The organism is Streptomyces sp. NPDC102467 (assembly GCF_044765445.1).
Classification (GTDB): Bacteria; Actinomycetota; Actinomycetes; order Streptomycetales; family Streptomycetaceae; genus Streptomyces.
Genome location: NZ_JBIWKA010000028.1, coordinates 1 through 55,882, shown reverse-complemented (window position 1 = coordinate 55,882; position 55,882 = coordinate 1). Strand labels below are relative to the sequence as shown.

Below are 55,882 nucleotides of genomic sequence, written 5' to 3'. Positions count from 1 at the left end.
ATCGATTACGGCCCAGCCTGTCATGACAGCTTCAGCAGCTGGTTCGCAGATCCTCAGGATCCAGTGCCTCGTGTGAGCAACATCAGGCGTCAAGGCCCGCGACCCGGAGTCCTCCCGCTTTGTTCACGGCACCGGACTACGTCTCCTTCTCGCGCGTTACTGCGGCACGTCTCGAAGCGGGCCGGCCGCACTGGCGGTCACGCATCTCCGCAGCGCCGGCCCCAACCCGGAGCCGGTCGGCCCCGGGTTGGGACCAGTTCGGCACTCCTCGAGTCCCTGGAAGGGAGCAAGACTTGAGGGCGTAGACAGAAACGCTGCTAGGGGGAGAACGAGATGAGCGGAATGATCGAACGGTTGCCTGGCTGGCCCGTATCGGTGCCCGAGCTGTTCGGCTGGGTCGAGACCGGCACCCCCGGCCTGCACAACATTCGCATCGAGGAATCCTTCACGGAAGGGGCCTACACCCTCCGTGCTGAGCTCCCGGGAATCGATCCGGCCAACGATGTCGAACTGACCGTGACGGAAGGTGTCCTGACGCTGCGCGCCGAGCGCCGGACGCAGACCACCGACAAACGCCACACCGAGTTCCACTACGGAACCTTCGCCCGCGCGGTCCGGCTTCCCGCCGGAGCCCACGGCGACGAGGCCAGCGCCGCATACAAGGACGGCATCCTGACCGTCACGGTCCCGGTGCCCGAGCCGAAGACGAGCACCCGGACCATCACGGTGCAGCACAGCTGACCGGGGTCCAAGTGCCGCAAGACGTCTGCGTGACCGGCCGGTCACGGTCGCGCAGACGCCTGCACCCAAGCGAATGAGGGGCCGGCGTGCAGGCCATGAACGATTCGTACGGGCATCCCGGGCACGCAGCCGAATACGTGGTCCGAGCGGCCATCACGGCGCCGTCCGTGCACAACACCCAACCTTGGCGGTTCAGCTCGCTGCGCACCGCGAGGGATGAGATCGCCCTGTTCGCGGACGTCACGCGCCGTCTGCGGCTCGCCGACCCCGACGGGCGCGAGATGATGATCAGCTGCGGTGCGGCACTGTTCAACCTGCGGCTCGCCATGCGCCACCTCGGCTTCCGGCCCGTAGTAAGGGTCTTCCCCGACCCGGCGCTCCCCGCCCTCCTTGCCCGCATCCGCTGGGGGCCGTATGCCCCGCCGACTCCCGACGAGGAACGGATGCACCGGGCTCTGCGCCGACGCAGCACACATCGGGGCCCTTTCCGGGACGACCCCCTGCCGCACCCGCTGACCGAGATGCTGCGCCGGCAGGCCAGGGTCGAGGGCGCCGCACTGCAGACCACGGACGGTGGCACCGGCTACCGGCGGCTCGTGGAGTTGGGCACCAAGGCAGCCGCCACACAGCGGCACGCCCCCGCTCAGGCGGCCGAACTGGCCACCTGGGCAACACCGCCAGGCTCCCGGCGGGATGACGGTGTGCCGGCCGAGGTCCGTCCGTACCATCCTGACGCCACAGTGTTCGCCGGGCGCGACTACACCCGCATCGCACCCCACGGCCCCTGCCCTGACGCCTTGCGCGACTGGCACTGCCCGCCCGGCGCCGGACGGGCCGCCGTGCTCACCACCCGGCGCGACACACCACAGGACTGGCTGCGCGCCGGACAGGCCCTGCAGCGCGTCCTGCTGTACGCGGCCCACGGGGCGTCGGCCGCCTTCCACACCCAGCCCCTGGAACTCGCCTCGGCGCGCGCTCAGGTTCGTTTGACCGTCACGGCCGGGCAGGCGCCACAGATGGTGATGCGCCTGGGCGACGCCGAAACCGCCCGGGCCTGCCCCGCGCCGCCCGGTCGCTCAGGTCCTTGCGGCCGGGGACGAGGGAGGCAACGCGGTGTCGGTGTCGGTGTCCCACCGTGCGTGACAGCCCAGGCGCAGGTGTCCGTCAGGGGTACGACGGAGCTGGAGCCCGTCATCGCAGCGCCGGCTGTGCAGCGGTTCGAAGGCGGGCCGGCCGGTGGCCGGCTGGAGGGTGCCGGCGCCGGTCACCTCCAGCCAGGCGGGCGGCCCGCAGACGCTCCCGGCGATGTAGTCGGTGACCGCCACGGTGATACCCGTCTCATCGGAGTCGATCACGAGCCGGTATACGGGGACTTCACTGCGCCCGTACACGTACTGGGCCGAGACACGGACAGCGTCACTCAACCTGTGCACCAGCCGGGTGGGCACCGACGCGGCGACCAGAGCGGCAGTGGCGAGGTCGGCCAGCGTCGCGGAACTCCCCGGAAGGCGCTGCGTCTCGAAGGAGAGCGACATGTAGCGCACGGTGTGCCCGCAGGTGTGCAAGGAGCGGGACATCCTGGACGTGCTGACGGTGCGTCCCATCGACGCCTTCCTTCGGGGCACTGGTACCGGAGCTGCGGCACGGCGCCAGGGGCCGGGGCGGCGAGGGGACGGAGGCTACGCCTGTCTCGCGGCGAGAGCGAGAGCGCAACCCTGCGCACGGCGCCGGCCGGGCCCCGGCAGGCGGGGCAACCGGGGAATCTAGTACCCAGCTACGCCGGGCGGCTGGGTTCGAACTCATCGCGGAGAGGGCACCGAACTACGAGAGGCAGGGCCTCCACGGCTCTCGCCTCCCTCCGCCGCACGGCGTCGCCCCGGCCCCCGGTGATCCCGGATGCTTACTCCGCACGCCCGCCGCCCGGACGGCAGCAGGCCACCGTACCGAGGTGATGCCTCATGCCCCAGGGGCCGCCCTTCACCGGGCACTTGCGCACCTATCGCACCCAGAGCCACACGGTGCTGGAGTTCCACGGCGAGATCGACATCGCCTCGGCCATCGAGATCACTCCCCGGCTCGATGAAGCCACCGGCCCGCCCGAGTGCCTGGTCGTCATCGACCTGAGCCACATCACCTTCCTCGACTGCTCCGGCCTGCGTCTGCTCTGCCGCGCACAGGTCCGCATCACGGTCGGCAACGGTGAACTGCATCTGGTCTGCCCCCACCGCCCGACCCTGCGACTGCTGCGCATGGCACGCCTCACCGACACCTTCCACCCGGTGCCCACCCTGGCCGAAGCACTTGCCCTGCACCTCCACCAGAGCCCCGAAGACCCAGCTCCTGCACGGGGGTAGCACCTTGCCACCGGCCGTCTGCGGGTGAGATCGAGGCCGGCTCGTCGAGGCTGCACGAAGATTTCCGGGCCAAGGGCAAGGGGGCACTCCGCACGGCAGTTGCGTCACCGGCAGAGTCAGCTGCGACAACGGCACCCCCGCCACGACCGGCCGTGCCGGACCGCGGCGGCACGGTGCCGTTCGGCCCCTACCGGACGTCGGCGCACAGGGGCGATCCTGAGTACGGAGTCCGAAACCCCGCGTCCCTTGACGATCCTGCACACTCTGACCGCTGACGGGCCGCGCGCGTGTTCCGCCAGCGAAGAGGCGCAGGAGCCTTGGACTGTGCGGGAGCAGCGCGTTGATCCTCGCTGAGGAGCCGCATCGTGAGAGTTCTGATCCTTCTTCTGGCCGTCGCCGGGACCCTTGTTCTCGTTGCGCCGGCTATGGCCGTGAAGGGCGCTACGCGGGATGAGATGGGGGTGCTGTTCCGGTTGGGCCGACTGGTCGGAACACGTTCGCCGGGGCTGCGCGTCATCATTGCGATCGTCGACGTACTGCGCCGGGTATCGCTGCGGATCGTCACGATGCCAATTCAGTCCCAGGGCATCATCACCCGGGACAACGTGAGCGTCGATGGGTCCGCGGTCGGCTACTTCCGTGCGGTCGACGCGGTGAATTCGGTCATCGCCATCGAGAACGTGCATGCGGCGATCGACCAGATCACCCAGACCACGCTGCGCAAGGCCGTCGGCCGGCACACGCCCGATGAGACGCTGTCGGAGACCGGCCGCATCAACCTGGGCATCCGGAATATCCTCGATGTCACCACAGCCGGGTGGGGCGTTGAGGTCACGCTGGTCGAACTGAAGGACATTCAGCTGCCCGACAGCATGCAGCGGGCGGTGGCCAAGCAGGCCGTGGCCGAGCGGGAGAAGAGGGCAGGAATCATCAACGCTGAGGGCGAGTCCCTCGCCGCTTTCGGCCCTCGGCGATGCCTCGGACGCCATGATGGCCCACCCTGAGGCGCTGCAACTGCGCAACCTCCAGGACCTGGTGGAGAGCGGTGTCGACAAGAACACCACGGTCGTCTTCCCTGCCCCTCTCATAAGCACCATCGGTGAACCCGGCTCCTTCCTCGCGCGTAAGGCATTCGCCGCTGCGCTTCCGGTCACGTCCGCGGGCATGCGCAAGAGCGGCCCCCGGCCACGTGCCGCACAGGGCAACTGAACGTGGGACCACTCCATCGAAAGCCAGACCCTTACGCCCGGTCGGTCCGCTCCCCGCACTGATCTCCACCGGCCGCTCCACGCCTCGGCCGGAGACAGGTTCGCGATATGTCCACAACGAATGATCGTCCCGTGATCCAGCCGGGACACAGTGATGAGCTCCCCGCCCGCCTCAGGCTGAAGGACGCCGGCGCCCCACGCGGGTTGCTGGACGGGGCGTGGTGGCCGCGCTCCCGGGACCTGTCGCGGGAGCTTCCTTGCCTGGCCGTGACGCTGGACCGGGTGTGGGCCCGGATCACCCACGTCGCAGTCAACCCTTTGTACTGGCCGGTCATCCCACGCAAAGTGCCGGTACCAGGCCATGTCATCAAAGTCGGCTGGTTCACACCAGAACTCGATCCCCAGGTTGATCTGAAGGGTCGGTGGCGATGGGGCTGCTGTCGAGCGAGGACGTGCCCAGGCGCCGGCGCGGAGGTCGGATGCTGCTGTAGCCCCCGGACCGTGGGCGGTCAGTGGCGGCTCCGTCGGGTCAGGTGGCCGGTCGGGGCTGCGCGACCAGCCGGCTGAACGCGACGGCCAGCTGCCGGCGGCAGGGCCGGGTGGCAGCGATCCGCAGCCGTAGGCGGCGGGCTCTGCGGGTACTGCGTGTCGCCGGTGGAGAGGTCGGTAGCGGAGCTTCCCGGGCTTCTGGTGGCCGGTTCGCCGTAACGGAGCAGGCGGCGTGTCCAGGCGAGCAAGTTGATGGCAGCCAGGGACGGTTCCAGCAGGGGGAGCGTTGATGGCGAAGCGGCCGAAGCCGGTGGTCTGCCGCAGTGGATGTTGTCCTCGACGCTGGCGTGGGCTCGGCAGCGGATCTCCAGGTGCTGGAGCGAGCCGCCGCCGAGGACGGGCGTGTCGGTGAGGAAGACCTTGAGGCATACCTCCGCCCTGGTCGAACAGGGACGGCCGGGCGCCTGAGTGGGGCGGTTCGCGGCGGACGATGATGCGGGTGCCGTTCGGATGCCCTACCGGGTCTACCAGACCGGTCAGCTCGGCGATTTCGGCACCGGCGCGGAGGCAGCCGTCCTGTTCCGGCGCAGCGGGACGGGCCTGTTCCAGGGCGCGGAAGGCTGTGCGGATCTTGGTGGTGACGGCGTGTGCGACGGAGAACGTGGTCTGGATCCCGCCCTGGCGCAGCCCTCGCAGCGAGGTAGGGAAAACCCTGGCACTGCCCGCGCGCTGGCGCGAATGAGGATCGGGGTGCCGTTGCGGTGGATGGCGGGGGCCTGGTCGATGACGGTGATGTGACCGGCCGCGGTGTTCCTTCCGGCGTTGCCCGGTCGCAGCAGGCCGACGAGAGCCTCGCCGGGGCGGTCGAGGAAGCACAGCATCGAGTGGTGGCCGAAGCCGCGTGTGGAGGTGGAAGCGGCCTGTTCCTCCTTTGAGCGGCAGGTGACGAGGGCGGCGTCGATGTGTGTCGTGCTGCTCGCGGAGCACGGTCAGGTCCCGTGCCGACGCGTGCTGCCGGCCGGCCGGCAGCAGCGCCAGGCCCACCGCGACACAGCCGGGATCGTGCCCGGTCGCGCAGCCGACGCAAGGCATCGGAGAAAGACCGGGTCAGGGTGGTGGAGTCGGTCAGGACCGCGAGCAGACGCGAGCCTGTGTGGTTGACAACTTCGTGCCCAACGACGCCGACGAAGGGATTCGGGCGGGACCGGGTAGTGGGCACGGAAAATGCCGTCCTGCTGGAACAGCGGAGACCGTGGACGAGTCTCATCGTCCCAGTCCAGAAGGCACTTTTCGCCGGCGGCCATTGGCTCCCGTCACATACCCGTCCGGCAAGCCCCGGGCGGCGGGCCGCCCTTCATGCGGCGCGGCGCGCCTCTCGAGGGGGTCGAACGAAGGCGGGATGCGCCACCGGCTTCGTGGGCGGCGTCAGGCGTGGAGTTCGTAGAGGTGGAAGTCCATGTTGGCGCCGTAGGGCAGGCAGGGGCCGGGAGTGATCTGGCGCAGGTGCCGGGCGCACGCGAACGAGCGGGCGAGGGAGTCGTGGGCGATCTGGTCGTTGGTCTTGATGGCGATGTGGCAGGACAAGCCGTCGCGGGAGCGGCGGATGTCGTCGAGGATCTCGGGCACCGGGGGCGAGGTGCGGGTGAGGTCGAGGCCGTCGGCGGTGAAGGCGGCGCCCCAGGGCGGTTCGACGACGTATGTGTCGTGGGTGCTGCGGGCGGGGAGTTGGCCGAGCAGGTGTCGGTAGTCGGTCAACTGCAAGGTGATCGCCGAGCCGATGCGGTCGAGGTTGCTGCGGGTGGTGCCGTAGACGGCGGGGTCGAGTTCGGAGGCGTGAACGGGGCGGCCGAGGCGTTGTCCGAGGTGATAGCCGAAGTTCCCGGAGCCGCAGAACAGGTCCACGATCAGCGGGTTGTCCGGGTCGGGACCCTCGGGCGCGGTGCCGGCCTGGAGTCGGGCGAGGGCGTCGGCGACCGGTGCGGAGTAGGCATCGACGGAGCATTCGATGACGGTGCGGCCCAGCAGGGTGACCCGCTTGGCCGCCATGTCGGGGGCGGCGATGCCGTACAGGGACAGTCCGTTCGGATCGCCGTAGATGAGCCGTCCGGCCTCGCACAGTTGCTCGCCGGTCAGGATCACGGTGCGCAGGTCACCCAGGAGCCGGTCGCGGAAGGCGAAGTACGCGGCGTGGCCGACGTCGGTGGTGCTCGTCATGCGGGGTGCAACTCCCGGAAAGAGAAGGTTTACCTACGGTCAGGCACACGTCGTGATCGACCAAATGCGGAGTGTAATGTCCCGCTGGGGTTGTTCATCACCACCCCGAACCCTGAAGTCACGAGGAGCGTCCACGCGATGTCCGTCGAATCCGCCAACGCCGTCACCGCCCAGCCGCACGGAACGGCGGAAACGGCCGCCCGCCCCTTCGACGTGCTCGGCAAGGTGTACGAGGACACCTACGCTCACCTGCCCGAGCAACTGGCGGCGATCGACTGGCTGTTGGCCCGACTCCCCGAACGGGCGAAGGTGATGGACATCGGCTCGGGCACCGGGCGCCCCACCGCCGAACGGATCGTCGCCGCCGGGCACGAGGTGACCGGCTACGACGTCTCCGCCACCATGGCCGACCTCGCCCGTGCCCAGGTGCCCGCAGCGCACTTCGAACTGGCCGACGTGCGCTCCCTTCCCGATACACCGAACCAGTGGGACGCGATCACGGCCTTCTTCCCGCTGCTCCAGATGCCCCGCGCGGACCTGGACAGCACCCTCGCCCGGATCGCCGACTGGCTCGCGCCTGGCGGGATCTTCATGTTCTCCACGGTGCCCTTCGACGCCGAGGATGAGGAGCTTCAGTGGATGGGCCAGACCATCCGTGCCACCAGCTACCCGGCCGAAACCTACGGGCGGCTGCTGCGCAAGGCCGGCCTCGACGTCGTCCACGAGCAACTCAGCCTCTTCCACCCCGACTTCCCCGGCATGGGCGCCGAGGAGCACCTGTTCCTGTATGCGATCAAGCCCGGCGGCCCGGCGGTGCCCGCCCACGCGCTCGCCGGCCCGCACCCGCTGCCCGAGACCTACCGCGGGCCCCACGAGCTGAACCAGCACGGCTGGCTGGGTATGGAAGCCCGCTTCGAACGACACGACATCACCCCGGTCGTCGACGCGCTCGCCGTCAACCGCAAGGTCCTCGATGTCGGCGGCGGCACCGGCGCGGTCGTCCGCGAGATCGCCGCGCGCACGGGAGCTGTGACCACAGTCGAACCGCACGCGGCGCGCGAGGAAAGCATGCACCCGCTGGCCGCCCGAGGCGTCACCGTGCTGTCCGGCCGCGCGGAGGAACTACCAGTGGGTGAGGCCGAGTTCGACGCCGCCGTGGCCACCTGGGTGCTGCACTACACAGACGACCCCGGCCAGGCCGTCGAGGAGATGGCCCGCGCCGTCGACCGCACCCGCCCCGAGGCCAAGGTGATCATCGTTCAGGGCGCCCCCGACAACGAGCTCATCGGCCTGTGGAACCGCACCTGCGCCGAACTCATCGGCGAAGCCCGCGACCACCAGGGCTTTCTCCTCACCCGGGCCGCCCGGGTACTCGTCGAACGCGGCTTCAAGGACATCGCCTTCACCCGCGCCCGCGTCGACGTTGTCTTCCCCGAACCCGGCCCTGAGGCCAAGGCCCAGGCCGCCGCCACCGCACTGGCCGATTTCTGGAACACCGGCCACCCCCGGCTCGCGGAGCTCCGCGAGGTCCTGCTGCCCACCCTGCGCACCCACTTCGCCACCGGCACCGACCGTTTCAACGACGACGCCGTGCTGCTCATCGCCCGCCCCGCACCCTTCGCCGACCGCTGATCACGGTTCATCCGAACGACGGAAAGACCTGACGCCGTGACCATCACCGAGCCGACCACCTCTCGCACCTGCGCGGCCCTGCCCCACTGTCCGGCCGTGACGCCCGGCGCCATCACCACCCACGGTGCCGGCGAGCCCGGCCCTCTGTACGCCCACCTGCGCGCCGAGCATCCCGTCTACCTCGACCCGCAGCTCGACGTATGGGTCATCTCCCGCCACAGCGACATTGACGCCGTCCTGCGCGACGCCGACGGCACCTTCTCCACCACCCTCGGCTACCTCCCCCTGTACCCCGTCTGCTCCCGCGCCCAGACGATCCTGGAACACAGTGACGCCCTACCGGTCCTGTCCTCCCTGGACCCACCGCACCACACCCGGTTCCGCCGACAGATGACCGCCGCCTTTCCCGCCACCGTTCGCCGCGTGCAGCAACTCGATGCCCTCGTGCGAGCCGAATCGCACCGTGCGGCCCAGCAGTTCGCCGACCGCACCACCCGCACCGGCGACCTCGTCAACGACTGGGCCCGCCCCCTCGCCACTGCCCTCCTCGGCCGCCTGGCCGACATCCCGCCCCAGGACCAGCCGGCCATCACCCACCAGGCCGCCGCCCTGTCAGGTCTCGTCTGGGGCCGCCTCGACGACGCCGGGCAGATCGCCGCAGCCCACACCCTGAACAGTCTGTTCACCTACTGCCACACCCTCACCGAGCAACGCTCCCACGCCCCGGGCGATGACCTCCTCTCCGCGTGGCTCACCCACCGCGACAACGACGGCCATCAATTCACCACCCACGAGGTCGCCTCCACCCTGATGGAAGTCCTCATCACCAACGCCGAAATCGTCCCCCGCCTCCTCACCAACACCCTCTACCGCCTCCTCGCCTCCGACGCCTTCCAACGCCTCCACCAGGCGGACCGCCTCCACCAGGCCCTCGACGAAACCCTCCGCCACGACCCGCCCCTGGCCGGCTGGCTGCGCAACACCACCCGTGACACCCAACTGTCCGGAACACCCATCCCCGCAGGAGCCCGCCTCCTGCTCCTGCTCGCCTCGGCCGGACGCGACGAACACCACGACCTGACCGACGCCGACACCTACGATCCCCAACGTCCGGATCAGCCACCCTCCGTCGCCTTCGGCGCCGGCATCCACTACTGCCCCGGAGCCCCCTACACCCGCCACCTCGCCCGGCGCGCCCTTACCGCCCTGGCCGACGCGTGCCCCAGCCTCACCCTCAGCGCCCCGGATACCGCACACCCCGGCACCTGGCCCCGCAATGCCGCCCTACGGGCCCCCCTGCACCTCAACGCCAACTGGTAGCCGCAGCGGCACAGCCATCCAACCGTTCGGCCCCCGCCGCCCCGCACGGTGAGAGAAGCTGCCCTGTCCTCCGGTCGCGATCAGCGCGGCTGCGGGCGCAGCCGCGGGAACGTCTTCCTCAAGCAGGCGAAGGAACGAGGTGCGTACGAGGCCCGCAAGAGGGGAGGGGAACGTGCGGCCCGCGCGGTGCTCGGTGCACACCTGGTCGACGAGGGATGCCCCGGCCGGCCCCAACGACCACGAGATCCCTTTGAGTTCACACACGCATCTCGTCGCTCAACGTGGTAGCGATCTGCTGAGCCCAGGCCGAGATCTGTTTGATGTCGCGGAAGTCCCCGCCTTTTCCGGACTTCACGAGCGCTTGGGCGACCCAGCCCTTGTATCGTCCCGCAGGCAGCCACCGAAGGTGACATGCTCGCGGGCGTTGATCCGGATGAGGGCATGGTGCACGGCTGGGACCGGCGGGACATCCCCTTGGCTGGCCGAGTCGTCGAGGGGGCCACTGCTGAAGAGCCACACCGGTCGTTTGGACAGTGCGGCACTTTCGCGCCGGAGGAACCGGTGGGCCTCCTTGCGCCATCGCCCCTCGTAGAGCGGGCTGCCGAGGATAACGGCGTCGTAGGCCTGGACACCGACGACATCGCCTACCAGCAGCATCTCGGGCCGGTGGCCCTCGTCGCGCAGCACCTGGGTGATGGTGCGGGCGATCTCTGCAGTGGACCAATTCTTCGTCGCGTAGGCGGCGAGCACCTTGGTGGTCATTGTGGCGGCCCCTCCCCGTGCTGACGCAGTCTGTCGCCCCGTACGGCGCAGGGACTGGCTCGTTGATCCGATGCATCACGTTTACCGCGTTGGCTGTCGCGCTGCGGATCTGCGGTCGGCCTGTGCGCGTCACCCGCAAGGGTGTCAACGACTCACTGCTGGTCGTCGTGACGGAGCACGCAGCTGGCGCGCACGCCGGGCAGAGGGCTCGCAACCTTACGAGGATGCGGGCCCGGTTCTTCCTTGCAGAGTCCTCCTCGTATCGGTGTCGGCGCAGGGGCATTCCAGCCAGGATCGATCGGGACCTGAGCCTCGGCGGGAACTGCTGCGGGAGAGGGGCCACTGCGCACGTGCCGTGCCCCAACGCTCAGTCCGGCAACATCAGTTCGCGGGACTGGCCTGGCCGCACCATGACCGCGCGGCCGGGAAGCTGCACCGTGATGGCGGCGCGGTCCGACGCGGGCACCGTGATGCTCACGCGCCCTCGACGCATGCGTAGCCCCACCCCCCACCCCCCCCAGTGCCCCCGGTAGCGCAGAGCGAAGCCGTACGAGGCCCCGGTCAGTTCCGGCAGCGGGGCGGGGTCCAGCCACAGGGCGCCGTCCCGTGTCTGCAGACCGGTCAGGCCGCGCTGTACCAGGTCGAGGGTAATGGCCATGGCGCCGAGGTGGATGCCCTCGCCGGTCGTGCCGCCCAGGACGTCCGCGATGTCGCCGAGCAGTGCCTCGTGGACGAATTTCCAGGCCTCGGCCCGGCGGGCTCGCGTCAGTACCCAGCCGTGCACGAGCCCGCTCAGCGTGGACCCGTGGCTGGTGCGCTGCAGATAGTGATCCACGGTGCGCTGCCAGGTCGCGTCGTCCAGGGTGTGGCCCAGCTGTGCGAAGAGAGCTGTCAGATCGGCCGGAGAGAAGAGGTAGCCGAGCATGAGCACGTCCGCCTGTTTGGACGCCTGGAAGCGGTTGACGCTGTCGCCCTCGGCCTCCAGGATCCGGTCCAGGCGCCGGATGTCGTCGCAGCGTGTCCTGTACGCGTCCCAGTCCAGTTCGGCGAGGGTCTCGTACCCGTCGAACTGGCTGATGACGCCCTTGTGGAACGGCACGTACAGCCTGTGCGCGATGTCCCGCCACAACTCCGCCTCGCCGCCGTCGAATGCGATGCGCTCGGTCAGCTCACGGCGGCGCGGCTCGGGCAGGGCGCCGAGGAGTTCCCGAGCGCGGGTGAGCACCCAGGCTGCGGTGACGCTGGTGTAGGCGTTGTCGTCGATGCCCGGCGTCTCGGCGTCCGGGTAGGCGTCGTGGTACTCGTCGGGACCGACCACCCCGCGGATCCGGTACCGGCCGAGCCCGTCGTCGTAGGCGGCCCTGTCCGCCCAGAACCGGGCGATCTGCAGCAGCCTCTCCGCGCCCTTGGCGTGGAGGAACCCGACGTCACCGGTGGCCTCCCAGTATTGCCAGATGTTGTACGCGACGGCCGAGCCGACATGCTGCTGGAGATGGGTGTGATCGGGCAGCCAGCGTCCCGAACGCGGGTTGAGGTGCAGGCGCTGGGTCTCCTCACGGCCGTCACTGCCGCTCTGCCACGGATACATCGCGCCGCGGTGGCCGGCGTCCCGCGCGGCGAGGCGGGCCCGTTCCAGGCGGCGGTGGCGATAGTCGAGCAGGGGCCGGGAAACCTCCGGGAAGTGCAGGTTGAGGTAGGGCAGGACGAACAGTTCGTCCCAGAAGACGTGACCGCGGTAGGCCTCGCCGTGCAGTCCGCGGGCCGGGACCCCGACGTCCAGCTCGGCCGTGTGCGGGGAGAGCGTCTGCAGGACGTGGAAGAGGTGCAGGCGCAGGATGAGGCCGGCTTCGCCGGGGACGTCCAGTTCGGCACGGCGCCACAACTGGTCCCAGGCGTACCTGTGGGATGCAAGGAGTCCGTCGAAGCCCGGTGCGTGGCGGACCCGGTCGACAGCGGCGTGCAGAGGGTCGCTGATGGCGGGATCGTGCGAGGTGTGCAGAGCCACGGTTTTGTCGACGGTCACCGTGCGGCCGGGCTGGGTCGGAAACTGGAGCAACTGCACCGCGCGGGTGCGGGTGTTGAGGCACCGGACCGGCGTGGCATCCGTTGCGGACGTGTGGAACGCCAGGGCGAGGCGCACATCGGAGGTGCGGGTGCGGCAGCACAGCCAGGCGATGTCCGGGCTTTCGGTGCCGGCGAGGTCGTGGACGAGGTGACGGCCGTCCAGGCCGCGATAGCGCGGTACCCCAACGTTGCGGACCGTTGCGTCGATCGAGGATTCCACCTCCACCTCCCCGGCCCAGTCCGGCGTGGTGAACTCCGTGCGCAAAGAAGCGAGGTGAGGGTCTGCCATATGTACGAGCCGCAGCTGTCGTATGTCCAGGAGGCGGCCCCCCGGGTCGGCGTAGCGCGACCGCCGCTCCAGCAGACCGCTGCCGAGGTGCAGGACCTGCCGGTGTTCCAGGATCCGCGTTGTGTCCGGATGCAGCCACGGCCCCCAAGCGCTCTCGCCGGGACCCGTGCCGTCCCTGCACCTGAAGCGCAAGGGAAGCCAGTTCGGAACGTTGACCATGTCCTCGTTCTCGATCCGGCGCCCCGCTACCGTCGAGGCGACCCGGTCATAACACCCCGCTACATAGGTGCCCGGGTAGTGGATCTGGTCGGCTGAACACTCAGCAAGAGCGCCCCGCGTGGCAAAACGCCCGTTGCCGAGCGCGCACAGCGACTCCCGGAGGCGCTCCTGGGAGGGATCGTAGCCCTCGTACTCCCACGCCCATTCGGTCATCGCTTGTTCCCGTCGGTCAGCAGGTCCGCGAGATTCGCGATCACCAGATCCGCACCGTGGCGGCGCAGTTCGGCCGCAGGTGTGTGCGCTCCGGCGCGGGCCACGCCGACGACCAGCCCGAAGCCGCCGTTGCGGCCCGCTTCTACACCGGCCAGCGCGTCCTCGACCACGGCGGCCTGCCCGACGGGCGCCCCTGCCGAGGAACTGCCGGGTCCCGGCCCCGGCTCGCATCCGAGGAAGCGGTCCAGACAGTGGACGAGTTGCCGCTTGCCGCGGTGCTCCTGGCCGCCGTCCTGTTCTTCGCATTCCACACCGCTGTAGTGGGTCTGGTGCTGATGGTCGGCGGCGTCCTGGGGCGCACTCTGGATGTGAGGGTGAGGCGTCTGCCCGGTGAACGTGAGGCCGTCGTGGAGGAAGGCCACGAGCGACGACCGGCACCGTGATCGCCGAGACCAATCTTCTCGCACACAGCCAGGTCCACCCGCGAGTGTGGCTGAGGTCTGCGCAGCGCGCTGTCTTCTGCGATCCGCGCTGTGCGTGGGCGCTGCGCTCTGGCACTTCGTCAGCGGCCCTCTTGCAGGACCACGGAGAACATCACGGGGACTGCGGGCACGGCTATCCAAGACTGGTCCACTGCTGCAGTTCGGCGCGGCCGTCGTCGGCCCCTGCCGGAAGGACCATCTTGTTCACTCGGTGGATTACGGCCGGTGGGCTTCCCAGCGGAGCCGTCCTCGTCGCGGCAATGGCCAGTCGGCCGGCCTTGCTGCACTGACCCTTCGCCGCATTCTTGGCACAGTGCGTGAAGCGTATGGTTCTGCAGGCGCTGCCAGCCCTACCGTGGGCGCCAGGGGAGTCTTACGGACGCAACCTGACGGGGTGGGCGCATGGGCGGGGACCGCGGATCGGGCGAGCAAACGACGCAGCAGCTACGTCTTGACGTCCTCCTGGAGGAGTTGCAGGGACGCATCGATGTCCTGCGGGTGACGAGGGACCGGATCCACGCGCTCCTGGAGGCGGTGATGTCCGTCGGGCGCGGCCTGGATCTGTCCCAGGCCCTGCGGCGCATCGTAGAGGCGGCCGTGGTCCTGGTGGACGCGGAGTACGGCGCGCTCGGCGTGGTGGAACAGAGTCGGCTGTCCGAGTTCGTTCCGGTGGGCATCGATGAGGAACTCTGGCAGCAGATAGGGGAGTTGCCGCAGGGCCACGGGATTCTCGGAGAGCTGATCCGCCACCCTGAACCGTTGCGCCTGGCGGAGCTCGCCGAGCACCCGGCTTCGTACGGCTTCCCGGAGCACCATCCGCCGATGCACGCCTTCCTCGGGGTACCGATCCGAGTGCGGGACGAAGTCTTCGGAAACCTCTATCTGACCGAGAAACGGGGCGCGAAGGAGTTCGACACGGAGGACGAGTCCGTCCTGTCGACTCTCGCGGTGGCAGCAGGGGTGGCCATAGAGAACGCCCGCCTGTACGAGGAGGGGCAGCGCAAGGAGCGATGGCTGGCGGCCGGCGCCGAGGTCACCGAGCGCCTGCTGTCGGGGCGGGCGCGGGCGGATGTGCTGCGGCTGATCGTGGAACGGGCGCGGGAGATCGTCAACGCGGACGTCGGCATTGTGGTGGTGCCGGTCGAGGGAGCACAGGGGCTGCGCACGGCGCTCGCGGTCGGGGTGGACGCGCAGCGCTATGAAGGACTGCAGCTGCCCGGCGACGATGGGTTCGTCAAGGCGGCTTTCGCCGGGGTCGAGCCGGTGGTCAGCGACGACATCGGGCACGATCCGAGGTCCGGTGACAACGCGGGGCACTGGGCGGATTGTGGCCCTGCTGTAGCGGTGCCGATCGAGGGCGGCGAAGCGGCGCGAGGGGTGTTGTTGCTTGTGCGGCGCAGCGGACGCGTGCTGTTCACCGGTGCGGACACCGAGCCACTGCAGGCGTTTTGTGGTCAGGCAGCGCTCGTGATGGAGTTGGCGGACCGACGCCGGGACGCTGAGCAGGTCGTCCTGGTCGAGGACCGTGACCGGATCGCCCGCGATCTGCACGACCTCGCCATCCAGCGCCTTTTCGCGACGGGGATGACGCTGCAGAGCGCGCAGCGCGTCGCCCGGCAGCCGGAGGTCGAGGAGCGCCTGGAGCGGGCTGTGCACGACCTGGACACCACCATCAAGATCATCCGATCCACGATCTTCGGTCTGCGGGTTCATGAAGGCGGACCGGGAGCATCCGGTCTGCGGGCCCGGCTCGCGTCGGCGGTGGCAGCAGTGTCCGCGACGCTCGGGTTCCCGCCCGCGCTGAGGATGGAGGGCCTGGTCGACACCGAAGTGTCCGACACGGTGGCCGATCACGCCGCGGCCGTGGTCGCCGAGGCCTTGAGCAACGTGGCCCGGCACGCCCGGGCGACGAGCGTGGACGTTCATGTCATCGTCCGGACAGGGGAGTTGATACTGACCGTCACGGACGACGGAGAGGGTGTGGCGAAGGGAGCGGCGCGCAGCGGCCTGGCCAACCTGGAGGAACGGGCTCGCGCGCTCGGCGGCAGCATGATCGTGGAGCGTGGGCCCGGGGGTGGCACCAGGTTGCGGTGGAGGGTGCGGCTCGTTCGGGAGGAGTCGTCGGGGTAGGGGGGAGTGAGAGCTCGGCTCGGGGCTCAGCACCTGATCGGTACGGGGGACACGTCGCTGCTCAGCAGGTCGCGCGCCGGGTGGCGTGGTGTGGCGGGCCCTTCGGGGCCGTAACCGAGACGGATCAGCATCTGGGCCTGGCCGTGTGGCGAGTGGCGCGTGCGCAGGCGCTGGCGCAGATCGGGCCATTCCATCGCCTGATGAAGGACGGAGCTACGCAGCCGGTGGGCGGTCGCGACGAGCAGGACGTGTTCCAAAGCCTGTCCGGCGCGGAGCCAGTCGACCCGCCGGTCGTGTTCCGTGGCGAGCAGGGCGAGGGCGGGGGCGTGCTCGAAGGCGCGGGACGGGAGACACTCCTGGTGACGCCGGGCGCCGAAGTCACGCATGGGGAGCGACTCGAAGGAGTCCTGTGGGCCGCGCGCCTCGAGGGGAATGCCCTGGTGGGCGCCTTCGCCGTCCGGGCCTGTGTTTCGGAAGGTGGCTTCACTCGTCCAATGGCGGCTCTCGGAGCTGCGGCCGGGGTCCTGGCGGTTGCGTCGCTCGGCCTCGGTGGTGATGTCGAGCAGATGATCCGTCTCGTGGGGCTGAGGTGCGATGAGCCGGGCGCCCTCGGAGCGGGCGGCATCGACGAGTTCGAGGACTACCGAGGCGGAGATCGGCCGGTCGGTGAAAGGGAAGCGACTGGAGTGCCGGCGCCAGATTGCGTCATACAGATCGCGGCGGTGCCCGGTGGGGCCGGCACCCCCGGTGACCCGGACGGTGGCGAGCAGGTCGGGGTGGCCGGGGTCGGGCAGCAGCCGTGGGACCGCGCCCCAGCCGAGGTGTGTCACGGCGACGCGCAGGTTGAACAGGGCCGCGCCCGCGGACAGATGGAGAGCCCGGCCGTGCGGATCCTCGTGCGGCAGACTGCGCTCGACGGCGGCACGTAGTTCCACTGTCTGGGAGTCCGGGTCCAGGCGGAAGCGCCAGGGCTGGGTGTTGTGCATCGATGGGGCGGCGATGGCGGCTGAGACCAGTGTCTCCACTGCTGCCGCGTCGAAGGCTGACATTGTGGGGCACATGGGACCGGGCCTCCTCGGGTGCGGGCCGGGCGCGCTGTGCGCGTGCTGATGTCACCAGACTGCCCCTGCGGGTGGGGGAGCGTCAGAGGCCGCCCGGCCCCCGAGCGGGGCCGGGCGGGGCGGACTGCTGGGCTAGCCCGGGCGGCGTTCCTGCCCCGGCGAGGCGGCAGGCAGGCTCCAACTGGGTGGCCAGAACGGCGGCTTGGACGCGGCGGCGCACGCCCAGCTTGGCGAGAAGACTGGAGATGTGGTTCTTGACCGTCTTCTCGGACAGATACAGGCGTTTGCCGATCTCGCCGTTGGTGAGTCCGTCGCCGATCAGACGCAGTATGTCCCGTTCACGGGCGGTGAGGTCCCGAAAGAGCGGCGATTTTGCGGAGGTGTCCTCGCCGGGAGCCGCGCGGAGCTTGTCGAGCAGGTGGGTGGTGGTCGCCGGGTCGAGCAGCGACTGGCCGGCGGCGACGGTACGGACCGCCGAGACGAGGTCCGAGCCCTCGATCTGCTTGAGCACGTATCCGGACGCCCCCGCCATGATCGCGTCCAGGAGCGCGTCGTCGTCATCGAACGACGTGAGCATCAGGCAGGCCAGTCCGTCGACGCGGTCGCGTAGTTCACGGCAGACAGAGATGCCGTCCCCGTCGGGCAGCCGTACGTCGAGGACGGCGACATCCGGACGCAGGGCCGTGCCACGGTCCAGGGCCTGCCGGACCGTGCCCGCCTCGCCCACGACCTCGATGTCCGGTTCGGATTCCAGCAGGTCGGTGAGGCCGCGCCGGACGATCTCGTGATCGTCGAGCAGAAGGACCCTGATGGGCACCTGGGCCGAGAACGCCCGTACTTCGGTGGACATACGCCTGTCCCCTCCCGTCGGACCCACCGGGCTGCCGCCCGATCTGCGCGTCGCACGGTTTCCTGCCCAGCGACGACGGCCCCTTGGGCCATCGTCGGTCGGCATCGTCTGCGGCGACAGTGCCGAACGGCCCCGATACCTAGCGTGGTTGAGCCCGTTGGCCGCTCACGCGGGCCTGTCTGGCCCCTGCCGTGCCCGCGCGGGGGCCGGGGCATTGCGCATGACCGATCCGTACGGGCAGGCGTACGCGGCGCACGGTTCGCGAGAAGGGGCAGGCTGATGCTCTGGACACGGCGTACGACGGTAGGGCGGGTGTGGTGGTGGCGGGTGCGGCGCAGTCCACTGCGCCGTCGCCACGACGTGGTGGAAGCGTGGGTCATGCTGGCCCTCTGGTGCCTCGGTGGCCTGCTCGGTACGGTCGCGGGACTGAGAACGGCCGATGCCCTGGAGCACGGCGTGGCCCGCGCGCGGGCCACGCGGCGCCCCGTCACCGCCGTGCTGACCGGGAACGCACCCCGCCAGGCTCCGGCCGGGGCGCGCGGATCCGAGCAGGACCAGGTGTGGGCGATGGTGCGCTGGCGCGATACCGACGGCAGGACGCACCGGGGTGCGGCGCGGGTCGAGCCGGGCCGCGAGGCGGGTGCACCCGTGCGCGTGTGGACGACCCTCGACGGTGGCCGCAAGATATCCGAGCCCGTGACGGTTTCGGACGCGCGGTTGCAGGTGGCACTGGTCGCCGCGCCCGCGGGGATGTCGGCCGCAGCGGCCCTCCTGGGAGCAGGGCGGCTGGTCGGCATGCTGCTGGACCGGCGGCGGATGGATGCGTGGGGCGCCCAGTGGGAGCGGATCGGCCCCCTGTGGGCGCGGCGGGCGGGATGACGCCCGCGCGTCGCGTGAAGTGCGGTGCAACAGCATGGAGTTCGGCCCGCGGCGCAGCGACGAGCACGGGGAGGTCACGCACTGCGCGAGGAGTTCCGGCGCCGCAGCCCGTAAACGGCCGCTCCGACGGCCAGCACGGCGAGCCCGGATGCGACCGAGGCCACCGGCAGGGCGAAGGCCAGGGTGAGACAGCCGGCCAGGCCGACGGCGGGCACCAGGCGGTGGGGCCGTCCCTCCTCGGGCGCGAGTGTCCACGCGGAGGCATTGGCGATGGCGTAGTACGTCAGCACGCCGAAGGACGAGAACCCGATCGCGCCGCGCACGTCCACGGCCGCGGCGATCACGGCAACGAGCGCCCCGACCGTGAGTTCGGCGCGATGGGGCACTTGGAACCGCGGGTGGACCGCGGCCAGCCGGTGAGGCAGATGCCGGTCACGGGCCATCGCCAGCGTGGTGCGCGAGACACCCAGCACGAGCGCGAGCAGTGACCCGAGCGCGGCGACGGCGGCGCCGACGCGAACGACCGGCGCCAGCCACCCGACGCCCGCCGCGCGGACGGCGCCGGACAGCGGGGCCCTGGTGTCCGCCAGATTCCCGGGGCCCAGCACCGCCAGGGCGGCCACGGCGACGGCGGCGTAGACGAGCAGCGTGACGGTGAGCGCGAGAGGGATCGCCCGGGGGATGGTGCGGGCGGGGTCCCGGACCTCCTCGCCCAGCGTGGCGATGCGCGCGTAGCCGGCAAAGGCGAAGAACAGCAGCCCCGCCGCCTGGAGCACCCCTCCGACGGAGGTGTCCGTGCCGATGCCGATGCCGAGGCGGCCGGCGTTCGCGGCGCCGGAGGCAAGGCAGGCCACGACCACGGCGGCGAGCACGCAGAGCACCACCGTGACGATCGCGCGGGTCACCAGGACGGACTTCTGCACGCCGGTGCAGTTGCTGGCCGTGAGTGTCACCACCGCGGCCACGGCGATCGTGTGTGCGTGATCGGGCCAGACATAGGTTCCGACAGTCAGGGCCATGACGGCGCAGGAGGCCGTCTTGCCGACCACGAAGGCCCAGCCCGCGAGGTATCCCCAGAAGGGGCCGAGGCGTTCGCGGCCGTAGACGTAGGTGCCACCGGAGGCCGGATAGCGGGCGGCGAGCCGGGCGGAGGACGTCGCGTTGCAGTAGGCGGCCACGGCGGCGAGAGCCAGTCCGAGCAGCAGCCCGGAACCCGCCGCTCGGGAGGCCGGAGCGAGCGCCGCGAAGATGCCCGCACCGATCATGGAGCCGAGGCCGATCACCACCGCATCGGGCACACCGAGCCTGCGCCGCAACTCGTCCGGGACACCGTCCGCCGACCCCTCGCCCATGGGCACACTCTTCCACGGCCGGACCAGCCGTCCCGGCGCAGGGCGCAGGCCGTTCCTCTCACCCATGCGTGGCCGGGATGTCAGCAGATCCGCGGAAGCTGTTCACCCAGCGGCATGTCCACGATGCGACGGGCACCCACCAGGGTGCGCAGGGACACGCGGCCGGGCGGCCCGTCCGCTGCGACGTCGCCGATACGGACGGCTCCCGCCCCCTCCGGGAGCGAACGCAGTGCGGCGAGTGCGGCGTCGGCCGCTCCAGGGGAGAGGAAGGCGACGAAACAGCCCTCGTTGGCGATGGTGAGCGGATCGAGGCCGAGCAGGTCGCAGGCGGCGGCGACGGCAGCCGGGACGGGCAGGGCACACTCGTCGATCTCAATGGCGACGGACGCGTCGCGGGCGATCTCGTTGAGGGCGGCGGCCAGGCCTCCGCGGGTGGGGTCGCGCAGGGTGTGCACGGCCCTCCGCAGCGGGGCGAGTTGACGCACCAGGCGGTGCAGCGGCCGGGAATCGGAGGCGATGTCGCTCTCGAAGCCGAGACCCTCGCGGGTGGAGAGCACGGTGATGCCGTGCAGACCGATCGGACCGGAGAGCAGGATGGCGTCGCCGGGACGGGCGAGTGCGGCGGACGGCCGCATCGAACCGTGCAGGCGGCCGATGCCGGTGGTGGTGACGAAGATTTTGTCGACGGCGCCGCGGCCGACGACCTTGGTGTCACCGGTGATGACCGGGACTCCGGCGGCGTGAGCGGCCTTGCCCAGCGAGGCGACCACGTTGCGGAGTTCGTGCATCGGCAGGCCCTCTTCGATGATCAGGCAGAGGGAGAGTGCGAGCGGTTCGGCACCGCGCATGGCGAGGTCGTTGACGGTGCCGTGCACGGCGAGCGAGCCGATGTCGCCGCCGGGGAAGAACAGCGGGCTGACGACGAAACTGTCCGTGCTCATCACCAGGTCCGGGTGGGCGGGCAGCAGCGCGGCGTCCTCCAGTGGGCCGTACTGTGTGCCGAGAGCCGGCAGCACGAGGGAGTCGAGGAGTTCGGCGGTGAGCCGCCCGCCGGCGCCGTGCGCGAGCAGGACGACCTCGTCCTCGTGGTGCGGGCTCGGACAGTCGATGCTCGTCATCGGGCCTCCCTGGTCTCGCCGGGCTGCCTGGTGCGTCCGGCGGCGTGGAAGGCGGCGCAGGTGCCCTCGGTCGAGACCATGGGCGCGCCCAGCGGGTGCCGGGGCGTGCACCGGGTACCGTACGCCGTGCAGTCGGTGGGCAGCCGGGCACCGGTCAGGATGGCGCCGGCGATGCACTCCGCGTCTTCCGCCGGGTGCAGGTCCGCGACCTCGAAGCGGCGGGCCGCGTCGAACCGGGCGTACTCCTCGGCGAGTTCGAGTCCGCTGCGCGGCAGCCGTCCGATACCGCGCCAGGCCCGGTCGACGACGCGGAAGACGCGCCGGACGGCGTCCTGGGCGGCGGTGTTGCCGGAGCGCTGGACGGCCCGCACGTACTGGTTCTCCACCGTGTGCCGGCCGTCCTCCAGCTGGTGTACGGCCATCAGCACACCCTCCAGGAGGTCGAGGGGCTCGAAACCGGTGACGACGATCGGCACCCGGTAGCCGGCCGCGATCGGTTCGTACTCCTGCCAGCCCATCACCGCGCACACATGCCCGGCGGCCAGGAATGCCTGCACCTCGCAGTCCGGATCGTCGAGCAGGGCCGTCATCGCGGGCGGTACGAGGACATGGCTTGCCAGCACCGTGAAATTGGTGAGGCCGAGGCGGGCGGCGTGCAGGACGGCCATCGCGTTCGCCGGTGCCGTCGTCTCGAATCCGACGGCGAGGAAGACGACGTGATGCTCGGGGTGGACGGTGGCGAGGCGGACCGCGTCCATGGGTGAGTAGACGACGCGGACGTCCGCTCCGCGCGCCCGCAGGGACAGCAGATCTGTCTGCGAACCCGGTACGCGCAGCATGTCGCCGAAGCTGGTGAAGACCACCTCCGGCCGGACCGCGATCGCCATGGCCCGGTCGAGGGTCTCCAACGGGGTCACGCACACGGGGCAGCCGGGGCCGTGGATCATGCGGATGCCGGCCGGCAGCAGTTCGTCGATGCCCTGGCGGAGCAGGGTGTGGGTCTGGCCGCCGCACACCTCCATGATCCGCCAGGGCCGGGTGGCGGCGGCCCGCAGTTCGTTCAGGAGCCTGCGCGCGAGCTGCGGGTCGCGGTACTCGTCGAGATACTTCACCGGCGGCCTGTCTCCGACTCCGTCGCCGCCTGCGTTTTCGTTGCCGCTCCGGCGAGGTCCACCTCCACGTCCACGACGCCCTCGATGGCGCGTACCAGCCGGGCGGCGACCGGTACCAGGCCCTTGTCGCGGATCCGGCCGGTGAGCGTCACCATGCCCTCCGAGACGTGGACGAGTACCGGCTCGACGGGGGACGGGAAAAGGTACGCGACGACCTCGCGGCGCACCTCCTCGGCGAGCTCCTCGTCCGTCCGCAGGAACACCTTGAGCAGGTCCGACCGGGAGACGACGCCCTCGAGGATGCCCTCGTCGTTGACGACCGGGAGCCGTTTGACGTTGCGCTGCGCCATGATGCGGGCGGTCTGCGTGAGTGTGGCGTTCGCCTGGACGGTGATCGCCGGGGAGGTCATCAGTTCGGCGGCGTTCACGGCACCCGCCTTGGCCAGATCGCTCATGCGGCGGATTTGCGTGTACCGGTCGGGATCGCTGTCGCGGAACTCCTCCTTGGGCAGCAGATCGGCCTCGGAGACGACGCCGAGCACCCGGCCCTCGCCCGCCAGGACGGGCAGCGCACTGACCTTCCACTGCTCCAGTGTCTTGACGATCTCCTTGAACGTGGCCTCGCGGCCGATGGCGACGACGGTGTGCGTCATCACGTCGCTGACGATGTGCGGGCTGCCGTGCACGGTCTCCTCCAGCTTGTCGGTCATCACGGATCGCGGTTCACGGTGAGGTCCAGGAAGTGCGCGGAGCAGGAAATGCACGGATCGTGATTGCGGATGGCCCGCTCGCACAGACGCGTCAACTCGGCGTCATCCACATCCCCTTGATCGAGGGCGTCCTGCGCGATGCGACGCAGGTCCTCCTCGATCGCGCCCTGGTTCTGGGCGGTCGGCGGCACCAAGGCCGCGTCGGCGACCGTCCCGTCGGCGGCCAGCCGGTAGCGGTGGTAGAGCAGCCCGCGCGGCGCCTCGGTGGCGCCATGACCCGTGCCCGCGCGGGGCGGCACCTCGACGCACGGGGGCGTCGGAGGCGCGTAGCCGTCGATGATGCGCAGCGCCTCGCCGACCGCGTACACCACCTCCACGGCCCGCACGAGCACGGACCGGAACGGATTGCGGCATGCCTGCGCCCCGAGCCCGGCGGCCGTCACCGCCTCCTGTGCAACGGGCGACAGCAGGTGCCGGCTCAGTGCGAAGCGGGCCAGGGAGCCGGTGAGATGGCGGCGGCCGTCGAGCCGCGAATGCAGAGCCGTGGAGCGTGCGACGTGTTCCTCGCGGACGTGCTCGTCGAACGACGCGACGGGAAAGGAGCGCAGGACCCCGTCGCTACGCAGCACGGTCGGCGTGCCGCTCTCGATCGCGTAGGTGTCGGGGAGGGCCAGCGCGAACAGGTCGGCGTCGACGGCCGCCTCCGGGAAGTCGAAGCCCGCCGCCCAGCGCACGGTCTCCCACGCGTCGTCGGCTGCCCGCCCCAACAGGGCGGCCAGCGGGCGCAGCTCCGCTCGTGTCGGTGCCCGGTGGAAGCCGCCGACCCGCACGTTCACGGGGTGGATGGCACGGCCGCCGAGCAGCTCCAGGATCGCGTTGCCGGCCTGCTTGAGCCGCAGGCCCCGCTCGACATGGACGCGCCCGGTGCGCGCGAGCTCGATCGCGCTGTCGCAGCCGAGGAAGTCCGGAGCGTGCAGCAGATAGATGTGCAGGGTCTGGCTCTCGATCCACTCGCCGCAGTACAACAGCCTGCGCAACTGCCGTATTGCATAGGGGATATCGACACCGCAGGCGTCCTCGATCGCCGCGCACGCGCTCAGCTGGTAAGCCACCGGGCAGATCCCGCACACCCGCGCGGTGATGTCCGGCGGCTCGGTGTGGGCGCGGCCCCGCAGGAACGCCTCGAAGAACCTGGGCGGTTCATAGATCCGCAGCTGCGCGTCGGTGACCGTCGTGCCGCGCACGTCGAGGCTCAGAGCGCCCTCGCCTTCGACCCTGGCCAGCGAGGCGACCCGCAGGACGCGTGTGCCGCGGTGGCTCATGGTGTCGGCTTCTCGTCGAACGCGGCGGTGTTGAAGGTGTGCAGGAACCGGTCGACGTCCCGTTCGTCCATCCCGTCGTGGCGCAGCAGCCGGATCTGTGCGGGCAGGTTCACGGAGTCGGACGGGCCGAAGCAGCCGTAGCAGCCGCGCCCGTACGCCGGGCAGATCGCGCCGCAGCCCGCATGGGTGACCGGGCCCAGGCAGGGCGTGCCGTGCGCGACGGTGACGCAGACCATGCCGCGTCGCTTGCACTCGAAACACACACTGTGGCTCGGGATACCGGGCTTACGGCCGGCCAGGTGGGCGGTGATGACTTCGAGGAGCTGGCCGCGGTCGATGGGGCAGCCGCGCAGCTCGAAGTCGACGTCCACGTGGGCCGACACGGGGGTGGAGGTGGCGAGCGTGTCGATGTAGTCGGGGCGTGCATAGACGGTGCGGCGGAATTCCTCCACGTCGCCGAAGTTGCGCAGCGCCTGGATGCCGCCGGCGGTCGCGCACGCGCCGATCGTGACCAGGAACCGGGACTCCTGGCGGATGGCGCGGATGCGTTCCGCGTCGGCGGACGTCGTGACCGATCCCTCGACGAGGGTCAGGTCGTAGGGGCCGGGCTCGACCGCGCTCGACGCCTCCAGGAAGTGGGCGAACCGGACCCGGCCCGCCAGCGCGAGGAGTTCGTCCTCGCAGTCGAGGAGGGTGAGCTGGCAGCCGTCGCACGAGGCGAGCTTGAAGACGGCCACGGTGGGGGTGCGCTCCTGCGGGACGGGCATGTCACAGCTCCCTTACCAGCATCAGGGGTTCGGCCCGGTCCCAGCCGATCACCGGACCGTCCCGGCACAGCAGGACGCCGCCGAGCTGGCAGTGCCCGCAGGTAGCGGTCGCGCAGCGCATGTTGCGCTCCAGGGACACCCGGACGCGGTCCGACGGGACCCCACGCTGCACCAGGTCGCGGGCGGTCACCCGGATCATCACCTCGGGACCGCAGACATAGGCCGTGGTGTTCGCCGGGTCGAAGGGGGCACCGTTCAGGAGGGTAGTGACGACGCCGACGTGGCGCAGCGAGCCGGGCCGGGGCCGATCGACGGTGACCGCGCAGTACAGCTGTCCGGAGGTGGCCCAGGAGTCCAACTGCCGTGGATACAGCACATCCTCGGGGGAGCGCGCGCCGACGAGCAGCGACACCCGGCCGTACGTCGCCGGGGCGGCCAAGGTCCGTACGACGAGCGGCCGCAAGGGCGCGAGCCCGATGCCGCCCGCGACGATCAGCACGTCCCGGCCCGCCGCCCGGCCCGGCTCCCAACCCGTGCCGAAGGGGCCGCGCACCCCCACCCGGTCGCCGGGGCGCAGTGCGCACAGGGCGGCGGACACCGCGCCGACCGACCGCACCGTGTGAACCGGCCCGTGCCGGGCGATCCGGGACACCGACACCGGAATCTCGCCGACCCCGAAGGCGTACACCATCGCGAACTGGCCCGGGGCGAACGGCGCGAGCCGCGCCCGGCCCGCGGGCACGAGCGCGAAGGTGACGGTGTCCGCCGTCTCGCGATGGACGGAGGCCACCCGATACGGCAGCGGCGGCTCTGTCATCGTGGATCGCCGCTGCCGTAGGGGGCGTACAGGTCGAGAAGCCGGGTGCGGGCCGAGCGCAGGCGGTGGGCGAGCACCTGCCCCACCCATTGGGCGATGGCCTGGCCGAAGGCCGGGTCGCAGTCGCACATCGCGCGTACTGCCACGGCGTCGAACTCCCAGGCGCGCACCGGGCTCATCGCCTCCGCGCCCAAGTGCCACACGTACGGCCGGAAGATCCAGGACCAGCCGATGAGTTCACCGAAGGACAGCGACTCGATGACCGGGGCGCGGCGGCCGGGGACGTGCATGTCCAGGGTGACGGCTCCGGTGCGCACGATCCAGAACCGGTCGGCGTGCCCGCCCTCCTCGAACAGCCGGGTGCCCGCGGGGAAGTTGACCTCGTGCGCGATGCGCATCAGCCGTTCACGGTGCACGACCGGCAGGGCCATGGCCAGGGTGGTGTCGGTCATCGCGGTGCCCCTTCCGGTTCGGTGTCCCGCGCGCTGCGTTCCATCTGCAGTGCGGCGGCCTCTTCGGTGATGTCGATGCCGACCGGGCACCAGGTGATGCAGCGCCCACACCCCACACAACCGCTCGATCCGAACTGGTCGTACCAGGTGGACAGTTTGTGGGTGAGCCACTGCCGGTACCGGCTGCGGGACGAGGCGCGCACCGGGCCGCCGTGCAGATACGAGAAGTCGAGGTCGAAACAGGAGCCCCACACGCTCCAGCGTTCGGCGTGGTCGCCGGTCAGGTCGGTGGTGTCCTCGGTGGTCGTGCAGAAGCAGGTGGGGCACACCATGGTGCAGTTGCCGCAGGTCAGGCAGCGTGCCGCGACATCGTCCCAGCGGTCCGCGGCCAGGCTCTCGCCCATCAGCACCCGTAGGTCGACCGGGGGCATGGCCCGGCCCATGCGGTCGCGGGCCGCGTCCACGGCGTCGCCCGCGGCCGTCCGTGTCGCCTCGTCGGCGGCCCGGTGCGCAATCCGGTGCAGCACGTCGGCTCCGGCCGCGCTGCCGACGCGTACGACGAAACGGTGGCCGGCCTCGTCGATCACTTCGGTGAGCGCGAGGTCGAACCCGGCGTCCGCCGCCGGCCCGCCGCCCATGGACACACAGAAGCAGGTGGCGCCCGGCTCGGTGCACTCGACGGCCACCAGGAACGCTCCCGTCCGGCGATCGCGGTAGCCGTCGTCCGGGTGGTGGCCGCCCGCCAGGACCCGGTCCTGGACGGCGATGGCCCGCAGGTCGCAGGGGCGCACGCCCAGGAAGGCGTACGAGGGCCGGGCGGCCGGCTCGGGGACCACGTTCAGGTCGCGGTCCGTGCTCCACAGCTTCTCCCGTTGCGGATGCAGGAACGCCTTCCAGGACTGCGGCCCGGAGGTGTGCGCGAACGCGGAGCCGTCCGCGCGCGGCACCAGCCGATAGCGGCCCGCCTCGACCTCACTGCCCCAGCCGAACGGCAGCTCGTCGGCACCGGCGAGCTCCGCGAGGACCACCGCACCGTCGCGCACCGTCGGACCGATGACCGTACGCCCCTGCCCGGCAAGGCACCTGACCAGCGCGTCGAGCCCGTCCCGGTCCAGGATGACGGCACTTGCGGGTGCGTAGCTGCTCATGGCGTCCATGACGCGACTCCGTTCGGTGCGACCTGTCGTCCGGGAGGAAGGGCTGCTACCTCAAGCGTCGCGGTCCGCCCGGGCGGGGGCCACGGGCCGCCCGGCCCGAAGCCGGGGGACGGTCGGCCCCGGACCGGGGCGCGGCCGTCGGGCGCACGAACCGCGGGCGGGCGGACGTCAGCCGGGGAGCGTCAGGCGAAAGACGGTGCGGCCCGGCCGGCTGGTGACGTCGACGGTCCCGCCGTGGGCCGTGACGACGGCGTGGACGATGGCCAGTCCGAGCCCGGTGCTTCCGCTGCTGCGGGAACGGGCGTGGTCGGCGCGGACGAAGCGACCGAAGACCTCGGGCCCGATCTCCTCGGGGATACCCGGGCCGTTGTCCGTCACGCTGACGCGGACGCAGTCCGGCTCAGGGGAGAGGGCGATGGTCACTTGCGTGCCGGGGGGTGTGTGGGTGCGGGCGTTGGCGAGGAGGTTCCCGAGGGCCTGCTGCAGGCGGTGCGCGTCGCCGGGGACGGTAACGGGTTCCTCGGGAAGGTCGAGGGCCCATCGGTGGGTGGGTCCCGCCGCGCGTGCGTCATCGGCGGTGTCGAGGATGAGCAGGGTCAGGTCGACGGTGCGGTGCTCGAGCGGGCGACCGGCATCGAGCCGGGCCAGGAGGAGCAGGTCGTCGACGAGACTGGTCATGCGCCGCGACTCGGCGCTGATGCGGTCCAGGGCGTGCCGGACCTCGCCGGACAGGGGGCCGTCGTGACGCAGGGCGAGTTCCGCGTGGCCGCGGATATTGGCGACGGGGGTGCGCAGTTCATGGCTGGCGTCGGCGGCGAAGTGCCGCAGCCGTTCCTCGCTCGCCTGCCGGCGGGTCAGGGCGTTCTCCACATGGCCGAGCATGTGGTTGAGGGCGCTGCCGACCTGACCGACCTCGGTGCGCGGGTCGGTGTCGGGCAGCGGATCGGGCATGGCGACATCACCGCTGGCCAGGGGAAGCCGGGCGACGCCGGCCGCCTGAGCGGTGACGCGCCGCAGGGGACGCAGCGACATACGCACCCACAGGGCGCCCGCCGTGCCGGTGGCGAGGAGGGCCGCGCCGAACACGACAGCTTCGACCGCTTCCAGGCGATGCACGGTCTCTTCCACCGGGTGCAGGGGCAGGCCGGTGACCAAGACGTCCCCGTCGTCGCCGTGCACCGCGGTGACACGGTAGGCGCCCAGGGAAGAGAGAGCGATGCTGTGCCCCTGCTCGTCGTCGGCGGGCACGGCGGCCAGCGCCCGGCGATCCTCCGCGGTGAGGTCCAGCGGGCGGTCTGCCGCGTCGTCGACGACCGCGGCCTGCGTCACCGTTGCGTCCAGGAGCCGGGCACCCATGGTCAACTCCGCCTGGCCACGGGTGTCGGGGTGGTTGTCGCTGTCGGGCTTGGCCTCATGCTCCAGGCTCGCGGCGAACCTGCCGCCCGAAGCGGTGAGTTGTTGGTCGAGCCGCCCCATGAGAAAGCCGCGCAGGGCGAGGGCCGTGGTGATGCCGACGGCCAGGCAGGCCACGGCCAGCAGTCCGACGAGTCCTGCCGTGAGCTGGCCCCGCAGGGTGCGGGGAAGCGGTCGCCTCATGCCGACTCCGCCTGTGCGGACTCCGGCTTGAGGACGTAGCCGACACCGCGCACCGTGTGGATCATCGGGGTGCGGCCGGCGTCGATCTTTTTGCGCAGGTAACTGATGTACAGCTCGACGATGTGGGCGTGGCCCCCGAAATCGTAGGCCCAGACCCGGTCGAGGATCTGGACCTTGGACAGCACGCGTCGGGGATTGCGCATCAGGAACCGCAACAGCTCGAACTCGGTACGCGAGAGGTCGACCAGGGCCCCGCCGCGCCGGACCTCCCTCGCCTCCTCGTCCATCGTGAGATCCCCGACGGTCAGCCGGTTCGCGCCGAGGCCCGCGGTCATGCCGGCCCGGCGCAGCAGCCCACGCAGCCGGGCCAGTACCTCCTCCAGGCTGTACGGCTTGGTGACGTAGTCGTCGCCTCCGGCGGTGATCCCCGCGATACGGTCCTCGACCGCGTCGCGCGCGGTCAGGAACAGGACGCACACCTCGGGGGCCTCCCGCCGCAGTGCCCGCAGCACCTGCAGACCGTCGAGATCCGGGAGCATCCAGTCAAGGACCACCGCGTCGGGCCGGAACGCGCGGGCGAGAGCGAGCGCCGAGGCGCCGTCGGCCGCCGTACGGGCCTGCCAGCCCTCTCCGCTCACGGCTGCGGACAGGACGTCGGTGACGTCGGGCTCGTCGTCGACGACCAGGACCCGCACGGGATCCCCGTCGGGACGGTGCAGAGGCGTAGCGGTGCGTGGTGCGTTCATGGTCGCTCCAGCATCTCGCGGCCAGCCGGGTTTCCGGAGGGCGCCGCTCCTCTGAGTTTCCTCTGAACCGGCACCGGCGGGCCGGAGCAGGGGGCGTTTCAGAGGGAACACAGAAGTCGGGCTGTGAGGGTGGCGGCTCCAGCGCCCGAGCGAGAGCCGCCGGAGGAGTCTCATGACCGCCACCTGTCCCACGACCCGCGCGAGCGGCAAAACGCGTCACAACCGCCCCCGTCGCACCGTCGTGCCCGTGCTCGCCTCGCTGGCGATCTGGGGCGGCGCCGCGGGCGTACTGGCCCTGTGGTGGAGCGACACGAACGCCGTCGTCGGCCCGGCAGGATGGCTCACCGGGGCGGGACGCATCACCGGACTTCTCGCCGGATACGCCTGCGCCGTGCTGCTGGCCCTGATGGCCCGCGTCCCGCTCCTCGACCACTCCATCGGCACCGATCGCCTGGCACGCTGGCACGCCCGCGGCGGCCGGTGCACGATCTCGCTGGCACTCGCCCACACCCTGCTGATCATCTGGGGCTACTCCCTGACCTCGCACACCGGCGTGGTCGCCCAGACCTCCACGCTGGTGCTGCACTATCCGGACCTCCTCAAAGGCACCGCGGGCTTCCTGCTGTTCGTCGCCACCGGCGCCCTCTCCGCGCGCGCGGCCCGCCGAAAGCTGAGCTACGAGACCTGGCACTACCTGCACTTCGCCACCTACCTGGCGGTCTTCCTCACCTTCGGACACCAGCTCTCCAACGGTGCCGACTTCGGCGGCAACCGCACGGCCCAGGCCGCCTGGTACGCCCTCTTCCTCGGTGTCTCCGCCCTGCTGTTCTGGTACCGGTTCGCGGTCCCCCTGCGCCGCGGCCTGCGCCACCGGCTGCGCGTGACCGGCGTCCATGAGGAGGCACCGGGCGTGGTCTCCGTCCACCTCACCGGCGAGCACCTGGACGAGCTGGGTGGCGTGCCCGGGCAGTTCCTGCGCTGGCGGTTTCTTGCCCGGGGACTGTGGTGGACGGCCAACCCCTACTCCCTCTCCGCTCCCGCACACCCCCAGAACCTGCGCATCACCGTAAAGGCGTCCGGTGGCCACAGCGCCGCGCTCGCCCATCTCGCACCGGGAACCCGGGTGTGGGCCGAGGGACCGTACGGCGGTCTCACTGAACGGCGCCGCACCGCAGCAAAGGTCCTGCTCCTCGCCGGCGGCGTCGGTATCACCCCGCTGCGTGCGCTGTTCGAGACGCTGCCAGGACAGGTGACGCTGATCTACCGGGCACGGACCGCCGCCGACCTTGCCCTGCGCCGCGAGCTCGACGCGATCGCGACCCGCCGGCACGCCGTCGTCCACTACTTCGTGGACGAGCCGGCCCACTGTTCGGCGCCGCTCACCCCGCAGGCGCTGGCGGCCCTCGTGCCGGATCTCGCGGCGCACGACGTGTTCCTGTGCGGGCCGCCCGGGATGACCCGGGCCGCGATCCAGGCCCTGCGAGAGGCCGGCGTGCCGGAGCGGCGTATCCACCACGAGTCGTTCGCGTTCTGAGGAGATCCGATGCGCCGAGCCGTCCTGTCTACCGCCGGGATCAGCGCCGTTGTCGTCGCGCTGCTGGCCCTCAAACCCCACCACCTGCCCACCCTGGCAGGGCCCGCACCACGCACGCCGACCACCTCCTCGTCCGGCCCCACCCCGTCCAGCACCACGACGGGCGGAGCGGCCAGGACGGGCACGTTCACCGGCGACCCCATCGCGACCCGGTACGGCACCGTGCAGGTCGCCGCCACCCTCGACAACGGGAAGATCACCAGGGTGCGCGTGCTGCAGGCCCCGGACGGCAGCGGCCGCGACCAGCAGATCGCGGCCTACGCCCTGCCCCGCCTCACCCAGGAGGCGGTCGGTGCCCAGAGCGCGCACATCGACGCGGTCTCCGGCGCCAGTTACACCAGCCAGGGCTACATCCAGTCCCTGCAGAGCGCCCTGGACCAGGCCCATGCCTGACACCGTCCACGGACTGCGCCATGTCGAGCACGTCATGGGCACGGTCTTCTCCTTCGACATCCGCGACCACCCCACCCCTGCCATTCACCGGGCCCTCGCCGCGGCCGTACGCCGGCTCCATGGCGTGGACGCCGTGTTCTCCACCTACCGTCCCGACAGCCACATACGGCGCCTGGACCGCGGGGAACTCCGCCTCGCGGACTGCCCGCCCGAGGTCCGCGACGTACTGTCACTCTGCGCCCGGGCGACCCAGCTGACCGACGGCTGGTTCGACACCTTCGCCAACGGCTCCCTCGACCCGTCCGGCCTGGTCAAGGGCTGGGCCACGGAGACCGCTTCCCGACTCCTGCACGAGGCCGGCGCCTACAACACCTGTATCAACGGCGGTGGCGACATCCAAGTGAGAGGACACGCGGGGCCCGGCCGTCCCTGGCGCATCGGCATCGCCCACCCGCTGCACCCGGGCGAACTGATCACCGTGGTGACCGCCGCCCGCGACCTGGCCATCGCCACCTCGGGCACCGCCGAGCGCGGCGCCCACATCCTCGACCCGCATCGCAGGGTCCCCGCCACCGGGCTCGCCTCCGTCACGGTCGTCGGGCCCGGCCTCACCATGACCGACGTCCACGCCACGGCCGCGTTCGCCCGCGGTGAGGCCGCATATGCCTGGCTGGACGCACTGGACGGATACGAGGCGCTGGTCATTCGCCCCGATGGGGGGACCTGGCGAACCCGGGGGTTCAGCCGGTACGGATCGTGAGGAGGCGGGCTCCACACTCCTTCAGCCTCGCTGCCAGGGTGGCTGGGGCGGATGCCCCGACACGAGTTCATGCCCGCAGAAGGGCAGTTCGCCCGGCAGGGCACCGAAGACAAGAGGTATCTCCCTGGCGGCCATGCGCATCCCGGGCGGTGACGTCGCTGCCCGCACCGAACGCCATCCGCACCGCGCCGGTGACGCTCCGGGTGGCGCGTCGGGGGCGAGGCCGCCCGGTGGCGGTTCCCGGGCGAGGACCGCGGCCACGTGGGGGCCCAGGGCGGACGGCTGCCGGGCGGCCCGGCGCAGGGCGGTCACTGAGACCTCGGAGCTGTCGACACCCACCACGATGTGCCGCGTGGTGTACGGAGGCTGGACAGCCGCGCTCACCGGCGGATCGCTCCCTGCTTGGGCCCGAACGGGTGCTGGCTTCGGTCCGGATCAGAGCTTGCGCAGCCAGTCGTCGGCGATGCCGTGCAGGGCCTGTTCGCCGGGGCGTTGGTGGGAGTCGTCGATGCGGTGCGTCAGCTCGTCGACGACGCCGACGACTCCGTCCATGCGACGCGTCATGGCCAGCGCGATGTCGCGCTCGCTGCGCCGCTCCAGTTGCCCGTTGAGGGTGACCACGCCCTCGTGGACGTCGATCGTGATGCTGCGCGGAGCCAGCCACAGGACACGGACCAGGACCTCCTCGATGACGGCGCGCCGGATCTCGGCGTCGGGGACCAGGAAGACCTGGAGCAGGTCGCGGCGGGTGACGATGCCGACGAGCCGGTCCTCCTCGTCGACGACGGGCAGCCGTTCGACGTTGTGCTCGGTCATGGTGCGGGCGGCTTCGGCGACGGTCGCGTCGGCCCGTACGGTGCGGGCGGGCGCCGACATCAGGCCGCCCGCCGTGCGCGCGACGGCCTTGGCCGCCGACTGCCGGTTGCGCGAGAGCAGATGACGCAACCGGGTGCGCGCGGGACCGGGCCTCTCGTCCGGTTCCCGCTGCTCGGCCTGGTGACGCAGCAGGTCGGTCTCGGAGATCACTCCGGCGACGTGGTCGTCCTCGTCGAGGACGGGCAGGCCGCTGATGTGATGCTCGGCGAGGAGCTGGGTGACCTCCTTGAACGGGGTGCCGCGGCGGGCGGTCACGACGTCGGTGACCATGACCGCGCCGGTCGTGGTGTGTTTCACGGGAACCTCCGGTGCGGTCGTCGGGATCAGCGCAGGCGGCGAAGGTAGGGGTCGTGGGCCTGGCGCGGTGTGAGCCGGATGCGGACGTCGAGGGCGGTGATGCCGTGCGGTCCGGACAGAACCGGGTTCAGGTCCGCCTCCGCGAGCTGAGGCAGGTCACACGCCATCCGGGACAGCCGGTGCAGCAACTGCTCCAGGGCGTCCAGGTCGGCGGCGGGCCGGCCCGCGTAGCCGAACAGGAGCGGGGCGCAGAGCGGCGCGGTGAGCAGCTCGCGCACGTCGCGGTCGGTGAGCGGGGCGAGCCGGCCGGTCCGGTCGGCGAGCAGGTCGGTGGCTGTGCCGCCGAGCCCGAAGACCACGAGCGGGCCGAACACGTCGTCCTGGACCAGTCCGGCGAACAGTTCGGTGCCGCGTTCGGCGAGCGGCTGCACGACCACTCCGGTCATCAGGCCGCCGAACCGGGTGACCAAGTCCCGGTGTGCGGCCCGCACTTGCGAGGATCCCCGCAGATCGAGGTGGAGGGCGCGCTGCTCGCTCTTGTGCAGCAGGCCGGGCCAGTACGCCTTCATCACGACCTGTCCACCGGGGCCCGCGAGGCGCTCTGCGGCGAGGACTGCTTCGTCCTCGTCGCGGGCCCACGCCCACGGCAGTTGCGGGATCCGGTAGGCGGCCAGAAGCGCGGCGGTGGTCTGGGGGTCGAGCCAGCCGCCGTCGGGGTGCCCGGTCAGGTAGGCGTCGGCCACGGCCCGCGCCGCCGCCGTCTCCACCTCCTTCGACTCCGGTACGGTCCCGGGTTCCTGGGCCAGCCACCGGGCCCGGGCGCAGGCGTGGCCGAGGGCCCGCGCCGCGTCCTGCGCATCGCTGTACGCGGGCACCCCGGCGTGGGGGTTCGACGGCACGCGCAGTACCTCGACGCGTGCCGCCTGCGCGGGCAGCACGGCGATTACCGGGCGCGGCAGCGCGGCCGGTATCCCGGTGAGCGCCCGGGTCAGGTCGTCGCCGGTCGCGGTGGCCACTGCCGTCGGCACCAGCGCCACCAGCACCGCGTCGACCGCACCGTGCGACGCCAACAGGGCGACACAGTCGCGCAGCTGCTCCTCCGCGACGGCCGCCGTCACATCGACGGGGTTGTACGCGCGGGCGTTTTGGGGGAGCACGGCCAGCAGCTCGTCCACGAGGGCGGAAGGAAGCGGTGGCACGCTGAGCCCCGCCTCGGCGCAGGCGTCCGCCGCCAGCACACCGATGCCGCCCGCGTTGCTGACCACGGCAACCCGGGTACCCGCCGGCAGCGGCTGCGCGTGCAGCAGCGCAGCAGTGTCCAGGAGTTCACCGACGGTGCGGGTCGCGGTGACGCCGGCCTGCGCGAACAGTGCCTGCCGGGTCATGGTGCGCGTGGCAGCGGCGGCGGTGTGCGAGGCGGCGGCACGCCGCCCGGCCTCGGACCGGCCCGCGTCCACGGTCAGCACCGGCATGGCGCGGGCCACGCGCCGCGCGGTGCGCGAGAAGGCGCGCGGATTGCCGAACGACTCCAGGTGCAGCAACGCCAGGTCGGTGCGGCCGTCGTTCTCCCACCACTGGAGCAGGTCGTTGCCGCTGACGTCGTACTTGTCGCCGAGCGACACGAACGACGACACCCCGATGCCGAGTCGGGCAAGGCCGTCGAGCAGCGCGATGCCGACCCCGCCGGACTGCACCGCCACGCCCGCTGTGCCCGGGCCCGGGTGCCGGGCGGCGAAGGTCGCGTCGAGCCGGACGCTGTCGTCGGTGTTGGCCAGGCCCAGACAGTTGGGACCGGCCAGGCGCATGCCGAACCGGCGGCAGACGGAGGTGAGTTCGGCGGCCTGTGCGGCGTCGAACCCGGCGGACACGACCAGCAGGGCGCGTACCCCGGCGCGGCCGCACTCTCCGGCGACCTGGGCCACCGACGCCGCCGGCACGGCGATCACCGCGAGATCGGGTACCTGAGGGAGCGCCGCCACGGACGGATGGGTGGGCACGCCGAGCAGGTTGGCCGCCTTGGGGTGCACGGCGAACAGGCGCCCGGTGAAGCATTCGGTGCGCAGATTGTGCAGGATGGCCCGGCCGACCGAGCCGGGGCTGCGGCCGACACCGATAACGGCGACGGCGCGCGGGCGCAGCAGCGGCTCCAGACTGGCGATGTCGGCGACGCTGCCGCGTGCTTCGACGGCCCTCAAGTAGTCCTCGCCCTCTGCGAGTCGGATGGTGCAGTGGATCTCAGGCCCGTCGAAGGCGCGCTCGGTGTGCAGGCCCAGGTCGGCGAAGACCTTGAGGACCTCGTGGTTCTCGGCGAGCGCGTCCGCGGCGAATGCGGTGATGCCGGCGGTGCGGGCGGCGTCCGCGAGGTGTTCCAGGAGCAGCGTGCCGACGCCCTTGTGATGCCAGTGGTCGTCGACGGCGAGGGAGATCTCGGCATTGCCCTCACGGTCCGGGATGCGTTCGTACTCGGCCAGGCCGACGAGCCCGCCGTCGTGCTCGGCGGCAAGGGCCAGATATTCGGGACGCGGCGCACGGGCGATGCGATCGGCGGCCTGGCCGGCGGAGGCGCGGCTGAGTGAGAAGAACCGCAGCCGCAAGTGCTCCGGCGACATGGTCTCGTACAGGCGCAACACGGCTGCCCGGTCCGGCGGGCCCGCGCGCCGGATGCGCACGGTGGTGCCGTCCGCGAGGAGCGCGTGCACCGGTGTGGCAGCGCTTTGTGCCGATCCCTGTTCGTGGCTCTCGGTCATCGTCGTCCCTTCCTCCATGCGGGCACTGCCAGCGTTCACCGTGCGCCCGCACCGCCCGAGGGGCCGGGTGGGCAGCGGTCCGGGCCAACGGGCCCTCAGAAAGCCGCCGCTCGGCCGCCCGGCAGCGGTTCGCCGAGTTCGCCCTCGACCTGATCGGCCATCGCCCGCAGCACGTCGAGAGTCCGCTCGGCCTCGGCCTCATCGACGTAGGCGATGGCGAAGCCGACGTGGACGACGACATACGTCCCGACGACGGCCTCCGGGGTGTAGGCGAGGCAGACCTCCCGCCGTACACCGCCGAAGTCGACGCTGCCCATGCGCACTCCGGCGTCGTCGTGGACGCCGAGCACCCGGCCGGGGATACCGAGACACATCACGTACGTCCTTCGCTCGTGAGGGCTGCGGCGACGGCCGCCTGCCCGAAACTGATGCCGCCGTCGTTCACCGGGACGGCGCCGCCGGTGAGCACCCGCAAGCCCTGCGCGCGCAGCAGTCGCGAAGTGGCGCTCAGCAGGCGGCGGTTGACGAAGCAGCCGCCTCCCAGGCAGACGGTGCGCGGTCCGCCGTCGGCCACCACCCGTTCCACGAGTGCCGCGGTCACCTCCGCGACGGTGGTGTGGAACGCGGCCGCCGTGCAGGACACGTCATTGCCCTCGGCGTGACGTTCCAGGACCGCGGTCAGGGTCGGTGCCGGGTTGTACACCCACAGCCCGTCCACCCGGGCAAGGCGCCACGGCAGTGCGCGAACAGGCCGTCGTACCCCGTCCGCCGCGTTCTCCAGGGCGACGGCGGCCTCGCCCTCGTACGACACCACACCTGGGCTCAGACCGAGCAGGCTCGCCACCGTGTCGAAGAGCCGGCCGGCGCTGGAGGCGGGCGGGCAGTTCACGCCGCGGCGGATGATCGTGGCCACGCGGTCGGCCCGCCCCGGGTCGAGCTGCCGCGTGAAGGTGTGGGTCAGCCACGGCGGGGGCGGCGGCGTGCCCAGTGGCTCGCCGCCGTACAGGTGTCCCAGGGCCGTGCGCCAGGGGTGGCGGACGGCGGATTCGCCGCCGGGCAGCGGTGCGCGGGCGAAGCGGCCCACGCGCTGGTAGCCGGTGAGCGTGGCGAGCAGGATCTCGCCGCCCCACAGCATTCCGTCGTCGCCCAGGCCGAGGCCGTCGTAGGCGACGCCGAGGAACGGGGTGTGCAGCCCGTGCTCGGCGGCCACCGCGGCGACGTGCGCGTGATGGTGCTGCACCGGGATGCATGTGGTTCCCGGAAGGGCGCGTGCCCATTGGGTGGACAGGTAGCCGGGGTGCAGGTCGTGGGCGACGGCGCGGGGCGCGATGCCGGTGAGCCGGGCCAGGTCCGCGTACGAGGACCGGAAGGCGTCGTATGTCGCCCCGTCCGCCAGGTCGCCGGTGTGCGGGCCGAGGTGAGCCCGGTGCTGCTCGACGAGGGTGAAGGTGTGCTTGAGCTGGGCCCCGGCCGCCACCAGGGGGTGCGCGGCGGAGACCGGGAGCGCGAGGGGCGCGGGTGCCAGACCGCGAGCCCTGCGCACGGTGCGCACACGGCGGCCGACGCGCTGGACGACGGAGTCGTCGTAGCGGGCGGTGATGGGCCGGTCGTGGGTGAGGAAACCGTCCGCGAGCCCGGCGAGCGTGCGGCGTGCCTCACCGTCGTCGATCGTGATCGGGCCGCCGGCGTGGTTGCCGCTGGTGACAACGAGGGGCCGGTTGAGGGCGCGCAGGAGGAGGTGGTGCAGGCCGGTGGTGGGAAGGAACAGACCGACGCGCCGCTGCCCGGGGGCGACCCCGGGCAGGACGGCCTGGGCGTCCAGGAGCACGATCGGCCGCTGCGGGCCACAGAGGGCGGCCTGCTCGGTCGTCCCGATCCTGGCCAGCCGGCGGGCGGCGGCGACATCGCTGACCATGACCGCGAACGGCTTCGACGGCCGGTGCTTACGGCGCCGCAGCTCGGTGACGGCCGCCGACTGCGTCGCGTCGCAGATGATTTGATAGCCGCCCAGGCCCTTCATCGCGACGATGCCGCCGTCCTCGATGGCCCGCACCGCCGACTTGAGGGCGGTGTCGCCGGTCAACTCGTCCCAGGCCAGACGGGGCCCGCAGGCGGCGCAGGCCAGCGGCTCGGCATGGAAGCGGCGGTCGGCAGGATCGGTGTACTCGGCGGTGCAGGCCGCACACAGCGGGAAGTCCCGCATGGCGGTGCGGGCGCGGTCGTAGGGCAGCGCCTCGATGACCGTGGCGCGGGGGCCGCAGTCGGAGCAGGTGATGAAGGGGTAGCGGAAGCGGCGGTCGGCCGGGTCGAACAGTTCACTCAGGCACGCCTCGCACAGGGCGGCGTCCGGGGGGACCTCGCGTGCGCCGCCCCCGCCCGACGGCTCGTTTCGGGGACTGGGGAGAACCACGAACCCGCCCGAGGGGTACGGCCCGTGGTCCGACATGCGCGTTACCTCGATGTTGCGCACGGCGGCACGGGGCGGCGCCTGCTCCCGGAGGTGTCCGACCAGGTGGCGCAGGGCAGGGACACTCGCGCGGGCGGTGACCTCCACGTGGCCGTCGCGGTTGCGGACCCAGCCCGTGACGCCCAGCGCATGGGCCGTGCGATGCACGAACGGCCGGAAACCGACGCCCTGTACCCGCCCGAACACGGCGATGTGCCAGGTCTGCACGGCCTGAGCGGTCTCTGCCATGTCGGCTTCCCCTCTCTCTCGAAGCCGTGGGGTCATCATCGGCGCGCCCAGCGGGCCTCGGCAGGGGGCCGAACGTCCCCGATCGGGGACGAAGAGCCCTCTCGCAGTGGAGGGATTCGGTGCGAGGCTCCCGGCGGATGCCCGTGCGCCGCAGGCCGCACCGATCAGCGCACGCCGCAACGAAGGCGGCGCGGACGGTGGGACCACACCTTGGCAAGCGAGCGTCGACGGCGCGAGATCCGGCCGGACGGTGGGAGGAACAGTGGTCCAGAACAGGGGTGCGGCGCGGGGCGGGTCGTCACGACTGTCCCGCGCGGTGTATGAGCGGGAACTACTGCGCCTACAAGTCGAATTGGCGGCAGGGCAGCCGGCACGCGGAAGGGGGCGGGGGAGACGTAGCCCGGAGGTGGGGCTGTGGAAGAATCGGACCAGATCCTTTGAGTTCCGGGCCGGGTTCGCGGCACACCGCCCGACCGGCTGGGGCGGCCTCGACGTCCATTCCCGGGACCGGCAGCGGGAGAGGCCGAACGACCCGCAGGTGAACCCCACTTGGCTCATGGCGGCTCCGACGTCCGCGCGGAGACTGGCGGTGCACCCGGAGGCGGTGCGGTCTGGAGGGCAGGGGACGTGAGCGTGCGCGTGGGAATCAATGGGTTCGGGCGTATCGGACGTGACTATCTGCGGTGTGTGCTGGACCGTGCGCAGCATCCTTCCGGTACACCGGTTCAGGTCGTGGCAGTCAACGACATTGCCGCGCCCACGGTGCTGGCCCATCTGCTCCGGTTCGACTCGACATATGGTCGGCTGGGGGTGCCCGTGGAGCAGGACGACCAGTCCCTGATGGTCGCGGGACATCGAATCGCGGTGACGTCGGAGCGTGATCCGGCCGATGTGCCCTGGGAGCGCTTCGGGGTGGACGTGGTGATCGAGTCGACCGGGCGGTTCCGTACGCGTCATGACGCGGGAGCCCATCTCAAGTCGGGAGTCCGAACGGTGCTGTTGTCGGTGCCGGGCAGGGACGTCGACGCCACCCTGGTCATGGGGGTCAACGAGGGTACGTACGACCCGGAGCACCACCATGTGGTCTCCAATGCCTCGTGCACCACCAACTGCGTGGCGCCGATGATGAAGGTGCTGCACGAGGCATTCGGCGTCGCCAGGGGGCTGATGACGACCATCCACGGCTACACCAACGACCAAGTGGTTCTGGATGGCCCGCACAAGGATCTGCGCCGAGGACGCTCCGCCGCGGTGAACATCATCCCGACGAGCACCGGCGCGGCCCGGGCCGTGGGTCTGGTGCTGCCGGAGCTGGCCGGCACTCTGGACGGTGTCGCCGTCCGTGTGCCCGTCGAGGACGGCTCGCTCACGGACCTGACCGTGGTGCTCGACCGTCCCGCTGACGCCGATGCCGTCAATGGCGCGTTCCGGGAGGCAGCGGACGGCTCGCTGAAGGGGATCCTGCGCGTATCGGACGCGCCGATCGTCTCGCGCGACGTGGTGGGTGACCCGGCTTCGTGCGTGCTCGATGCTCCGCTCACGCAGGTGCACGGCGACCTGGTCAAGGTGTTCGGCTGGTACGACAACGAGTGGGGCTACACCAACCGGCTCCTCGATCTCACCGGATACGTCGCAACTCGCTAACCGCGCGAGAAAGTGAGGGCGCCTCCCCGATACGGGGCCCGCGGCCGGGACCGCGCCGTGGCCGAACCGAGGTGGCTATGTCCGGCGAGCGGCGGCCGCGCTGCGATGTCGCCCGATGTCCGCTTCCACGGAGTCGGCCAGAGTGTCCACTTGTCGCGCGACCGCCTCGGACAGCCCGGTTCCGACAGTCCGGTCGACGCCCTCTACCGCGTACACCACCAGGTGTGCCGGCAGGCGGCCCAGGACGCGGGAGAGCTCGACGGCCTCGCCCAGGCCGAGACCGTGTGAACTCGTCGCGCTCACACGGCCCAGCTCGGCGCTGTCCAGGTCCAGCCGGTGCACCCGGCCGGGGTGCGGCGGCGCGGAGTGAGCGGCGTCGACGACGACTGCCAGCTCGGCGTTCTCCCACAGGCCGAGCAGCCGCCCTGGCTCGCCGTCACAGGTGGTCAGAGCGGTGCCGACCGGCAAAGGACGGGCCACGGCGCGCTCACCGAGCCGCGTGATCACCGCCGGCCCGAGCCCGTCGTCGTGCCGGAACTCGTTGCCGACGCCGATGACCACGATGCGTGCACCTGCGGACATGCCGGCTCCTTCCCCTGGGACAGTGCCGTGAGGCCATCGTTGACACACCCGGTGGTCCGGGCAGGGGGCCGAACGTCCCCGATGAGGGCCGAAGCGACCCCCTCACACCGGGTGGGTTCAGTGCAAGGCTCGCCCTGAAGGCCACACGGCTCGGACCATGCGACTCCCGAGGGGGCGACCCGCCATGTTCCGCAACGACAACTACGGCCACATGAACGGCTGGGGATGGGCGACGACAGTGAGCGTGCTGCTGCTCGTCCTGCTGATCATCGTTGTGGCGGTGATGGTGCTGCGCGCCACGGCTCTGTTGTCCCAAGGCCCCATGAAGCATGAACGCCCCTCGCCCGATCGGATGCTGGCGGAACGCTTCGCCCGAGGCGAGATCGACGAGGACGAGTACCACCGACGCCTGGCGGCACTGCACGCACCAGGCCGGATGGAGAAGGACGGGCCGTCCACCGGGAAGTAGCCGACGTTGAGAAGGAAGGCGGTGGGCACGATGGAACTGCCCCTGGTCGTGGGCGTGGACGGATCGGACTCCAGCCTGGCCGCGGTGGACTGGGCCATGGACGAGGCTGCCCGGCACGGGCTGCCCGTGAGGCTTGTGTACGCGTCGATGTGGGAGCGCTACGAAGGTGTCGCGCTCACCGGCAGCCTCGCCCGCCCCTCCGAGCAGATCTTCGCAGAGAACACGGTCGGCTCCGCGGCCCACCGTGCCCAGCTGCGGCGCCCCGACGTCCGGGTGAGCACCGGCGTCCTCCCTGACGAGGCGGCCTCCGCCCTGCTGCACGAAAGCGCCAACGCCTGGGCCGTGGTGACCGGGTGCCGCGGCCGAGGTGAGGTCGCCGGTCTGCTCCTGGGATCGGTCGGCCTCACGGTGGCGGGCCGCGCCCAATGCCCCGTGATCGTCGTACGTGGTGACAAGGAGGGCATCGAAGGTACCCACGGTCGGATCCTGCTGGGAGTGGGCGAGGCCGACCAGTCATCGGCGGCCGTGGACTTCGCCCTCCGCGAGGCGACGGCACGGCACTGCACCGTTGATGCTGTACGAGCCTGGCGCTGCCCCGCGCACGAGAGCGACGACAACCCCCTGAACAGCGCGGAACCCGGACACGAGCACCAGCGGCGGGCCGGCGAAGTACTTGACGCGGCCCTGTCCGACGCACCGACCGGACACCCCCGTGCGAAGGTGCGCCACAGCGTCGTCGAGGGCCCGGCCAGCGCGGTGCTGCTGCACCGCACGGCCGCCGCCGACCTCGTGGTGGTGGGCGCGCGCCGCCGCCACGGCCACTTCGGGCTTCAACTGGGCCGCGTGGGACATGTGTTACTGCACCACGCCCAGTGCCCGGTGGCGATCGTCCCGCAGCGCAGCTGACTTCTCGACGGCACCCGTGGAGGCCTCATGCACAAGACGAAACAGCACGGCCGCGTACCCCTGACCGATGCCGACCTGCATGCTCTGAACGCACACTGGCGTGCCGCGAACTACCTGACGGTCGGGCAGATCTACCTGCTCGGCAATCCGCTGCTCACCGAACCGCTGACCCCCGAGCACATCAAGCCGCGCCTGCTCGGTCACTGGGGTACGTCCCCCGGCCTCAATCTCGTGCACACGCATCTCAACCGGATCATCAAGGAACGGGACAGGGAGGCCCTGTGCATCTGGGGTCCGGGCCACGGCGGCCCCGCCGTGCTGGCCAACTCCTGGCTGGAGGGCAGCTATTCAGCGACGTACCCCGACGTCCCCCGCGATGCGGCCGGCATGGCGCGCCTGTTCCGGCAGTTCTCCTTCCCCGGCGGCGTACCGAGCCACGTCGCCCCCGAGACACCCGGTTCGATCCACGAGGGCGGCGAACTCGGCTACTCGCTCGCGCACGCATACGGAGCCGCCCTCGACAACCCGGACCTGCTGGTCGCCTGCGTGATCGGCGACGGCGAGGCGGAGACCGGACCACTCGCGGCATCCTGGCATTCCAACAAGTTCCTCGACCCGGTCCATGACGGCGCGGTCCTGCCGGTCCTCCACCTCAACGGCTACAAGATCGCCAATCCGACCGTCCTGTCCCGGCTGCCCGAGGCCGAACTGGACCACCTTCTGCGGGGATACGGCCACGAACCGCTCCACGTCACCGGCACAGACCCCCTCCACGTGCACCGGGAGCTGGCCGCCGCCCTGGACCAGGCCCTCGACCGGATCACGGCCATCCAGCACGAGGCCCGCGCCGCACGACAGGCCGAGGACCACGGCCGCGCCCGCTGGCCCGTCATCGTGCTGCGCACCCCGAAGGGCTGGACGGGCCCGCGCACAGTCGACAACGAGCCGGTCGAGGGGACCTGGCGCGCACATCAGGTGCCGCTCGCGCACGTCCGCGAAAACCCCGATCACCTGCATCAGTTGGAGGCATGGCTGCGCTCCTACCGTCCGCAGGAGCTGTTCGATGCCGCGGGACACCCGACGCCGCTGGTCCTGCGGTACGTCCCCGAGGGCGACCGCCGCCTCGGCGCCACCCGACACGCCAACGGCGGCCTGCTGACCCGGGACCTGCCCACCGCCCCGCTGGAGCACTTCGCCGTCCCCGTCGAAAAGCCGGGCACCACGCTCCACGAACCCACCCGAGTCCTGGGCGGTCTGCTCGCCCAGGTCATGCGGGACACCGCCGAGCGTCGCGACTTCCGTGTCGTCGGCCCCGATGAGACCGCCTCGAACCGCCTGGAGGCTCTCTTCGACGTCACCGGCAAGGCCTGGCAGGCACAGACGGTAGCGACCGACGAACACCTGGCCCGCGACGGCCGCGTCATGGAAATCCTCTCCGAACACGTCTGCCAGGGCTGGCTGGAGGGCTACAACCTCACCGGCCGCCACGGCCTGTTCTCCTGCTACGAGGCCTTCGTCCACATCGTCGACTCCATGGTCATCCAGCACATCAAATGGCTCAGGACCGCGCGCCGGCTGGCATGGCGTGCCCCGATCCCCTCCCTCAACTACCTGCTCACCTCACACGTGTGGCGCCAGGACCACAACGGCTTCTCGCACCAGGACCCCGGCTTCATCGACCACGTCCTCAACAAAAGCCCCGATGTCGTACGGGTCTATCTGCCGCCGGACGCCAACACGCTGCTCTCCGTCGCCGAACACGTCCTGCACAGCCGCGACTACGTCAACGTCGTCGTCGCGGGCAAACAGCCCTGCTTCGACTGGCTCTCCCTCGACGAGGCCCGCGCCCACTGCGCGCGCGGGGCCGGAGTGTGGGAGTGGGCCGGCACCGACGACGGCAGCCGCGAGCCCGACGTGGTCCTGGCCTGCGCGGGCGATGTCCCCACACAGGAGGTCCTTGCCACGGCGATGCTGTTGCGCGAGCACCTGCCCGAACTCGCCGTTCGTGTCGTCAACGTCGTCGACATGGCACGCCTCATGCCGCGCGAGGAACACCCGCACGGTATGCCGGACTTCGAGTACGACGCGTTGTTCACCGCCGACAAACCGGTGATCTTCGCCTACCACGGCTACCCGTGGCTGATCCACCGCCTCGCCTACCGCCGCGCCGGCCACGCCCACCTCCACGTACGCGGTTACAAGGAGTCGGGCACGACGACGACACCGTTCGACATGGTGGTCCGCAACGACCTCGACCGGTACCGGCTCGTCATGGACGTCATCGATCGCGTACCGGGCCTGGCGGTACGCGCCGCCGCGCTCCGCCAGGCCATGGCCGACGCCCGCACCCGCCATCAGGCCTGGATCCGCGAGCACGGCACCGATCTGCCGGAGATCGCACACTGGTCCTGGACCGGCTGAGCCGCTCCTTGGGCCCTGCTGCGGGACATCCGCCCGGTGGCTGTGGCCCAAGGTCTAGGACGGAGCCACGACCACCGGGCAGCGGGCGTGCGGCAGCAGGCCGAGCACCACCGGTCCCAGACGCCCGGCCTCACACCGCCCCACCACCAGCACTTCGGCGGAGGCGGCCGCCCGGACCAGTGCGTGCCCGGGCTCGAACAGGACGACATCCTCCAGCACCCGCACCGAGGGATACTTCGCACGCCAAGGGCTGAGCGCGTCGGACAGTGACTGAACCTCCTGATCCTCCCAGGAGGCCCGGTCCTTGGCCGGAAGCCACCAATGCCCGCGCCACTCGGGGGACGGCGGCAATGACCACGCGTGCACCGCGTGCAGTCGCAGCCCGCCCCGCCGGGCTGCGGTGAACGCGCAGTCGATCGCGCCGTCGAGCGGAGCGCGGGCGTCGATTCCCAGCATGACCTGGTCCGGGCGCACCGGCGGACGATGGCCGTCGAGCGGGCCGGGGACGAGCGCCACCGGCACCGAAGCCCGCGCCGCGGCACCGAGCGCCACCGAGCCCAGGGCGAGCCCGGCGAAACCGTCGGCGCCGCGCAGCCCGACCACCAAAAGGCCCGTGTGCTCGGCACATGCGAGCAACGACTCCAGGGGCTGCCCGGACAGCATCCGTGTCCCCACCGACAGCGCGGGATGCCTTACGGTCACCTCCTTCCGCACTTCGTCGAGCGCCGCGGAAGATGCGGGGAGACGAGGGCCGGTCGTGGCGTACGCGATGCACAGCGGCCCCCCGCGCAGTACAGCCTCCTGAGCGGCCCAACGCGCAGCGGCACGGGCACGGGCCGATCCGTCGATCCCGACCACGACGACCTGATTCATGGCCACCCCTTTTGCAGCAGCTCCGGGTCACTGGCCCCTGCGCCACTTCAAGAGTGCGGCCGAACAGGCCGACGCCGCATGGGCCGTATGGACCACAACCGGGGCCCGGCGGCCCCTCCAGGGCACTGCTCAACGGCGAAACGATGAGCATGACGAAGCCGCACCCCAGGGCGGATCGGTCACCCCGTGAGCCGTCCGCTCCAGTGCTTCGTCCGCTGCGAAAGCGGCCGATCCGGAGGTGAGATGCCATGACACGCCCCACGATCGAACACCCCGTCGTCGTCGGTGTCGACGAGTCGGCACAGAGCCGTGCCGCCGCGCTGTGGGCGGCCCGGGAGGCGCTGCTCCGAGACGTCCCGCTGCATCTGGTGCACGCCTGGAACTGGAGCCCTAACCCGCCGGCCAGTGAGGCGGATGCGACCGGACAGCGTCGTCGTGCACACGCCCTCGTACAGGCCACGGCGAGGCAGGTCACCTCCGTGATCCGGTCCACGCATGTGACGACCGAGACCGTCCCGGGCCCGGCGACCGCCGCGCTCCTGCGTATCGCCGAGCGAGCAGGGGCACTGGTCCTGGGCTCGCGCGGTCTGGGCGCCTTGTCGGGCCTGCTCGTCGGGTCGGTAGCGGGCGGTGTCGTAGGGCGGGCAGCGTGCCCGGTGGTGTTGGTGAGGGAGGCCGCCGTCGAGCGAGCCGACGAAGGCCGGGAGGTCGTCCTCGGCCTCGACCTCGACGACCCGTGCGACGACGTCATCGACTTCGCCTTCGCATCGGCGTGGAGGCACGGAGCCCGGCTTCACGTGGTGTCCGCCTGGCACGGCCCGCACCTGCTGAGCGTCGGCCCCGGCGAAGTCGCCCTGGCCGAAGGCCCACTGCGGGCCCAGGAATGGGAGGGCTTCCAGGAAGCGGTGCTGCGGACCTGGCAGGACAAGTACCTCGACGTCGAGGTGACCCGCACCGTTGCCGAAGGCCGTGCGCAGGCTCTGCTCCTCATGGCGGCCTCCGGCGCCGACCTCGTGGTGGTGGGGAGGCGCTGCTACCCCGAACCGCACCTTGGTGCCCACGCCGGGCCCGTCACCCACGCGGTGATCCACCACGCGGCGTGCCCCGTCGCCGTCGTCCCGCATGACTGACCCGACCGCTGCTCCTGAGAGGTCTGCGATGAACACGACGCAGCCGACCACGCGCTACGTGTACACCTTCGCCGACGGGAGCCGCGAGTTGAGCGACGTCCTCGGCGGCAAGGGCGCGGGCCTCGCCGAGATGAGCCGCCTTGGCCTGCCCGTGCCGCCCGGTTTCACCGTTACCACCGAGGCGTGCCGCCGCTACCTCGCCACCGGGACCGAACCGCCCGAACTCGGCGTCGAAGTCGCCCACGCCCTGGCCGACCTGGAACGGTCCATCGGCCGCGCCCTCGGCGCCGCAGACGACCCACTGCTCGTCTCCGTACGCTCCGGCGCCCGCTTCTCCATGCCCGGCATGATGGAGACGATCCTCGACATCGGTCTGAACGACACCTCCGTCATCGCGCTCGCCGCGGCGATGGGCAAGGAACAGCCCGCCTGGGACTCCTACCGACGTCTGCTCCAGATGTTCGGCCATACGGTCATGGGGGTGGACAGCGCCCTGTTCGAGACTGCTGCCGCCCGCCACCACAGCCGCAGCGTGCGGGGCGACGGCTCCGAACCCATGCGGCTCACACAGGAGTTCAAGGAGATCATCCGCCGCGAGAGCGGCAAGGACTTCCCGCAAGACCCCGCCGCGCAATTGCATCGCGCCCTGCGTGCCGTCTTCGCGTCCTGGAACGGCGAACGCGCCCGCCTCTACCGCGCCGACCACCACATCCCCGACGACCTCGGCACCGCCGTGACCATCCAGGCCATGGTCTTCGGCAACCTCGGTGAGGACTCCGGCACCGGCGTCGCCTTCACCCGCGACCCCGCCACCGGCGCCCACGGCCCGTACGGCGACTACCTGCCCAACGCCCAGGGCGAGGACGTGGTCGCCGGGGCCCGCGACACTCAGCCCCTGGACGCGCTGCACACCCTCAACCCCCGCGCATTCACGGAACTCGAATCTCACCTGCACACCCTGGAACACCACTACCGTGACCTCTGCGACGTCGAATTCACCATCGAGCGCGGGAAGCTGTGGATCCTGCAGACACGCGTCGGTCAGCGCACCGCCGAAGCCACGTTCCGCATCGCCTACGACCTCCACCACGAGAAGACCCTCACCGACGACGAGGCCCTGGCCCGCGTCGACGGCGCATCCCTGACCCGCCTGATGTTCCCCCGCTTCGCCACCCGGCCCACCGACGTACCCCTGGCCGTCGGCGTGCCCGCATCGCCGGGCGCGGCCGTAGGCGTCGTCGTCTTCGACTCGGCCGCCGCGATCCGCCGCGCCAAGGCCGGGCAGCACACCATCCTTGTCCGCCGCGAGACCAGCCCGGACGATCTGCCGGGCATGATCGCCGCTGGCGCCGTCGTCACCAGCCGCGGCGGCAAAACCAGCCACGCCGCTGTAGTAGCCCGCGGCATGGGAAAGGTGTGCGTGTGCGGAGCCGACATCCTCACCGTGGATCAGGCGGCCCGCCAGCTCACCACCAACAGCGGGACAGTTGTCTGCGAGGGCGACACGCTCTCCGTCGACGGCACCGCCGGCACCGTGTATTTCGGCGCGCTGCCCCTGACGGACTCCGACGTCCGCCAAACCCTGACGACCGGCCTGCGCACCAGCCCCCTCGCCGACGCCGTCCAGCACGCCCTCACCCACGCCGACTCCGTGCGCCACCTCGACGTACGCGCCAACGCCGACACGCCGCAGGACGCCGCCCTCGCCCGCCTCCTCGGCGCCCAGGGCATCGGCCTGTGCCGCACCGAGCACATGTTCCTCGGCGCCCGCAAGGAACTCGTCGAGGCCATGATTCTGGCCGGCGACGACACCGAACGCCGCAACGCCCTCGCCGCCCTGCTGCCCCTGCAGCGCAAGGACTTCATCGGCATCCTGAAAGCCATGGACGGCCTGCCGGTCACCATCCGCCTGCTCGACCCACCCCTGCACGAATTCCTGCCCGACCACACGGACCTCGCCACGCGCATCGCGACGACAGCCCACCCCACCGACCACGACCGCGAACTCCTCGCCGCAGTCGCCCGGTTGCACGAACACAACCCCATGCTCGGCCTGCGCGGCGTACGCCTCGGCCTCACCGTGCCCGGCCTCGTCACCACCCAGGTGCGCGCGATCGCCGAGGCAGTGGCACGCCGCCTGCACGACGGCGGCACACCCCGCGCCGAAATCATGATCCCGCTCGTCGCGACCGCCGAAGAGCTGCGACAGACCCGCGAACTGGTCGAGCACACACTCGCCGAGGTCAGCGCCGAGAACGGCCGCACCCTGCACCTGCCCATCGGAACAATGATCGAACTGCCCCGGGCCGCACTCACGGCGAACACCCTCGCGCGCTGCGCCGACTTCTTCTCCTTCGGCACCAACGACCTCACCCAGACCACCTGGGGCCTGTCCCGTGACGACGCGGAAGCCTCGTTCCTCCCGCACTACCTCGACCGCGGCATCGTCACCGCATCCCCCTTCGAGACACTGGACGAGGAAGGGGTCGGCGCGCTGATAGCCCTCGCCGTACGCGACGGCCGCGCCGCCAACTCCCATCTCCAGACCGGCGTTTGCGGCGAGCACGCCGGCGACCCCGACTCCATCCACTTCTTCCACCGGGCCGGCCTGGACTACGTCTCCTGCTCCCCATACCGCATCCCGGTCGCCCGCCTCGAAGCAGGCCGCGCCACTCTCACCGACTCACCGCACGCGCCCGAAAGCAGGTGACAACGATGCTGAAGCCGATCGTCGTCGGTCTCGACGGTTCACGCGAAAGCACCGCGGCAGCCCACTGGGCCGCCCGCGAAGCCCTGCGCCGGGGACTCCCGGTACGCCTGGTCCACGCCTGGGAGGGCCTGCCCCCGGACGGTACCGAGGCGGACCTGCCCGAACTGCGCGCTCCCCAGTACTGGGCCCGCCGCATCCTGCGCACCACCACCGAGCAACTAGCGGCCCAACAACCGAAGTTGTACATCGCCGCCGAACAGATCCGCCGACCGCCCACGCAGGCCCTGCTCGCCGAGACCGAGCACGCCGAACTGCTCGTCCTCGGCAGCCAGGGCTTCGGCGCGGTCAGCGGGGCGCTCGCCGGGTCCGTCGCCCTGGCCATCGCGGGCCGCGCACACTGCCCCGTCGTCCTCGTACGGGCAGGCATCGCGGCCACGGACGAACGGCTGCCCGCGCACGACTCCGTACCTGGCCGCTTCCGTGATGTAGCGCTCGCCGTCGACGTGTCGCCCCTCGCCGACCCGGTCATCGAATTCGCCTTCCAGGAGGCCACGTTGCGCGGCGCACCCCTGCGTGCGGTGCACGCCTGGCACCTCCCGTACACCGCTGTTCTGCCGGACCCCACCCATCGTGCGGCTGTTAAGGCCGAGGCCGAACGTGCCCTGACGACACTGCTGAGGCCCTGGGCCGAGAAGTTCCCCGAGGTCTGCGTCCAGGAGACTCTCGTCGAAGGGCGAGCGGCAGTTCATCAACTCGTACGTGCGTCCCGAGGCGCGTGCCTGCTCGTCATCGGCCGCCGCCTGCGCCGCCAGGCCGTCGGATCCCGCACCGGCCCGGTGGCCCATGCCCTCATCCACCACGTCGCCTGCCCCGTCGCGATCGTTCCGCACGGGTGACGCGTCAACGGCCGACCGCCCCTACGGACCGAGTGCGCGCCTTCCATCCTCATATTGACGCGGTGTGGGACTGCGTTGCCCGAGGACGTCTCGCGGGGGACGGACTCCGCTGATCTGTCGGTGATCGCGGTCACCGCGGAAGTCATGCGAACAGCACGGCCAAGTCGTCGGCCTCGTAGTTGCATGGCTGGGGATGCATCCTTCCCCGCGGTTGCGTCGTCCGTTCGTCTACCAGATCGGTTCATCCGGTTCCAGCGGGCTGAGCTCGGCCGCCCGTCCATCGGTGCCCAGCCGAACGGCAAGCACCATTGCCACCGCACCTTATGGTGCTGCGACCTGCGCAAAGAGATGGCGACACAGCGTCTCACTGTCGACCTCGCCAACGGACGATCCGACTTCCAACCGGCTCCGACTCCCCAACGCGGCGGTTGATCCCATCACCCGGCCGGGGTTCTCCATTGTTCAAGATCGACCTCACTAGTAAGGGCCGATCGGGTGGGCCGAACGGCCCTTGGACGGCCGCCGGCGCGATGGGAGGCTGGCATGCAGACGAGCGGGCAACCACTGCACGGCGGCCGCAGACGAGGATCGACCACAGAGGTGAGGACCATGATCAGCAGGCGTGCACATGCCGCCGCTGTCGCGGCCCTGGCCCTGGCGGGCACAGTGGCCATCGGTGCCTGCGGCGCGAATAGCGGTGCCTCCGGCAACGCCGGAACCTCCAGCCGCGCTCCCACCGCGTCGGTCAGCACTGCCCCGGGCAGCAGCCCCCCGACGTCGGGGGCGAACAGCGCTCCTGCCACGGGGCCGACCAGCGGGTGGGGGCCGGACACGTGGCGCGGCGACGGGGGCTCCAACATGATGGGCGGCGGCCAGGGCTCATGGGCGCCCGGCATGATGGGCAACAGCATGATGGGGAACTGGTGGCTGGCGGGCAACGGCAGCCAGGTGCAGACCCTCGGCCAGGCCCGCCAGCGGGCGATGGCGTTCGCCGACCGGCTCGGCCTGCGGGTCGGTGAGGTCATGCAGTTCTCGAAGAACTTCTACGCCGAGTTGGAAAACACCAGTGGCCGGCCGGCCACCGAGATCCTGGTCAACCCGGCCGGCGGCGCCGTGCAGATCGAGTACGGGCCCGCGATGATGTGGAACACCACTTACGGCATGCACTATGGCAGCCAGAGCCGGGCCCGGGTCTCGACCGCGCAAGCCCGGCGCATCGCCTCCCAGTGGCTCCGCGACCACGGCACCGCCCTGACCGCGGGCGACCCGGAGTCCTACCCTGGCTACTACACCCTGCACACCATGCAGTCCGGGAAGATCACCGGCATGCTGTCCGTCAACGCCTCCACAGGCCGGGTCTGGGAGCACACCTGGCATGGCACCTACATGGCCACCAGCCAGCGGTAACCTGCGGCCCTGGGGCCCCGGCGCATCTCGCGCCAGCTGCCCGAGAGCCCTCCGCCTGCCGTTCGATCGCCCGGCAAGCGCCAGCCTACTCACCCTGACGACATACAGCTCAGGAGCGTCTTCGCCGGTGCGGCAGGACAGGCGTTCTTGCTGCTTGGTCCGGGCTGTCTGGCCGTCACCAACCTGTTCGACGCACCGCGGTTGTTGCGGTGAGCGCCCGCGACAAAGACGCGGAGATCCTCGCCCTGCGCCACCAGCTCACTGCTCACGCTCCCGGGGAGGGCATGCGCGCGCAGGCCGTCACTCTGGCGGTGGCTGAGGCGGGCCGAGGATCGTGTCGGCCGTCGACGAACCGCGGCCGGGCGGTCACACGTAGATCTCGTCGGTGCAGTAGGTCTTCCACGTAGGCGGGGCCCAGCTGAGATACTTGGTGCCGCAGAAGCGGAAGGGTGCGGATCCTTTGAAGTGATGCTCGGCTCGATGTGACCTGCGGGTCAGTGCTGGTCGTCGAGCCGGGGTCGTCTACTCAGGAACTGGTTGGCAGCTTCGACTGCTTCCCGGTCGAGCTCTTCACGCGAGACCCCCCAGCTCTCTTCCCAGCCATCCAGATTGATTGCGCAGGAGACGAGAGGTTGCAGGTTCTCTGGATATCCAAGGTCATAAGCGATGTCTGCCCAGATGAGGTGTGTCCCGGTGGCCGGGTCGAGAGACCCATCCACGATCTGGCCGACGACCCAGTAGGCCATCGCCCATTTCGCGGCCCGGGGGTCGGTCGGTGGGTGAAAGGCCAGCCCCAGCTCCTCCAGCACCTGGTCGAAGAGCTCGGGTGCTTCGGGCTCCTCGCTGCGAAGGAGTCCCGCCAGCATGGCGAGTGAAGGACTCTCAACGCCCTCGATCAGAGCATCCAGCCCGATCTGAATGAGGCGGTCGGAGCCGACGTGCCTGCCGAATGCCCTCTCGCGCGCATGGTGGCTGAGCTGCTTGAGTGCCTCGGCGTGCGTCATCTGGGCCTTCTTCATCGGTGCCTTGGGACGGCAGCCTCGCATCCTCGTCGCATCAGCGCCAACAGATTCATGTGTGCTTCCTCTCGGGGGTGGATGACCTGGGAAGACGCTGATTGACAGTGCGGGAGACGGCGGCTTGCTCCTACCGTTGCAGAGTGGAGGTGGGGCGCCATGGTGTCTTTGCCGGAGGAACTGCAAGCGAGAGAGGCCACGGCTCGGCAGAAGGTGGAAAAACTCCAGGTCGAGGCAGCAGAGTTGGCCATCCGGCTGGAGAAGGCGCGGGAGGATCTGTCACGGCTGGAGATCACGCGGGATACCGTCGCGAAGGTGCTGGCGGAGCTGTCGGCCGCGAACACTGCGGCTGAGCCGGACGCTCCGGAGACGAACGAGACGTCGGCGCCTCATGGCGTTGGGGTGATGATGGTGCCGCCGTGGCGCGAGGGGCTGGTCGTGGCGGTGTTGCCGGATGTCTACCGGGACATCGTGGAGATCATCGCTGATGCGCCGGGACCGGTGCAGGCCAAGCAGATCGTGCCACGGATCGGGTTGCCGACGACGACCGGGAAGATCGAAGGCACCCTGGGAAAGCTGAAGCGTCTGGTCGAGCGCGGCTGGCTGGACGAGGACGCGCCGGGACAGTTCACCCTCGCCCGACAAGGTCCGGGACACGACCGCACCAACTCCCGGTGACCAAGGGGCTCTTCTCCGTAGATTCGAAGGTGCCAACCAAACGAATCACTCCCGAAGAAGAGCCCACGATGCAACCGTACGACCCCTTACCCGAGCCTGATCCGTACTCCGCCTCCCGTGATGCCTTCGAACGCCTCATCTCGACGCTGGCCGACGGCCCGGCAGCGAACATGCCGCATGACGAACTCGAAGCCCAGCTCGAACAACTGGGACGCGAACTGCTGCGGCAGCTGATGCAGAACCACCTCGATCAGCGAGCCAGGAAGGAGGAGGAAACAATGCGAGCGGACGGAGGGCAGCCGCTGGTACTCGGTCCGGAAGGACGGCCTCGGACCTGGCGGGAGCGGGGGCACCATCGTCTGCTGACCTGTGTGTTCGGGCCGGTTCGGGTGACCCGGATCGCCTATCGCGGCCGCAGCGTTGCCAACGTGCACCCGGCGGACGAAGCGTTGTCGCTGCCCGCCGGCCGGCACTCACGAGGACTGGTCCGGCTCGCCGTCCTCGAAGCCGTGAGAGGCTCGTTCGACCAGGCCGCCGCCGCGATCGATCGACGATGCGGCAAGGTGCTGGGCAAGCGCCGTCTCAAAGAACTGCTGATCGCCTCAGCGGTCGACATCGCCGTCTACTACACGGCGAAGATCCCCACCCCGTGCACCCGCGAGATGCCCCTGGTCATCCAAGTCGATGGGAAGGGAGTCGTGATGCGCCCCGAAGCCCTGCGCGAGGCCACCCGGCGGGCGGCGGCCACGAGCGCGGCGGCCGGCCGGCGCGGACGCCTCGCCCCCGGCGAGAAGCCCAACCGCAAGAGGATGGCGACGGTGGCCTGCGTCTTCGATACCGTTCCCGCCTCGCGTCGGCCGCACGACATCATTCATCCACCCGGCGGCCGCAGCGAAGCCCGGCCGGTGCGGCCAGGGCCGAAAGCTCAGCGGAAATGGTGTACCGCCTCGGTGATCCATCCCCCGGAGCAAGTCGTCACTGATGCCTTCGCCCAGGCCACATCCCGCGACCCGCAGCATTTGCGGGACTGGATCGTGCTCGTCGACGGCGCCCGCCACCAACTCGACCTGATTCACGAGGAAGCCGCCCGCCGTGGCATCCAAATTCATGTCCTGCTCGACTTCATGCACGTCGCCGAGTACACATGGACGGCCGCGCATGCCTTCCACCCGGTCGGCAGCCGCGAGGCCGAGACCTGGGCCGCGGACAAACTCACCGCTATCCTCGCCGGACAAGCTGGCCGCGCAGCCCAAGATATGACTGCTCAGGCCGCGGCCGAACAGCTTTCCCGCACCCGCCGCGACGCCGTCACCACCTGCGCCCGCTACCTCACCGGTCACCTCGACCAACTCCACTACGACACCGCCCTCGCGGCCGGCTGGCCGATCGCCACCGGAGCCGTCGAAGGCGCCTGCCGCCACCTGATCGCCGACCGCCTCGACATCACCGGCGCCCGCTGGGGACTCGACGGCGCCGAAACCGTACTCCAACTCCGCGCACTGATCACGAATGGAGACTTCGAGGACTACTGGATTTTCCACATGGCCCGCGAACACAAGCGCCTCTACCCCAGCCCTGACCAGCAGAACTACCGCCTCACCGCTTGATCCCGACCGCCACTCCAGAGGATCCACACCCGGCAACATCTGCGGGCGGCCGTCTGCCTTCTGGACTGGCTCGAGGACGAGAACCTCAGCCTTGCCACCTGCCGTCAGGCCGACCTTGAACGCTG

At 70.9% G+C, this 55,882-nt stretch carries 49 protein-coding genes and 1 pseudogene; 24 read left to right on the top strand and 26 right to left on the bottom strand.

Annotated elements, in window-relative coordinates:
• The first annotated feature begins 333 nt into the window (after window positions 1-333).
• Window positions 334-741: an Hsp20/alpha crystallin family protein gene (locus tag ACIREE_RS39265; protein ID WP_404163726.1), complete on the top strand. Its 408-nt coding sequence runs from the start codon at window positions 334-336 to the stop codon at window positions 739-741.
• A 95-nt stretch (window positions 742-836) separates the two neighbouring features.
• Window positions 837-1,751, top strand: a pseudogene (locus tag ACIREE_RS39260) (Acg family FMN-binding oxidoreductase); the annotation flags it as partial.
• Between the two features lie 66 nt (window positions 1,752-1,817).
• On the opposite strand, the gene ACIREE_RS39255 reads toward ACIREE_RS39260, so the two are convergent.
• Window positions 1,818-2,345 carry a hypothetical protein gene (locus tag ACIREE_RS39255; protein WP_404163774.1) on the bottom strand — a complete coding sequence of 176 codons (528 nt, stop codon included), beginning with the start codon at window positions 2,343-2,345 and terminating at the stop codon, window positions 1,818-1,820.
• Window positions 2,346-2,699: 354 nt separating this feature from the next.
• Here ACIREE_RS39255 and ACIREE_RS39250 point away from each other — a divergent pair, with 354 nt between their 5' ends.
• From ACIREE_RS39250 to ACIREE_RS39230, 5 genes are all read left to right on the top strand, one after another.
• A complete protein-coding gene (locus ACIREE_RS39250; protein WP_404163724.1) occupies window positions 2,700-3,095 on the top strand; it encodes an STAS domain-containing protein in 396 nt (131 codons plus the stop codon).
• A 365-nt stretch (window positions 3,096-3,460) separates the two neighbouring features.
• Window positions 3,461-4,099, top strand: a complete 639-nt coding sequence (locus ACIREE_RS39245; protein WP_404163721.1) for an SPFH domain-containing protein — start codon at window positions 3,461-3,463, stop codon at window positions 4,097-4,099.
• Window positions 4,086-4,304 carry a hypothetical protein gene (locus ACIREE_RS39240; protein ID WP_404163719.1) on the top strand — a complete coding sequence of 73 codons (219 nt, stop codon included), beginning with the start codon at window positions 4,086-4,088 and terminating at the stop codon, window positions 4,302-4,304. Before ACIREE_RS39245 ends, ACIREE_RS39240 begins: the two co-directional genes overlap by 14 nt.
• A gap of 107 nt (window positions 4,305-4,411) precedes the next feature.
• A complete protein-coding gene (locus ACIREE_RS39235; RefSeq protein WP_404163717.1) occupies window positions 4,412-4,870 on the top strand; it encodes a DUF5994 family protein in 459 nt (152 codons plus the stop codon).
• A 432-nt stretch (window positions 4,871-5,302) separates the two neighbouring features.
• Complete coding sequence (locus ACIREE_RS39230) at window positions 5,303-5,590, top strand: hypothetical protein (RefSeq protein WP_404163714.1); 288 nt, start codon at window positions 5,303-5,305, stop codon at window positions 5,588-5,590.
• A gap of 627 nt (window positions 5,591-6,217) precedes the next feature.
• Here ACIREE_RS39230 and ACIREE_RS39225 read toward each other — a convergent pair.
• Entirely contained in the window at window positions 6,218-7,006 is a 789-nt protein-coding gene (locus ACIREE_RS39225; protein WP_404163711.1) for a hypothetical protein, read from the bottom strand.
• Window positions 7,007-7,144: 138 nt separating this feature from the next.
• On the opposite strand from ACIREE_RS39225, the gene ACIREE_RS39220 reads away from it, so the two are divergent.
• Together ACIREE_RS39220 and ACIREE_RS39215 are read left to right on the top strand one after the other, a co-directional pair.
• Window positions 7,145-8,638, top strand: a complete 1,494-nt coding sequence (locus tag ACIREE_RS39220; RefSeq protein WP_404163708.1) for a methyltransferase domain-containing protein — start codon at window positions 7,145-7,147, stop codon at window positions 8,636-8,638.
• Between the two features lie 36 nt (window positions 8,639-8,674).
• On the top strand, window positions 8,675-9,958 hold the full coding sequence (locus ACIREE_RS39215; protein WP_404163705.1) for a cytochrome P450: 1,284 nt from the start codon (window positions 8,675-8,677) through the stop codon (window positions 9,956-9,958).
• A gap of 351 nt (window positions 9,959-10,309) precedes the next feature.
• On the opposite strand, the gene ACIREE_RS39210 is transcribed toward ACIREE_RS39215, so the two are convergent.
• The 3 genes from ACIREE_RS39210 to ACIREE_RS39200 form a co-directional block, all read right to left on the bottom strand.
• Window positions 10,310-10,720: a flavodoxin domain-containing protein gene (locus tag ACIREE_RS39210; protein ID WP_404163702.1), complete on the bottom strand. Its 411-nt coding sequence runs from the start codon at window positions 10,718-10,720 to the stop codon at window positions 10,310-10,312.
• A 367-nt stretch (window positions 10,721-11,087) separates the two neighbouring features.
• Window positions 11,088-13,505 carry a glycoside hydrolase family 65 protein gene (locus tag ACIREE_RS39205; protein WP_404163700.1) on the bottom strand — a complete coding sequence of 806 codons (2,418 nt, stop codon included), beginning with the start codon at window positions 13,503-13,505 and terminating at the stop codon, window positions 11,088-11,090.
• Window positions 13,502-13,927, bottom strand: coding sequence for a hypothetical protein (locus ACIREE_RS39200; protein WP_404163697.1), 426 nt, complete (start codon window positions 13,925-13,927; stop codon window positions 13,502-13,504). The genes ACIREE_RS39205 and ACIREE_RS39200 overlap by 4 nt, the downstream gene beginning before the upstream one ends.
• Window positions 13,928-14,389: 462 nt before the next feature.
• On the opposite strand from ACIREE_RS39200, the gene ACIREE_RS39195 reads away from it, so the two are divergent.
• Window positions 14,390-16,117, top strand: coding sequence for a GAF domain-containing protein (locus tag ACIREE_RS39195; RefSeq protein WP_404163694.1), 1,728 nt, complete (start codon window positions 14,390-14,392; stop codon window positions 16,115-16,117).
• 26 nt (window positions 16,118-16,143) lie between these two features.
• Here ACIREE_RS39195 and ACIREE_RS39190 read toward each other — a convergent pair whose 3' ends face one another.
• Together ACIREE_RS39190 and ACIREE_RS39185 are read right to left on the bottom strand one after the other, a co-directional pair.
• The gene (locus ACIREE_RS39190) at window positions 16,144-17,178 is read right to left on the bottom strand and encodes an Acg family FMN-binding oxidoreductase (protein WP_404163691.1); all 1,035 of its coding nucleotides are present in this window, start codon (window positions 17,176-17,178) and stop codon (window positions 16,144-16,146) included.
• Window positions 17,179-17,260: 82 nt separating this feature from the next.
• On the bottom strand, window positions 17,261-18,028 hold the full coding sequence (locus ACIREE_RS39185) for a response regulator (protein ID WP_404163688.1): 768 nt from the start codon (window positions 18,026-18,028) through the stop codon (window positions 17,261-17,263).
• Between the two features lie 279 nt (window positions 18,029-18,307).
• Between ACIREE_RS39185 and ACIREE_RS39180 the strand changes: the two genes are divergently transcribed.
• On the top strand, window positions 18,308-18,907 hold the full coding sequence (locus ACIREE_RS39180) for a hypothetical protein (protein WP_404163685.1): 600 nt from the start codon (window positions 18,308-18,310) through the stop codon (window positions 18,905-18,907).
• Window positions 18,908-18,981: 74 nt separating this feature from the next.
• On the opposite strand, the gene ACIREE_RS39175 is transcribed toward ACIREE_RS39180, so the two are convergent.
• The 11 genes from ACIREE_RS39175 to ACIREE_RS39125 all read right to left on the bottom strand — a co-directional run bounded on the left by ACIREE_RS39175 (window position 18,982) and on the right by ACIREE_RS39125 (window position 30,056).
• Window positions 18,982-20,259, bottom strand: a complete 1,278-nt coding sequence (locus tag ACIREE_RS39175) for an APC family permease (RefSeq protein ID WP_404163682.1) — start codon at window positions 20,257-20,259, stop codon at window positions 18,982-18,984.
• Between the two features lie 80 nt (window positions 20,260-20,339).
• Window positions 20,340-21,377 carry a hydrogenase expression/formation protein HypE gene (gene hypE, locus ACIREE_RS39170; RefSeq protein WP_404163679.1) on the bottom strand — a complete coding sequence of 346 codons (1,038 nt, stop codon included), beginning with the start codon at window positions 21,375-21,377 and terminating at the stop codon, window positions 20,340-20,342.
• Window positions 21,374-22,489 carry a hydrogenase formation protein HypD gene (gene hypD / locus ACIREE_RS39165; protein ID WP_404163676.1) on the bottom strand — a complete coding sequence of 372 codons (1,116 nt, stop codon included), beginning with the start codon at window positions 22,487-22,489 and terminating at the stop codon, window positions 21,374-21,376. The genes hypE and hypD overlap by 4 nt, the downstream gene beginning before the upstream one ends.
• Window positions 22,486-23,175 (bottom strand): CBS domain-containing protein, encoded by a 690-nt coding sequence (locus ACIREE_RS39160; RefSeq protein ID WP_404163769.1) that lies wholly within the window; start codon window positions 23,173-23,175, stop codon window positions 22,486-22,488. The genes hypD and ACIREE_RS39160 overlap by 4 nt, the downstream gene beginning before the upstream one ends.
• Before the next feature lie 23 nt (window positions 23,176-23,198).
• Window positions 23,199-24,521 carry a Ni/Fe hydrogenase subunit alpha gene (locus tag ACIREE_RS39155; protein ID WP_404163673.1) on the bottom strand — a complete coding sequence of 441 codons (1,323 nt, stop codon included), beginning with the start codon at window positions 24,519-24,521 and terminating at the stop codon, window positions 23,199-23,201.
• Complete coding sequence (locus ACIREE_RS39150; RefSeq protein ID WP_404163670.1) at window positions 24,518-25,288, bottom strand: oxidoreductase; 771 nt, start codon at window positions 25,286-25,288, stop codon at window positions 24,518-24,520. Before ACIREE_RS39150 ends, ACIREE_RS39155 begins: the two co-directional genes overlap by 4 nt.
• A 1-nt stretch (window position 25,289) precedes the next feature.
• The gene (locus ACIREE_RS39145; protein ID WP_404163667.1) at window positions 25,290-26,105 is read right to left on the bottom strand and encodes an FAD/NAD(P)-binding protein; all 816 of its coding nucleotides are present in this window, start codon (window positions 26,103-26,105) and stop codon (window positions 25,290-25,292) included.
• Window positions 26,102-26,557 (bottom strand): Crp/Fnr family transcriptional regulator, encoded by a 456-nt coding sequence (locus ACIREE_RS39140; RefSeq protein ID WP_404163663.1) that lies wholly within the window; start codon window positions 26,555-26,557, stop codon window positions 26,102-26,104. The genes ACIREE_RS39145 and ACIREE_RS39140 overlap by 4 nt, the downstream gene beginning before the upstream one ends.
• Window positions 26,554-27,714: a 4Fe-4S dicluster domain-containing protein gene (locus ACIREE_RS39135; protein WP_404163660.1), complete on the bottom strand. Its 1,161-nt coding sequence runs from the start codon at window positions 27,712-27,714 to the stop codon at window positions 26,554-26,556. The genes ACIREE_RS39140 and ACIREE_RS39135 overlap by 4 nt, the downstream gene beginning before the upstream one ends.
• Before the next feature lie 168 nt (window positions 27,715-27,882).
• On the bottom strand, window positions 27,883-29,310 hold the full coding sequence (locus tag ACIREE_RS39130) for a sensor histidine kinase (RefSeq protein ID WP_404163657.1): 1,428 nt from the start codon (window positions 29,308-29,310) through the stop codon (window positions 27,883-27,885).
• Window positions 29,307-30,056 (bottom strand): response regulator transcription factor, encoded by a 750-nt coding sequence (locus tag ACIREE_RS39125; RefSeq protein ID WP_404163654.1) that lies wholly within the window; start codon window positions 30,054-30,056, stop codon window positions 29,307-29,309. The genes ACIREE_RS39130 and ACIREE_RS39125 overlap by 4 nt, the downstream gene beginning before the upstream one ends.
• Window positions 30,057-30,228: 172 nt before the next feature.
• Between ACIREE_RS39125 and ACIREE_RS39120 the strand changes: the two genes are divergently transcribed.
• Genes ACIREE_RS39120 through ACIREE_RS39110 form a run of 3 tightly spaced genes read left to right on the top strand, consistent with a single transcriptional unit; the run spans window position 30,229 to window position 32,803 of the window.
• Window positions 30,229-31,590, top strand: a complete 1,362-nt coding sequence (locus tag ACIREE_RS39120; RefSeq protein WP_404163652.1) for a ferric reductase-like transmembrane domain-containing protein — start codon at window positions 30,229-30,231, stop codon at window positions 31,588-31,590.
• Between the two features lie 9 nt (window positions 31,591-31,599).
• Window positions 31,600-32,043 (top strand): FMN-binding protein, encoded by a 444-nt coding sequence (locus ACIREE_RS39115; protein ID WP_404163649.1) that lies wholly within the window; start codon window positions 31,600-31,602, stop codon window positions 32,041-32,043.
• A complete protein-coding gene (locus tag ACIREE_RS39110; RefSeq protein WP_404163646.1) occupies window positions 32,036-32,803 on the top strand; it encodes an FAD:protein FMN transferase in 768 nt (255 codons plus the stop codon). The genes ACIREE_RS39115 and ACIREE_RS39110 overlap by 8 nt, the downstream gene beginning before the upstream one ends.
• A gap of 21 nt (window positions 32,804-32,824) precedes the next feature.
• On the opposite strand, the gene ACIREE_RS39105 is transcribed toward ACIREE_RS39110, so the two are convergent.
• The 5 genes from ACIREE_RS39105 to hypF all read right to left on the bottom strand — a co-directional run bounded on the left by ACIREE_RS39105 (window position 32,825) and on the right by hypF (window position 39,418).
• Window positions 32,825-33,187, bottom strand: a complete 363-nt coding sequence (locus ACIREE_RS39105; protein ID WP_404163643.1) for a hypothetical protein — start codon at window positions 33,185-33,187, stop codon at window positions 32,825-32,827.
• A gap of 51 nt (window positions 33,188-33,238) precedes the next feature.
• Window positions 33,239-33,976: a CBS domain-containing protein gene (locus tag ACIREE_RS39100; RefSeq protein ID WP_404163641.1), complete on the bottom strand. Its 738-nt coding sequence runs from the start codon at window positions 33,974-33,976 to the stop codon at window positions 33,239-33,241.
• Between the two features lie 26 nt (window positions 33,977-34,002).
• Window positions 34,003-36,723 (bottom strand): GNAT family N-acetyltransferase, encoded by a 2,721-nt coding sequence (locus tag ACIREE_RS39095; RefSeq protein ID WP_404163638.1) that lies wholly within the window; start codon window positions 36,721-36,723, stop codon window positions 34,003-34,005.
• A 95-nt stretch (window positions 36,724-36,818) separates the two neighbouring features.
• Window positions 36,819-37,097, bottom strand: coding sequence for a HypC/HybG/HupF family hydrogenase formation chaperone (locus tag ACIREE_RS39090; RefSeq protein WP_404163635.1), 279 nt, complete (start codon window positions 37,095-37,097; stop codon window positions 36,819-36,821).
• Window positions 37,097-39,418 carry a carbamoyltransferase HypF gene (gene hypF, locus ACIREE_RS39085; protein ID WP_404163632.1) on the bottom strand — a complete coding sequence of 774 codons (2,322 nt, stop codon included), beginning with the start codon at window positions 39,416-39,418 and terminating at the stop codon, window positions 37,097-37,099. The genes ACIREE_RS39090 and hypF overlap by 1 nt, the downstream gene beginning before the upstream one ends.
• A 627-nt stretch (window positions 39,419-40,045) precedes the next feature.
• Between hypF and gap the strand changes: the two genes are divergently transcribed.
• Window positions 40,046-41,062 (top strand): type I glyceraldehyde-3-phosphate dehydrogenase, encoded by a 1,017-nt coding sequence (gap, locus tag ACIREE_RS39080; protein ID WP_404163629.1) that lies wholly within the window; start codon window positions 40,046-40,048, stop codon window positions 41,060-41,062.
• A 75-nt stretch (window positions 41,063-41,137) separates the two neighbouring features.
• Here the strand turns inward: gap and ACIREE_RS39075 are convergent, their stop codons facing one another.
• Complete coding sequence (locus tag ACIREE_RS39075; protein ID WP_404163627.1) at window positions 41,138-41,644, bottom strand: hydrogenase maturation protease; 507 nt, start codon at window positions 41,642-41,644, stop codon at window positions 41,138-41,140.
• 184 nt (window positions 41,645-41,828) lie between these two features.
• On the opposite strand from ACIREE_RS39075, the gene ACIREE_RS39070 reads away from it, so the two are divergent.
• From ACIREE_RS39070 to ACIREE_RS39060, 3 genes are read left to right on the top strand one after another with little or no spacing between them, the layout of a single operon-like run.
• Window positions 41,829-42,113 carry an SHOCT domain-containing protein gene (locus ACIREE_RS39070; protein ID WP_404163624.1) on the top strand — a complete coding sequence of 95 codons (285 nt, stop codon included), beginning with the start codon at window positions 41,829-41,831 and terminating at the stop codon, window positions 42,111-42,113.
• A 30-nt stretch (window positions 42,114-42,143) separates the two neighbouring features.
• Window positions 42,144-43,019, top strand: coding sequence for a universal stress protein (locus ACIREE_RS39065; protein WP_404163767.1), 876 nt, complete (start codon window positions 42,144-42,146; stop codon window positions 43,017-43,019).
• 27 nt (window positions 43,020-43,046) lie between these two features.
• Entirely contained in the window at window positions 43,047-45,440 is a 2,394-nt protein-coding gene (locus ACIREE_RS39060) for a phosphoketolase (protein WP_404163621.1), read from the top strand.
• A 54-nt stretch (window positions 45,441-45,494) separates the two neighbouring features.
• On the opposite strand, the gene ACIREE_RS39055 is transcribed toward ACIREE_RS39060, so the two are convergent.
• Window positions 45,495-46,313, bottom strand: coding sequence for a universal stress protein (locus ACIREE_RS39055; RefSeq protein ID WP_404163618.1), 819 nt, complete (start codon window positions 46,311-46,313; stop codon window positions 45,495-45,497).
• Window positions 46,314-46,561: 248 nt separating this feature from the next.
• Between ACIREE_RS39055 and ACIREE_RS39050 the strand changes: the two genes are divergently transcribed.
• The 4 genes from ACIREE_RS39050 (at window position 46,562) to ACIREE_RS39035 (ending at window position 52,456) form a co-directional block, all read left to right on the top strand.
• Entirely contained in the window at window positions 46,562-47,443 is an 882-nt protein-coding gene (locus ACIREE_RS39050; protein ID WP_404163615.1) for a universal stress protein, read from the top strand.
• A 28-nt stretch (window positions 47,444-47,471) separates the two neighbouring features.
• Window positions 47,472-50,153, top strand: coding sequence for a pyruvate, phosphate dikinase (gene ppdK / locus ACIREE_RS39045; protein WP_404163612.1), 2,682 nt, complete (start codon window positions 47,472-47,474; stop codon window positions 50,151-50,153).
• A gap of 5 nt (window positions 50,154-50,158) precedes the next feature.
• A complete protein-coding gene (locus ACIREE_RS39040; RefSeq protein ID WP_404163610.1) occupies window positions 50,159-51,049 on the top strand; it encodes a universal stress protein in 891 nt (296 codons plus the stop codon).
• A gap of 609 nt (window positions 51,050-51,658) precedes the next feature.
• The gene (locus tag ACIREE_RS39035; RefSeq protein WP_404163607.1) at window positions 51,659-52,456 is read left to right on the top strand and encodes a hypothetical protein; all 798 of its coding nucleotides are present in this window, start codon (window positions 51,659-51,661) and stop codon (window positions 52,454-52,456) included.
• A 494-nt stretch (window positions 52,457-52,950) separates the two neighbouring features.
• Here ACIREE_RS39035 and ACIREE_RS39030 read toward each other — a convergent pair whose 3' ends face one another.
• Entirely contained in the window at window positions 52,951-53,475 is a 525-nt protein-coding gene (locus ACIREE_RS39030; protein WP_404163604.1) for a hypothetical protein, read from the bottom strand.
• Window positions 53,476-53,631: 156 nt separating this feature from the next.
• Here ACIREE_RS39030 and ACIREE_RS39025 point away from each other — a divergent pair, with 156 nt between their 5' ends.
• Both ACIREE_RS39025 and ACIREE_RS39020 read left to right on the top strand, forming a co-directional pair.
• Window positions 53,632-54,150, top strand: coding sequence for a hypothetical protein (locus ACIREE_RS39025; RefSeq protein ID WP_404163601.1), 519 nt, complete (start codon window positions 53,632-53,634; stop codon window positions 54,148-54,150).
• 68 nt (window positions 54,151-54,218) lie between these two features.
• Window positions 54,219-55,757, top strand: coding sequence for an ISKra4 family transposase (locus ACIREE_RS39020; RefSeq protein WP_404163765.1), 1,539 nt, complete (start codon window positions 54,219-54,221; stop codon window positions 55,755-55,757).
• Window positions 55,758-55,882 lie beyond the last annotated feature (125 nt).

What these genes read in the sequence shown, in the direction of transcription:
- ACIREE_RS39055 (WP_404163618.1), bottom strand. Translation starts at nt 46,313, where the DNA reads ATGAATCAGGTCGTCGTGGTCGGGATCGACGGATCGGCCCGTGCCCGT.
- ACIREE_RS39225 (WP_404163711.1), bottom strand. Translation starts at nt 7,006, where the DNA reads ATGACGAGCACCACCGACGTCGGCCACGCCGCGTACTTCGCCTTCCGC.
- ACIREE_RS39060 (WP_404163621.1), top strand. Translation starts at nt 43,047, where the DNA reads ATGCACAAGACGAAACAGCACGGCCGCGTACCCCTGACCGATGCCGAC.
- ACIREE_RS39125 (WP_404163654.1), bottom strand. Translation starts at nt 30,056, where the DNA reads ATGAACGCACCACGCACCGCTACGCCTCTGCACCGTCCCGACGGGGAT.
- ACIREE_RS39205 (WP_404163700.1), bottom strand. Translation starts at nt 13,505, where the DNA reads ATGACCGAATGGGCGTGGGAGTACGAGGGCTACGATCCCTCCCAGGAG.
- ACIREE_RS39025 (WP_404163601.1), top strand. Translation starts at nt 53,632, where the DNA reads ATGGTGTCTTTGCCGGAGGAACTGCAAGCGAGAGAGGCCACGGCTCGG.
- ACIREE_RS39240 (WP_404163719.1), top strand. Translation starts at nt 4,086, where the DNA reads ATGGCCCACCCTGAGGCGCTGCAACTGCGCAACCTCCAGGACCTGGTG.
- ACIREE_RS39095 (WP_404163638.1), bottom strand. Translation starts at nt 36,723, where the DNA reads ATGACCGAGAGCCACGAACAGGGATCGGCACAAAGCGCTGCCACACCG.
- ACIREE_RS39140 (WP_404163663.1), bottom strand. Translation starts at nt 26,557, where the DNA reads ATGACCGACACCACCCTGGCCATGGCCCTGCCGGTCGTGCACCGTGAA.
- hypF (WP_404163632.1), bottom strand. Translation starts at nt 39,418, where the DNA reads ATGGCAGAGACCGCTCAGGCCGTGCAGACCTGGCACATCGCCGTGTTC.
- ACIREE_RS39050 (WP_404163615.1), top strand. Translation starts at nt 46,562, where the DNA reads ATGACACGCCCCACGATCGAACACCCCGTCGTCGTCGGTGTCGACGAG.
- ACIREE_RS39210 (WP_404163702.1), bottom strand. Translation starts at nt 10,720, where the DNA reads ATGACCACCAAGGTGCTCGCCGCCTACGCGACGAAGAATTGGTCCACT.
- ACIREE_RS39220 (WP_404163708.1), top strand. Translation starts at nt 7,145, where the DNA reads ATGTCCGTCGAATCCGCCAACGCCGTCACCGCCCAGCCGCACGGAACG.
- ppdK (WP_404163612.1), top strand. Translation starts at nt 47,472, where the DNA reads ATGAACACGACGCAGCCGACCACGCGCTACGTGTACACCTTCGCCGAC.
- hypE (WP_404163679.1), bottom strand. Translation starts at nt 21,377, where the DNA reads ATGACGAGCATCGACTGTCCGAGCCCGCACCACGAGGACGAGGTCGTC.
- ACIREE_RS39195 (WP_404163694.1), top strand. Translation starts at nt 14,390, where the DNA reads ATGGGCGGGGACCGCGGATCGGGCGAGCAAACGACGCAGCAGCTACGT.
- ACIREE_RS39190 (WP_404163691.1), bottom strand. Translation starts at nt 17,178, where the DNA reads ATGTGCCCCACAATGTCAGCCTTCGACGCGGCAGCAGTGGAGACACTG.
- ACIREE_RS39155 (WP_404163673.1), bottom strand. Translation starts at nt 24,521, where the DNA reads ATGAGCCACCGCGGCACACGCGTCCTGCGGGTCGCCTCGCTGGCCAGG.
- ACIREE_RS39175 (WP_404163682.1), bottom strand. Translation starts at nt 20,259, where the DNA reads ATGGGCGAGGGGTCGGCGGACGGTGTCCCGGACGAGTTGCGGCGCAGG.
- ACIREE_RS39230 (WP_404163714.1), top strand. Translation starts at nt 5,303, where the DNA reads ATGCCCTACCGGGTCTACCAGACCGGTCAGCTCGGCGATTTCGGCACC.
- ACIREE_RS39075 (WP_404163627.1), bottom strand. Translation starts at nt 41,644, where the DNA reads ATGTCCGCAGGTGCACGCATCGTGGTCATCGGCGTCGGCAACGAGTTC.
- ACIREE_RS39135 (WP_404163660.1), bottom strand. Translation starts at nt 27,714, where the DNA reads ATGGACGCCATGAGCAGCTACGCACCCGCAAGTGCCGTCATCCTGGAC.
- ACIREE_RS39145 (WP_404163667.1), bottom strand. Translation starts at nt 26,105, where the DNA reads ATGACAGAGCCGCCGCTGCCGTATCGGGTGGCCTCCGTCCATCGCGAG.
- ACIREE_RS39130 (WP_404163657.1), bottom strand. Translation starts at nt 29,310, where the DNA reads ATGAGGCGACCGCTTCCCCGCACCCTGCGGGGCCAGCTCACGGCAGGA.
- ACIREE_RS39265 (WP_404163726.1), top strand. Translation starts at nt 334, where the DNA reads ATGAGCGGAATGATCGAACGGTTGCCTGGCTGGCCCGTATCGGTGCCC.
- ACIREE_RS39235 (WP_404163717.1), top strand. Translation starts at nt 4,412, where the DNA reads ATGTCCACAACGAATGATCGTCCCGTGATCCAGCCGGGACACAGTGAT.
- ACIREE_RS39180 (WP_404163685.1), top strand. Translation starts at nt 18,308, where the DNA reads ATGCTCTGGACACGGCGTACGACGGTAGGGCGGGTGTGGTGGTGGCGG.
- ACIREE_RS39090 (WP_404163635.1), bottom strand. Translation starts at nt 37,097, where the DNA reads ATGTGTCTCGGTATCCCCGGCCGGGTGCTCGGCGTCCACGACGACGCC.
- ACIREE_RS39110 (WP_404163646.1), top strand. Translation starts at nt 32,036, where the DNA reads ATGCCTGACACCGTCCACGGACTGCGCCATGTCGAGCACGTCATGGGC.
- ACIREE_RS39020 (WP_404163765.1), top strand. Translation starts at nt 54,219, where the DNA reads ATGCAACCGTACGACCCCTTACCCGAGCCTGATCCGTACTCCGCCTCC.
- ACIREE_RS39250 (WP_404163724.1), top strand. Translation starts at nt 2,700, where the DNA reads ATGCCCCAGGGGCCGCCCTTCACCGGGCACTTGCGCACCTATCGCACC.
- ACIREE_RS39150 (WP_404163670.1), bottom strand. Translation starts at nt 25,288, where the DNA reads ATGCCCGTCCCGCAGGAGCGCACCCCCACCGTGGCCGTCTTCAAGCTC.
- ACIREE_RS39035 (WP_404163607.1), top strand. Translation starts at nt 51,659, where the DNA reads ATGATCAGCAGGCGTGCACATGCCGCCGCTGTCGCGGCCCTGGCCCTG.
- ACIREE_RS39030 (WP_404163604.1), bottom strand. Translation starts at nt 53,475, where the DNA reads ATGAAGAAGGCCCAGATGACGCACGCCGAGGCACTCAAGCAGCTCAGC.
- ACIREE_RS39040 (WP_404163610.1), top strand. Translation starts at nt 50,159, where the DNA reads ATGCTGAAGCCGATCGTCGTCGGTCTCGACGGTTCACGCGAAAGCACC.
- ACIREE_RS39065 (WP_404163767.1), top strand. Translation starts at nt 42,144, where the DNA reads ATGGAACTGCCCCTGGTCGTGGGCGTGGACGGATCGGACTCCAGCCTG.
- ACIREE_RS39255 (WP_404163774.1), bottom strand. Translation starts at nt 2,345, where the DNA reads ATGGGACGCACCGTCAGCACGTCCAGGATGTCCCGCTCCTTGCACACC.
- ACIREE_RS39070 (WP_404163624.1), top strand. Translation starts at nt 41,829, where the DNA reads ATGTTCCGCAACGACAACTACGGCCACATGAACGGCTGGGGATGGGCG.
- ACIREE_RS39120 (WP_404163652.1), top strand. Translation starts at nt 30,229, where the DNA reads ATGACCGCCACCTGTCCCACGACCCGCGCGAGCGGCAAAACGCGTCAC.
- ACIREE_RS39115 (WP_404163649.1), top strand. Translation starts at nt 31,600, where the DNA reads ATGCGCCGAGCCGTCCTGTCTACCGCCGGGATCAGCGCCGTTGTCGTC.
- ACIREE_RS39185 (WP_404163688.1), bottom strand. Translation starts at nt 18,028, where the DNA reads ATGTCCACCGAAGTACGGGCGTTCTCGGCCCAGGTGCCCATCAGGGTC.